General features: G+C 74.1%; 39 protein-coding genes and 1 riboswitch (1 of these 40 running past the window's edge). Of the genes, 14 read left to right on the forward strand and 25 right to left on the reverse strand.

The window, feature by feature from the left end:
- The 7 genes from sucD to AQJ30_RS29950 all read right to left on the reverse strand — a co-directional run.
- Window positions 1-268: the beginning of a succinate--CoA ligase subunit alpha gene (gene sucD, locus AQJ30_RS29920; protein ID WP_067240109.1), read on the reverse strand. 617 nt of this gene lie to the left of the window's left edge; only the first 268 of its 885 coding nucleotides appear in the window; it begins with the start codon at window positions 266-268; the stop codon falls past the left edge of the window.
- 26 nt (window positions 269-294) lie between these two features.
- On the reverse strand, window positions 295-1,473 hold the full coding sequence (gene sucC / locus AQJ30_RS29925; protein ID WP_067240111.1) for an ADP-forming succinate--CoA ligase subunit beta: 1,179 nt from the start codon (window positions 1,471-1,473) through the stop codon (window positions 295-297).
- A 506-nt stretch (window positions 1,474-1,979) separates the two neighbouring features.
- A complete protein-coding gene (locus AQJ30_RS29930) occupies window positions 1,980-2,300 on the reverse strand; it encodes a hypothetical protein (protein ID WP_067240112.1) in 321 nt (106 codons plus the stop codon).
- A gap of 108 nt (window positions 2,301-2,408) precedes the next feature.
- On the reverse strand, window positions 2,409-3,458 hold the full coding sequence (locus AQJ30_RS29935) for a hypothetical protein (RefSeq protein WP_107119731.1): 1,050 nt from the start codon (window positions 3,456-3,458) through the stop codon (window positions 2,409-2,411).
- Between the two features lie 228 nt (window positions 3,459-3,686).
- Entirely contained in the window at window positions 3,687-4,892 is a 1,206-nt protein-coding gene (locus tag AQJ30_RS29940; RefSeq protein WP_079084391.1) for a VWA domain-containing protein, read from the reverse strand.
- Window positions 4,889-7,336, reverse strand: coding sequence for a DUF5682 family protein (locus AQJ30_RS29945; RefSeq protein ID WP_067240114.1), 2,448 nt, complete (start codon window positions 7,334-7,336; stop codon window positions 4,889-4,891). The genes AQJ30_RS29940 and AQJ30_RS29945 overlap by 4 nt, the downstream gene beginning before the upstream one ends.
- Window positions 7,333-8,487 carry an ATP-binding protein gene (locus AQJ30_RS29950; protein ID WP_067240119.1) on the reverse strand — a complete coding sequence of 385 codons (1,155 nt, stop codon included), beginning with the start codon at window positions 8,485-8,487 and terminating at the stop codon, window positions 7,333-7,335. Before AQJ30_RS29950 ends, AQJ30_RS29945 begins: the two co-directional genes overlap by 4 nt.
- A 147-nt stretch (window positions 8,488-8,634) precedes the next feature.
- On the opposite strand from AQJ30_RS29950, the gene AQJ30_RS29955 reads away from it, so the two are divergent.
- Complete coding sequence (locus AQJ30_RS29955; RefSeq protein WP_067240123.1) at window positions 8,635-10,014, forward strand: SWIM zinc finger family protein; 1,380 nt, start codon at window positions 8,635-8,637, stop codon at window positions 10,012-10,014.
- Between the two features lie 124 nt (window positions 10,015-10,138).
- Window positions 10,139-11,764 carry a DUF5691 domain-containing protein gene (locus AQJ30_RS29960; protein WP_067240127.1) on the forward strand — a complete coding sequence of 542 codons (1,626 nt, stop codon included), beginning with the start codon at window positions 10,139-10,141 and terminating at the stop codon, window positions 11,762-11,764.
- Between the two features lie 116 nt (window positions 11,765-11,880).
- Here the strand turns inward: AQJ30_RS29960 and icmB are convergent, their stop codons facing one another.
- Entirely contained in the window at window positions 11,881-12,303 is a 423-nt protein-coding gene (gene icmB / locus AQJ30_RS29965; protein ID WP_067240128.1) for a coenzyme B12-dependent isobutyryl CoA mutase small subunit, read from the reverse strand.
- 512 nt (window positions 12,304-12,815) lie between these two features.
- On the opposite strand from icmB, the gene AQJ30_RS29970 reads away from it, so the two are divergent.
- Window positions 12,816-13,694, forward strand: a complete 879-nt coding sequence (locus AQJ30_RS29970) for an esterase/lipase family protein (RefSeq protein WP_067240131.1) — start codon at window positions 12,816-12,818, stop codon at window positions 13,692-13,694.
- Window positions 13,695-13,767: 73 nt separating this feature from the next.
- Window positions 13,768-15,429 carry a M23 family metallopeptidase gene (locus tag AQJ30_RS29975; RefSeq protein ID WP_079084392.1) on the forward strand — a complete coding sequence of 554 codons (1,662 nt, stop codon included), beginning with the start codon at window positions 13,768-13,770 and terminating at the stop codon, window positions 15,427-15,429.
- 110 nt (window positions 15,430-15,539) lie between these two features.
- Here the strand turns inward: AQJ30_RS29975 and pcrA are convergent, their stop codons facing one another.
- Complete coding sequence (gene pcrA, locus AQJ30_RS29980; RefSeq protein ID WP_067240133.1) at window positions 15,540-18,011, reverse strand: DNA helicase PcrA; 2,472 nt, start codon at window positions 18,009-18,011, stop codon at window positions 15,540-15,542.
- 230 nt (window positions 18,012-18,241) lie between these two features.
- Window positions 18,242-18,415: riboswitch (cyclic di-AMP (ydaO/yuaA leader) on the forward strand.
- A gap of 7 nt (window positions 18,416-18,422) precedes the next feature.
- On the opposite strand from pcrA, the gene AQJ30_RS29985 reads away from it, so the two are divergent.
- The gene (locus AQJ30_RS29985) at window positions 18,423-19,625 is read left to right on the forward strand and encodes a C40 family peptidase (protein ID WP_067240138.1); all 1,203 of its coding nucleotides are present in this window, start codon (window positions 18,423-18,425) and stop codon (window positions 19,623-19,625) included.
- 120 nt (window positions 19,626-19,745) lie between these two features.
- Window positions 19,746-20,744 carry a tellurite resistance/C4-dicarboxylate transporter family protein gene (locus tag AQJ30_RS29990; protein ID WP_067240140.1) on the forward strand — a complete coding sequence of 333 codons (999 nt, stop codon included), beginning with the start codon at window positions 19,746-19,748 and terminating at the stop codon, window positions 20,742-20,744.
- On the opposite strand, the gene AQJ30_RS29995 is transcribed toward AQJ30_RS29990, so the two are convergent.
- A complete protein-coding gene (locus AQJ30_RS29995; protein ID WP_067240142.1) occupies window positions 20,722-21,075 on the reverse strand; it encodes a hypothetical protein in 354 nt (117 codons plus the stop codon). The genes AQJ30_RS29990 and AQJ30_RS29995 overlap by 23 nt on opposite strands.
- 468 nt (window positions 21,076-21,543) lie before the next feature.
- On the opposite strand from AQJ30_RS29995, the gene AQJ30_RS30000 reads away from it, so the two are divergent.
- Window positions 21,544-22,623 carry a C40 family peptidase gene (locus AQJ30_RS30000; protein ID WP_067240143.1) on the forward strand — a complete coding sequence of 360 codons (1,080 nt, stop codon included), beginning with the start codon at window positions 21,544-21,546 and terminating at the stop codon, window positions 22,621-22,623.
- A gap of 28 nt (window positions 22,624-22,651) precedes the next feature.
- Here AQJ30_RS30000 and AQJ30_RS30005 read toward each other — a convergent pair whose 3' ends face one another.
- Window positions 22,652-23,377, reverse strand: a complete 726-nt coding sequence (locus AQJ30_RS30005; RefSeq protein WP_067240145.1) for a LuxR C-terminal-related transcriptional regulator — start codon at window positions 23,375-23,377, stop codon at window positions 22,652-22,654.
- Entirely contained in the window at window positions 23,374-24,666 is a 1,293-nt protein-coding gene (locus AQJ30_RS30010) for an ATP-binding protein (RefSeq protein WP_067240261.1), read from the reverse strand. The genes AQJ30_RS30005 and AQJ30_RS30010 overlap by 4 nt, the downstream gene beginning before the upstream one ends.
- A gap of 178 nt (window positions 24,667-24,844) precedes the next feature.
- Here AQJ30_RS30010 and AQJ30_RS30015 point away from each other — a divergent pair, with 178 nt between their 5' ends.
- Window positions 24,845-26,572 (forward strand): PspC domain-containing protein, encoded by a 1,728-nt coding sequence (locus AQJ30_RS30015; RefSeq protein WP_079084393.1) that lies wholly within the window; start codon window positions 24,845-24,847, stop codon window positions 26,570-26,572.
- Window positions 26,559-26,864, forward strand: coding sequence for a hypothetical protein (locus AQJ30_RS39620; RefSeq protein ID WP_067240149.1), 306 nt, complete (start codon window positions 26,559-26,561; stop codon window positions 26,862-26,864). Before AQJ30_RS30015 ends, AQJ30_RS39620 begins: the two co-directional genes overlap by 14 nt.
- Window positions 26,865-27,108: 244 nt before the next feature.
- On the opposite strand, the gene AQJ30_RS30025 is transcribed toward AQJ30_RS39620, so the two are convergent.
- The 3 genes from AQJ30_RS30025 to AQJ30_RS30035 all read right to left on the reverse strand — a co-directional run bounded on the left by AQJ30_RS30025 (window position 27,109) and on the right by AQJ30_RS30035 (window position 30,124).
- Window positions 27,109-27,639 carry a DoxX family protein gene (locus AQJ30_RS30025; RefSeq protein WP_079084394.1) on the reverse strand — a complete coding sequence of 177 codons (531 nt, stop codon included), beginning with the start codon at window positions 27,637-27,639 and terminating at the stop codon, window positions 27,109-27,111.
- 132 nt (window positions 27,640-27,771) lie between these two features.
- A complete protein-coding gene (locus tag AQJ30_RS30030; RefSeq protein WP_067240152.1) occupies window positions 27,772-29,049 on the reverse strand; it encodes a hypothetical protein in 1,278 nt (425 codons plus the stop codon).
- A 280-nt stretch (window positions 29,050-29,329) separates the two neighbouring features.
- The gene (locus AQJ30_RS30035; protein WP_067240153.1) at window positions 29,330-30,124 is read right to left on the reverse strand and encodes a class II aldolase/adducin family protein; all 795 of its coding nucleotides are present in this window, start codon (window positions 30,122-30,124) and stop codon (window positions 29,330-29,332) included.
- Between the two features lie 164 nt (window positions 30,125-30,288).
- On the opposite strand from AQJ30_RS30035, the gene AQJ30_RS30040 reads away from it, so the two are divergent.
- Entirely contained in the window at window positions 30,289-30,777 is a 489-nt protein-coding gene (locus tag AQJ30_RS30040) for a pyridoxamine 5'-phosphate oxidase family protein (protein ID WP_067240155.1), read from the forward strand.
- A gap of 39 nt (window positions 30,778-30,816) precedes the next feature.
- Here the strand turns inward: AQJ30_RS30040 and guaA are convergent, their stop codons facing one another.
- A complete protein-coding gene (guaA, locus tag AQJ30_RS30045) occupies window positions 30,817-32,397 on the reverse strand; it encodes a glutamine-hydrolyzing GMP synthase (RefSeq protein ID WP_067240156.1) in 1,581 nt (526 codons plus the stop codon).
- A gap of 218 nt (window positions 32,398-32,615) precedes the next feature.
- On the opposite strand from guaA, the gene AQJ30_RS30050 reads away from it, so the two are divergent.
- Together AQJ30_RS30050 and AQJ30_RS30055 are read left to right on the forward strand one after the other, a co-directional pair.
- Entirely contained in the window at window positions 32,616-32,939 is a 324-nt protein-coding gene (locus AQJ30_RS30050) for a chorismate mutase (RefSeq protein WP_079084395.1), read from the forward strand.
- Window positions 32,940-33,537: 598 nt separating this feature from the next.
- Window positions 33,538-34,659 carry an LAETG motif-containing sortase-dependent surface protein gene (locus AQJ30_RS30055; protein ID WP_067240160.1) on the forward strand — a complete coding sequence of 374 codons (1,122 nt, stop codon included), beginning with the start codon at window positions 33,538-33,540 and terminating at the stop codon, window positions 34,657-34,659.
- 187 nt (window positions 34,660-34,846) lie between these two features.
- On the opposite strand, the gene AQJ30_RS30060 is transcribed toward AQJ30_RS30055, so the two are convergent.
- The 8 genes from AQJ30_RS30060 to AQJ30_RS30095 all read right to left on the reverse strand — a co-directional run bounded on the left by AQJ30_RS30060 (window position 34,847) and on the right by AQJ30_RS30095 (window position 50,853).
- Window positions 34,847-36,610, reverse strand: a complete 1,764-nt coding sequence (locus AQJ30_RS30060) for a GMC family oxidoreductase (protein WP_067240263.1) — start codon at window positions 36,608-36,610, stop codon at window positions 34,847-34,849.
- A 164-nt stretch (window positions 36,611-36,774) separates the two neighbouring features.
- Complete coding sequence (locus AQJ30_RS30065) at window positions 36,775-38,394, reverse strand: succinic semialdehyde dehydrogenase (protein ID WP_067240168.1); 1,620 nt, start codon at window positions 38,392-38,394, stop codon at window positions 36,775-36,777.
- 117 nt (window positions 38,395-38,511) lie between these two features.
- On the reverse strand, window positions 38,512-40,428 hold the full coding sequence (locus tag AQJ30_RS30070; protein ID WP_067240170.1) for a serine/threonine-protein kinase: 1,917 nt from the start codon (window positions 40,426-40,428) through the stop codon (window positions 38,512-38,514).
- A gap of 56 nt (window positions 40,429-40,484) precedes the next feature.
- Window positions 40,485-42,191, reverse strand: coding sequence for a serine/threonine-protein kinase (locus AQJ30_RS30075; protein ID WP_067240172.1), 1,707 nt, complete (start codon window positions 42,189-42,191; stop codon window positions 40,485-40,487).
- 104 nt (window positions 42,192-42,295) lie between these two features.
- A complete protein-coding gene (locus AQJ30_RS30080; protein ID WP_067240173.1) occupies window positions 42,296-43,993 on the reverse strand; it encodes a serine/threonine-protein kinase in 1,698 nt (565 codons plus the stop codon).
- A gap of 95 nt (window positions 43,994-44,088) precedes the next feature.
- On the reverse strand, window positions 44,089-45,930 hold the full coding sequence (locus AQJ30_RS30085) for a serine/threonine-protein kinase (RefSeq protein ID WP_067240176.1): 1,842 nt from the start codon (window positions 45,928-45,930) through the stop codon (window positions 44,089-44,091).
- Window positions 45,931-46,099: 169 nt separating this feature from the next.
- Window positions 46,100-48,601: a protein kinase gene (locus AQJ30_RS30090; RefSeq protein ID WP_067240265.1), complete on the reverse strand. Its 2,502-nt coding sequence runs from the start codon at window positions 48,599-48,601 to the stop codon at window positions 46,100-46,102.
- 200 nt (window positions 48,602-48,801) lie between these two features.
- On the reverse strand, window positions 48,802-50,853 hold the full coding sequence (locus AQJ30_RS30095) for a serine/threonine-protein kinase (RefSeq protein ID WP_067240180.1): 2,052 nt from the start codon (window positions 50,851-50,853) through the stop codon (window positions 48,802-48,804).
- Window positions 50,854-51,098: 245 nt separating this feature from the next.
- Here AQJ30_RS30095 and AQJ30_RS30100 point away from each other — a divergent pair, with 245 nt between their 5' ends.
- Window positions 51,099-52,166, forward strand: coding sequence for a serine hydrolase domain-containing protein (locus AQJ30_RS30100; protein ID WP_067240184.1), 1,068 nt, complete (start codon window positions 51,099-51,101; stop codon window positions 52,164-52,166).
- Between the two features lie 101 nt (window positions 52,167-52,267).
- On the opposite strand, the gene AQJ30_RS30105 is transcribed toward AQJ30_RS30100, so the two are convergent.
- Window positions 52,268-53,974 (reverse strand): glycerol-3-phosphate dehydrogenase/oxidase, encoded by a 1,707-nt coding sequence (locus AQJ30_RS30105; protein WP_079084397.1) that lies wholly within the window; start codon window positions 53,972-53,974, stop codon window positions 52,268-52,270.
- A gap of 283 nt (window positions 53,975-54,257) precedes the next feature.
- On the opposite strand from AQJ30_RS30105, the gene AQJ30_RS30110 reads away from it, so the two are divergent.
- Window positions 54,258-55,466, forward strand: coding sequence for a nucleotide sugar dehydrogenase (locus tag AQJ30_RS30110; protein WP_067240187.1), 1,209 nt, complete (start codon window positions 54,258-54,260; stop codon window positions 55,464-55,466).
- The last annotated feature ends 552 nt before the right edge of the window (window positions 55,467-56,018 follow it).

Here is a 56,018-nt window from a genome sequence, read left to right on the forward strand (position 1 = left end):
TGGCCTCGACGACCGCGTCCTTGGTGAACTTCTCCGGCACGAAGATGACGGAGACGTCGGCGCCGGTCTTCTCGATGGCCTCCTTGACGGTCCCGAACACGGGTACCTCGGTGCCGTCGAAGTCCACGGTCTGACCCGCCTTGCGCGGGTTGACGCCGCCCACGACGTTCGTGCCGTCACCGAGCATGAGCTTGGTGTGCTTCATGCCGGTGGCGCCGGTCATGCCCTGGACGATGACCTTGCTGTCCTTGTTGAGCCAGATAGCCATGGTGGTGTGAGTCCTCGTCCTCGTGCTTACTTGGCGGCGGCCAGCTCGGCGGCCTTGTCGGCCGCGCCGTCCATGGTGTCGACGCGCTGCACCAGCGGGTGGTTCGCGTCCGTGAGGATCTTCCGGCCCAGCTCGGCGTTGTTGCCGTCGAGGCGGACGACGAGCGGCTTCTCGACCTTCTCGCCGCGGTCCTCCAGGAGCTTCAGGGCCTGCACGATGCCGTTGGCGACCTCGTCGCAGGCGGTGATGCCACCGAAGACGTTCACGAAGACGGACTTCACGTCCGGGTCGCCCAGGATGATCTCCAGGCCGTTCGCCATCACCTGGGCGGAGGCGCCGCCGCCGATGTCCAGGAAGTTGGCGGGCTTGACGCCGCCGTGCTTCTCACCGGCGTACGCGACGACGTCCAGGGTGCTCATCACGAGACCGGCGCCGTTGCCGATGATGCCGACCTCGCCCTCGAGCTTGACGTAGTTGAGGTTCTTCTCCTTGGCGGCGGCCTCGAGCGGGTTGGCCGCGGCCTTGTCGTGGAGCTCCTCGTACTCGGGGTGACGGAACTCGGCGTTGTCGTCGAGCGACACCTTGCCGTCCAGGGCGATGACGTCGCCGGAGGCGACCTTCGCCAGCGGGTTGACCTCGACGAGGAGGGCGTCCGACTTGATGAAGGTGTCCCACAGCTTGACGAGGACGTTCGCGACCTTGTCCGCGACCTCGGCCGGGAACTTGGCGGCCGCGACGATCTCGCGGGCCTTGGCCTCGTCCACACCGTCGATCGGGTCGATCGGCGTCTTGGCGACGGCGTCCGGACGGGTGGCCGCCACCTCCTCGATCTCCATGCCGCCCTCGACGGAGGCGATGGAGAGGAAGGTGCGGTTCGCACGGTCGAGGAGGAAGGAGACGTAGTACTCCTCGACGATCTCCGGAGCGGTCTCGGCGATCATCACCTTGTGGACCGTGTGGCCCTTGATGTCCATGCCGAGGATGTCCGTCGCGCGGGCGACGGCCTCGTCCGGGGAGGCGGCCAGCTTGACGCCACCGGCCTTGCCGCGACCACCGACCTTCACCTGCGCCTTGACGACGGACTTGCCGCCCAGACGCTCGGTGATCTCGCGCGCCGCCTCAGGCGTGTCGATGACTTCACCGGCCAGCACCGGTACATCGTGCTTGGCGAAGAGGTCCCTCGCCTGGTACTCGAACAGGTCCACGCGCTTCCGTCCCTATCAGTGATCTCGCGGTTCGTTGGATGCGTGGGCGTGCCGCGAAGGGCAACGTGACGACGTCCGCATGTGTCACAAGGGATGCGCACACGGTGTCCGAGCGCGCGGCATGTCCGTCTCGCAGGTTATCGCTGCTTCCGGGGGCCCCCTAAATCGCGAGTCACACCTGAGCGGTGATACCTGTCACATGATGCCGCCCTCTCTGGCACGGGGTGCCGGAGGTGAGGTGGCGAGGCAAGGTGGCGAGGCGTGGGGCGGGGGTCGGTGCACGGCGCGGAGTCGACTCGGGTCCCACCGGGCTGGGGGTCGGCCCGGTGGGACCCGGGGCAGCCCCGGAGGGCTGCGGTCGGCGGGTCGTCGTCCTCACCCCATGAGGGCGACCCGCCTCCTCCCCGGCCCACCGCCCGAACGGGTCCGACGGCTTTCGGCCGTCCGGGCGGCGGGTCCGGGGGAGCCGGGGGGTGTGGAGGGCTGTGACAGAGGGGTGGTGGGGGTCAGCCGTTGTACGGCGTGGTGGGCGCGGCGCCGGTGGCGTTCTCGCCGAAGAGGTGGGCGGGCTTCTCACCGAAGAGGTGGGCGGCCTCGCGCCAGCTCTGGGCCGGGGTCGTGTCGGCGAGCAGGGCGGCCGCCCGCTCCTGGAGGGCCACGGCGTGGGCCCGGGCCGTGGCGCGGGCCTTCTCCGTGGCCCGCGCGGCCCGCGCCGCACGGGCGCCCTGGATGGCCTCGGCGGCCCGCACCCTGGGGGCCCGCACGGCAGGGGTCGGGCCGGTGACCCCGGCGGTCGTCACGAGGGAACGGCGGGTGTTCGTGGTCATGCGCGCGTCGCATCCTTAGGGGGTTCCGAGACATCGGAAGGCTGGGGGACATTCCGGGCAGCGGCCCGTCCGGGCACCCGAGGGATGCGGACGGGCGGGAGGTCTTCCCTAAGCGGGGAAAACGGGAATGTCCCGGTACCGGTCCCGGGTCCCGGTCGCCTCCGCGCCCACGGCACCGCCGGCCACGAGCCGCGGCAACACGGGGTGGTGCGGGGTCACGGCGTGCGCGTCACCGTGCCGCGGCGCGCCGCTGTCCATCGCGGGCGCGTTGCCCAGTACGCCGTCGGAGGGGCCGCCGCCCGGGGCGTGCTGCGCGGGGGCCCGGGGGCTCGGCCGCACGCCGCCGTGGTGGGCGACACCGTGCGCCGACCTGTCGTCGGTGTTCTGACGCGGTGCGTCCCAGGGGCCGTAGGAGGTCCCCCGGGCAGGGCGAGGACCGACGGGCGTGGTCGCGGGTGCGGTCGCAGTGGCCCGCCCCTGTTCCGGCGCGTGCTCCTGCGGCGCCGACGTCACCGGGGTGACGCCCTGCTGCGGCAGCTCGTCGACCGGCGCGGGCAGGGTGGTCACCGGCGGCTCGGACCCCTCGGACCCGTCGGACCCGTCGGGCGGGCCGGGCACCTGGGGCAGCCCCGGCACGGTCGGCTCCGTCGGCAGGGACGGGAGCCAGGGGAGCGAGGGGAGCGAGGGGAGCGCGGGCAACGAGGGAAGCGAGGGCAGGGCCGGAAGCGAGGGCAACGACGACACCGGCGGCACCTGCGCCTGCACCTGCACCTGCACCTGCCCCAGCCCCTCGGTCACCGACTGCACCACGTGCCCGACGGGCCGTACGACGCCCTCCCCCACGATCCGCAGGACCTGCCCTGCGGGAGGGGTGGCCGCAGCGGCAGCCGGGTGCGTCGGCGCGGCGGTCGTCGCGGCAGCCGGGTGCGCGGACGAGGCGGTCTCCCCGGCGGGGTCAGCCCCGCTCGGGACGGGTCCGGCGACCGCCCGCGACCCGGTGTCCTGCGTGCCCTCCGCGGCCTGCGCCTGCCCGCCGAAGAGGAGGCCCAGCGTGAACAGTCCGCCCACCAGCAGCACCAGCCGGACCGCATGCCTCCCCACCGCCGTGCGCGCGACGCGCGGAGCGGCGGCTCGGGGCGGAGCCGTGGGCCGGAGCAAGACGGACGGGCCTCCGTTGCGGCGTACGGGTCGGTGTCCTGACGGTCGGGTTCACAGGGGACGGCCGGTGTCCTGAGAGGCGCGGGCCGGTGTCCTGAGGGGCGTCGAGAGGCACCGATCCTCGCACGCCCGTCCCACGCTCGCGCAAGCCCTCCGTTACCGATGGGTAGGCATGTCCCGTTTTGCTGGCGGAAACAGGTCGACAAGTCGTCAGCAGCCGGGCCCGTCTCAGGCCCCGTCGGGTATCGGCAGCGGCCGCTTCTCGATCGCCGCCGCCATCACCTCCGGGAACAGGTCGGGCGTACAGGCGAACGCCGGTGCCCCGAGCGCCGCCAGGGCCGCCGCGTGCTCCCGGTCGTAGGCCGGCGCGCCCTCGTCCGACAGCGCGAGCAGCGCCACGAACTGCACCCCCGACGCCTTCATCGCCGCCACCCGTTTCAGCATCTCCTGGCGTATGCCGCCCTCGTACAGGTCGCTGATCAGCACCACCACCGTGTCCGCGGGCCGGGTGATGCGGGCCTGGCAGTAGGCGAGCGCCCGGTTGATGTCCGTGCCGCCGCCGAGCTGGGTGCCGAACAGGACGTCCACGGGGTCGTCGAGCTGGTCCGTGAGGTCGACGACGGAGGTGTCGAACGCGACCAGCCGCGTGGTGAGCGACCGCATCGAGGCGAGCACCGCCCCGAACACCGACGCGTACACCACCGACGCCGCCATCGACCCCGACTGGTCGATGCACAGCACCACGTCCTTGCGCACCGACCGCGCCGCCCGCCCGTACCCGACGAGCCGCTCGGGCACCACCGTGCCGTGTTCGGGCAGGTAGTGCTTGAGGTTGGCGGCGATCGTACGGTTCCAGTCGATGTCGTGGTGGCGCGGTCTGCTGACGCGCGCACTGCGGTCGAGGGCGCCGGTGAGGGTGGCGCGCGTGCGGCTCGCGAGCCGCTTCTCCAGGTCGTCGACCACCTTGCGCACCACGGTCCGTGCCGTCTCCCTGGTGGTCTCCGGCATCGCCTTGTTGAGCGAGAGCAGCGTGCCGACGAGGTGCACGTCGGCCTCCACCGCCTCCAGCATCTCCGGCTCCAGCAGCAGCGTCGACAGCCCGAGCCGGTCGATGGCGTCGCGCTGCATGACCTGGACGACGGAGGCGGGGAAGTACGTCCGCACGTCACCCAGCCAGCGCGCCACCGACGGCGCGGACGCCCCGAGGCCCGCCGCGCGGTCCCGCCCCGCCGGCCCCTTGTCGTCCCTGCCGTACAGCGCGGAGAGCGTCTGGTCCATCGCCGCGTCCTGCCCGGACAGCCCGTACCCGGTGCCGTCGGCCGTGTCTCCCCCGAGCACCAGCCGCCACCGGCGCAGCCGCTCGGAGGCCTCGCCGTCCCTCACCTCGGTCACCTCGGCGCCGTAGTCGCTCCCGTCGCCCGCCTCACCCGTCATCTCCCCACCCCCGCCAGGCCGTCCCGCTGCCGCTCCGCTTCCTTCCCCTCCGGGTCCGTGCCGAGCAGCAGCCGCACCACGGGGAGCACGGCGGCCGCCCGCGCGGTGTCCGGCTCGGCCGCGAACCCGGCGATCCCCGCCCCGGTGCCGGTGACGCCCGCCCGCTCCCCCGGTCCGCGGCGCACCAGCTCACCCAGCGTCCGGCGCACGCCGGGCTCGTACGCGGAGAACGTCCGCCGCAGCAACGGCAGGACGTCCGTGAACGCCTCCACCGGCACTCCCGTCAGCCAGCCGTCGACCAGCGCCAGCAGCCGTTCGTCGTGGACCAGCAGCATCCCGCCCCCGGCGCCGCCCCCGACGAACCCCTCGATCCACGCGGCCGCGTCCGCCGGCGGTGTCCCCACCGACAGGGCGAGCCCCATGAGCCGGGCCGCCTCCCCGGCGTCCACGTCACCCCCGTCCAGCAGCAGGCGTACGGCCCGCCCGCGGATCCCCCCGGGCACGCTGTCCCGCCCGGACAGCACCCGCAGCACCCCCCGCCAACGGCCCCGCAGGTCCGTGGGGTGCGGCGCGGGGCTGTCGTCCAGCAGCCCCACCGCCCCGTGCACCGCGTCCACGTGCCGCCGCATCTCCTCGGCGGCGTCGGCGTCGAGCCCCGCGCACGCCGGGGGCAGTCCGACGAACACCCGCTCCGCCAGGCCCGCCGCGACCTCCGCCAGCGCCGCGGTGTCCGTGCCGCGCACGTCGCCGTAGCGCAGCGACCGGACGAGCGCCGGCAGGGCCTGGGCGAGGTGCCCGACGTCGGTGTCGAGGGCCGCCCGGTCGGCGAGGACCCGCATCACCGCCGGGAGCGCGTCCGACAGGCCGGCCAGGAGACAGCGCTCTGCGAGCCCGGTGACCTCCGCGAGGTCCGGCGCGGCGAGCGCGTCCGCCTCGGCCCTGGCGGTGGCCGCCGCGAGCACCGTCGTGCCCCACACGCCCGCCTCGGCGACCCGCACCGACAGCTCCGGCTCCCACCGCAGCCGCCAGGTCTCCCGGAACGTCCCCGTGCTCCCCCGCGACACGGTCCGCTCGCCCCACGCCACGCCGAGCAGCCCCAGCCGGTGCAGCAGCCTGCTGCGCTCGGCGTCGGTCTCCTTGCGCAGGTCCAGCTCCACCTCCCGCTCGCGTGCCTCCGGCTTGAACCGCAGCCGCCGCTGCTGGCGGTCGAGGTCCCGCTGCAACGGCACCGCGGGCGCGCTCGCCGGCACCTCCCCGAGCACGTCCCCGACGACCAGCCGGTCCCGCACCAGCGCCAGCGGCACGTCCGAGCCGTCGCACATCACCGCCCGCACCGCGTCGGTCGTCTCGCCCAGCCCGGGCAGCGGGCGGCCGCGCAGCACGGCGAGCGCCTCCGCCAGCCGGACCGCCTCGATGACGTGGGCCGAGGAGACGAGGCGGTCTTCCTCGCGCAGCAGTCCGGCCACCTTGGTCATCCACCGCTCGACGGGCCGGTCCGGCGCGCCGAACAGGTGCGCGTACCAGCCGGGCGAGTCGATCCCCGCCCCGTAGCCGCTCGCCCGGGCCAGCCGACGGTGCGTCCACGGCACCCAGGTCAGGTCCGCCTTGACCTTCGGCAGCCCCTTGAGCAGGGCCCGGTCGGCGGCGACGGACGCCCGCCGCCGCAGCGCCGGCACGTGCCACGCCCCGCACACCACGGCCACCCCGTCGTCCCCGACCTCCCGCCCCGCCGCCCGCACCTGGAGCCGCATGTACGCCTCGCGCACGGCGTCCCGCTCGTGGCCCCCGTCGCCGTAGGTCTCGCGGAGCGCCCCCATCGCCTCCTCCAGCGCGGCGAACGGCGCGAACGGGTCGCCGTCCCCCACCCCCCGGTGCTCGACGACGTCCTCCCACCACCGCTCGGGGTCGTCGTACCCGGCGGCCCCGGCCAGCGCCCGCAGCGGATCGATCCGCACGCCCGCGTGCGGCGCCCCGCCGTCCTGGTCCCCTTCGGCGTCCCCTTCGCCGGTGCCGTCGCTGCCGCCGGTGTCGTCGCTGTCGCCGGTGTCGTCGCTGTCGCCCGAGGTCTCCTCCTTCTCCTTCTCCCAGGCCAGCGTGTGGGCGGCGGGCAGGTCGATGAAGCGGGCCGGGACGCCGTGGTCCAGGGCCCAGTGGATCGCGGCCCACTCGGGGGAGAACTCGGCCAGCGGCCAGAACGCCGAGCGGCCGGGCTCGTCGACGGCATGGGCGAGCAGGGCGACCGGCGGGCGCATCCCCTCGTCGGCGGCGAGCGGGACCAACGCGTCGGCCTCGGGCGGCCCTTCGATCAGCACGACCCGCGGGCGTGCCGCCTCCAGTGCCGCCCGCATGGCCCTTGCCGACCCCGGCCCGTGGTGCCGTACGCCCAGCAGCAGGGGACCCTCGTCGGCCGCGCCGCCACCGCTCCGGGGCGGTCCCCCGCTCACCCGCTCACGTCCCGGCAGGCGCGGTAGAAGTCGGTCCAGCCCTCGCGCTCGCGGACCACCGCTTCCAGGTACTCCTGCCAGACGACGCGGTCGGCGGCCGGGTCGCGGACGACCGCGCCGAGGATGCCGGCCGCGACGTCGCCGGGCCGCAGCACGCCGTCGCCGAAGTGGGCCGCCAGGGCGAGCCCGCCCGTCACCACGGAGATCGCCTCGGCCGTGGAGAGCGTGCCGCTGGGCGACTTGACCTTGGTGCGCCCGTCGGCGGTGATGCCGTCGCGCAGCTCCCGGAAGACGGTCACCACCCGGCGGATCTCGTCGATCCCGTCGGGCGCGGCGGGCAGGTCCAGGGAGCGTCCGATCTGGTCGACGCGGCGGGCGACGATGTCGACCTCGGCCTCGACGCTCGCCGGGAGCGGCAGCACGACCGTGTTGAACCGGCGGCGCAGCGCGCTCGACAGCTCGTTGACGCCGCGGTCGCGGTCGTTGGCGGTGGCGATGAGGTTGAAGCCGCGGACCGCCTGCACCTCCTGGCCGAGCTCCGGTATCGGCAGCGTCTTCTCCGACAGGATGGTGATGAGCGTGTCCTGCACGTCGGCGGGGATGCGGGTCAGCTCCTCGACCCGGGCCGTCATCCCCTCCGCCATGGCCCGCATGACGGGGCTGGGCACCAGGGCGGTGCGGCTGGGCCCGTTGGCGAGCAGCTGGGCGTAGTTCCAGCCGTAGCGGATGGCCTCCTCCGGGGTGCCGGCGGTCCCCTGCACGAGGAGGGTGGAGTCGCCGCTGACCGCGGCGGCCAGGTGCTCGGACACCCAGGTCTTGGCCGTGCCGGGGACGCCGAGCAGCAGCAGGGCGCGGTCGGTGGCGAGCGTGGTGACGGCGACCTCGACGATGCGGCGGGGGCCCACGTACTTGGGTGTGATCACCGTGCCGTCCGGCAGGGTGCCGCCGAGGAGGTAGGTGGCGACCGCCCACGGGGACAACTTCCAGCGGGGCGGGCGCGGGCGGTCGTCGTGGGCCGCGAGCGCGGTGAGTTCGTCGGCGAAGGCGTCCTCGGCGTGCGGCCGCAGGGGCTCTCCCGTACCTGCCGCGTCGGCGGGCGCGGAGTGGGTCCCGCCCGGTGCGGCGGACGTGTTGTCGGCGGTGACGGACATGGCTGGGAGTCCCCCTCCAGCTCGGCCGGTTCGGATCTGGTGACCACCTTGCACCATCCCACTGACAGTCCGTCCCGACCTGCGGAAATGCCGTTCCGGGGACGATCGGGGCACCGATTGTCAGTGGGGGGATCTACCGTCGTCGGCATGACTCAGCAGGGGGTGCGCTGGACCGCGGACCAGGTGCTGGCACTGGCGGCTGACGACGCGTCACGCACAGCGGGGAGCAAACTCGGCTCGGCCGGTTCGTGGTCCGGGACGGGGAGTGCGCGGGAGGAGGCGGTATGGGGTCTGTGCAAGGGCAGCGGCGCGACGCCCTACCGGACGGTCGTCGACCTCGCGGACCCCTCCGGCCCGGCGTACCGGTGCAGTTGCCCCAGCCGCAAGTTCCCGTGCAAGCACGCCCTCGGGCTGCTGCTGCTCTGGTCGGGCGGGGAGCCGGTGCCGCGGGCCGAACCGCCGGAGTGGGCCGGGCAGTGGCTCACGGAGCGGCGCGCACGCCTGGGGAGGAATACGGAGAAGGGGGAGAAGGGGGAGAAGACGGAGGGATCGGCGGCCGACGCGGCGGGGGGCGCGGCGGATCCCGAGGCGGCGCGGCGTCGCGCGGAGCGCCGGGCCGAGCGGATCGGCGCCGGCGCGACCGAGCTGGAGCAGCGGCTGGCGGACCTGCTGCGGTCCGGCCTGGCCTCGGCCGAGCAGTCGGGGTACGGGCTGTGGGACGAGACGGCCGCCCGCATGGTCGACGCCCAGGCGCCTGGGCTGGCGGCGCGGGTCCGTGAGCTGGGCGCGATACCGGGGTCGGGACCCGGCTGGCCGGCGCGGCTGCTGGAGGAGTGCGCGCTGCTCCACCTGCTGGACCGCGGCTGGCTGCGCCGCGCCGAGCTGCCCGACGGCCTCGCGGCGACGGTGCGCAGCCGGGTCGGCCTGACGGGCACGGCGGGCGGTCCGCCGGTGCGCGACAACTGGCTGGTCCTCGCCCAGTACGACACGGCGGACGCGAAGCTGACCACCCGCCGCGTCTGGCTGTACGGCACGGGGTCCGGCCGCACGGCCCTGCTCCTGTCCTACGGGCCCGTGGGGCGCGCTCCGGAGCTGGCCCTGCCGGTCGGTCTCGCGCTGGACGCGGAGCTGTCCGCCTACCCGGACGCGGGCCGGCAGCGGGCCGCGCTGGTCGAGCGGCACGCCCCGCCGGAGCCGACCCCGGTGCGCCCACCCGGCGTGACGACCGTCGAGGCCGCCGCCCGCTACGGCGACGCCCTGCGCGACGACCCGTGGCTGGAGTCGGTCCCGGTGACCCTGGGCGACGTCGTACCGACGCCGGACGGCGACTCCTGGCAGCTCGCGGACGCCGACGGCGGCGCCGCCCTGCCGCTCACGTCCTCCGCAGCGTCCCGTCCGGGCCTGTGGCGCCTGGTCGCGCTGTCGGGCGGGGCTCCGGTGAAGGTGTTCGGCGAGTGCGGCCACCGCGGGTTCACGCCGCTGACCGCCTGGCCGACCGGCGCGGGAGAGGCGGTCCCGCTGTGCTGAGCCCGCACCGCCACCCGTCCTTCCCTACCGCCACCGCTGTATACAGGCATATCTCCGGCCACATCGGACACCCGGATCCGTGCGGCGGTTCTCCCGCCCGGGGACTGCGCCGGAAAGGAACGTCATGAACGGCACTGCGGCCGCGCTGCCGCCCAGCGGCGGCACGGACACCTGGGAGGAGCTGGTCACGGCCGCCCTCCTGGGCACCGACCGGCGCACACCGCCGGGCGTGGCGCCGGGGCCGTCGGCGCCCCTGGACCTGCTGGACAGGGCGGCCGCCGAGACCGTACGGCGCCGGGCCGGGCTGCGGCCGGGTCCGGCCGCCCCCCGCCCCGAGCCGGCGCCCGGGGACCCGCGTCCGCCGCTGCCCGCCGCCGCGGCCCGCCGGCTGGCGATGCTGCTCGCCGACCGGCCGGGTGCGGCGTCCGGCGGCCGCCGCGGCGCGGCCCCCGACCTGATGGAACTGCTGCCCCAGTGGCTCGCCACGGCCAACGCGCGCGGGTACGCCGCTCCCCCGCAGGTCCTGCCCGCGCTGCTCGACGCGGCCCGCGGGCGCACGGACCTGCGTCCGGCCGCGCTGGAGTTCGCCGGGCCGCGCGCCCTGTGGCTGGCCCGGCTCAACCCGGACTGGAGGTTCGCGCTGCGCGCGCTGCCCGGCGGCGGGGCTGTCCTGCCGCGTCCCGAGGAGACCGACCGGGTGCGGCGGCTGTGGGAGGAGGGGCTGTTCGCCGAGCGGGTCGCCCTGCTGGCGGCCGTGCGCTCCCGCGAGCCCGACACCGCGCGCGAGCTGCTGACGGCGACCTGGGCGACGGAGCGGGCCGAGGACCGCCTGATGTTCCTGGACTCCCTGCGCACGGGCCTCGGGCCGCGCGACGAGCCCTTCCTGGAGCAGGCCCTCGCCGACCGCTCCCGCAACGTCCGGGCGACCGCGGCCGAGCTCCTGTCGGCGCTCCCGGAGTCCGCCCTCGCCGCCCGAATGGCGGTACGGGCCGCCGCGTGTGTCGCCCTGGACCGCACCCGGTCCGTGCCGACGCTGGTCGTCGAGGCCCCGCACGAGTGCGACGCGGGCATGGAGCGGGACGGCGTGGTGCCCCGGCCGCCGACGGGGCGGGGCGAGCGGTCGTGGTGGTTCGGCCAGCTGGTGGAGGCCGCCCCGCTGGCCACCTGGCCCACGCGTCTGGGCGGCCGTACGCCGGAGCAGATCGTGGCGCTGCCGGTCACCGACGACTGGCGGGGCGAGCTGCACGCGGCCTGGTGCCGGGCCGCCGTGCGCCAGCGGGATCCGGCCTGGTCACGGGCGCTGCTGGGGTCTCCCTCGGCGCCCGAGGCGGGGGGTCCCGGGGCCGTCTCGCTCGCCGAGCGGGCCAAGCTGCTGGGCACCCTGCCGGCCGGGGAGCGGGCCGAGTGGGTGGCCGGGTTCATCGCCACGCACGGCCTGTCGGAGGCGTTCCAGCTGCTCGGCGTGTGCGCGGTGCCGTGGGCCGCGCCGCTGGGGCGGGCCGTGGTCGACGCGCTGAACATCGCCCGGGATGCGGGCAGCTACCCGTGGAGTTTCAGTGGCGTCATGGGTCTCGCCGAACGCTGTCTCGACCCGTCGGAGGCCGGTCGCCTCGACGCCCTCATGGCCGTCCCGGACGAGCCGGAGGACGCGTCGCCGGGTGCCGGGGGCTACTGGGCGGAGGCGTTCCAGAGGCTGGTGACCACGCTCAGGTTGCGAGGGGTGATGAGGGAGGAGCTGGAGGCGCCATGACGCTCGGTCCCGTTCACGACACGCCCGACCACAGCACGACGGGGCGCCCGGAGCCGCGGTGGCCGCGGCCCCTGGTGGGCGCCCGTCCCGGTCCGTCCACGCGGGGAGGCCGGGTGTCAGCTGCCGGAGCCCGCCGGCTGCCGGACGTTCGCCCGCACCCAGTCGACGATCGACTGCGTCGTGGCCCCGGGCGTGAAGATCTCGGCGACGCCCTTCTCCTTCAGCGGCGGGATGTCCGCCTCCGGGATGATCCCGCCCCCGAACACGAGGATGTCCGCCGCGTCCCGCTCCTCGAGGAGGGCGATCACGGCGGCGAAGAGCGTGTTGTGGGCGCCCGACAGGATGGACAGGCCGATCGCGTCGGCGTCCTCCTGGATCGCGGTGTCCACGATCTGCTCGGGGGTCTGGTGGAGCCCGGTGTAGATGACCTCCATACCGGCGTCGCGCAGCGCACGCGCGATGACCTTGGCCCCGCGATCGTGGCCGTCGAGCCCCGGCTTGGCCACCACCACGCGGATCGGACCGGCTGCCACACCCATCACTGCCTCCATGAAGCGACTCCGTCCATCCGTACCCACCCCGGTGCGACCCTGCACACCCGGCAGTACTCCGGACGCCCGCACCACAGCGTGCGGGGAAGTGAACGAACGTTATCGCCAGCATCCCGCAACCGGCCGTTTCGCGGTGGGGACCGAGGGGGAAATCACACGGTGGGACACATCCACCGCGCGTCGATCCCCCTTCCGGCGGGGGACCACGCGCACCGGGAGCCGCAACGGGGTCGCCGCACCGCACCGCCGCACGCCGTGCGGCGCGAGGACACGGCGCACCGACGCCGGCACGACGGACACGCAGGACAGGTACGGCACGACAGCGGGACGCCTCGTCGCCACACCGGCACGGGGCCCCGTCAGGTCACCGGCGCCCGCGCCGTTCGCCGCTCCCTCCCGCCGCGTCGCCGCCGTGCCCCGTCGCCTGCCCCGCCCACCGTCTCCCACGAGGGCACACGGGGGTCGCAGGTGGTCCCCGGCGTGCCGACAGGAGGTCGGCCATGAAGGTCACCGACGCGTTCGAGCCGTTCGTCCCGCTGTGCCAGCGGCTGCTGCCGTGCCGGCTGGCGGGACTCTCCGTGGCCCTCCTGAAGGCGACCGCGCTGGAGTTCGCGATCCTGGCCGGGCACCTGCTCCTCTATCCGTCCGGCCTGATGCAGGAGCGCCGCGAAGCGGCCGCACTGCAGTCCGCCGAGGACGCCGAGGACCCGGCGCGCCTGCCCACCCAGGGGCCGCCCCCGGTCGTCCTGCTGCACGGCTTCATCGACAACCGCTCCGTCTTCGTGCTGCTGCGCCGCAGCCTCGTCCAGCACGGCAGGCACCGGGTCGAGTCGCTCAACTACTCGCCGCTGACCTGCGACATCCGCACCGCCGCCGAGCTGCTGGGCCGCCACATCGAGGAGATCTGCGAGCGCACGGGCAGCCAGCAGGTCGACGTCGTCGGGCACAGCCTGGGCGGGCTCATCGCCCGCTACTACGTGCAGTGCCTCGGCGGTGACCTGCGCGTGCGGACCCTGGTCACGCTGGGCACCCCGCACTCGGGCACACGCGTGGCGCCGCTGGCCAACGCCCACCCGATCGTGCGCCAGATGCGCCCCGAGTCCCCGCTGATCCAGGAGCTGCAGGCGCCCGCGCCGGGCTGCCGTACCCGGTTCGTCAGCTTCTGGAGCGACCTCGACCACCTGATGGACCCGCTGGAGTCCGCCTGCGTCGACCACCCCGACCTGCACGCGGAGAACGTGCGGGTGACCGGCGTCGGCCACCTCGCCCTGCCCGTGCACCCGGCGGTCGCCACCGGGATCCGGCAGGCACTCGACGGGACCGGCACCCGGGACACGAACGGCACGAAGGCGCACCGGGGCGGTCTGACGGTCGCCTGACCCCCTCACAACTTCGAACAGAGGTCGAACATAGGGCCAAGGTCGTGCCCGCCGTCCCCCGAAACACGGCCGAATGCCCGTTTCCAGCGCGCGCGCAACCGGTCGAAGATTGTCGCGCCCGCATACCGCCGGGTACAGTCGCCGCACTGCTCTGCCGGCCCCTGTTGTCGAGGCGAAAGAGAAGTTGGTGAACGACCGTCACCCGTCGGGGACTCTGACCACCCCGACCACGGCCTCCGAGGCCGCCTCGGCGCCCTATGCGTCGTACGGCAGCCAGGAGGCCCAGTACGACGGTTACTCCACGTACGGCTCCGGCTTCGACGTCCAGGGTTCCCAGGGCGCCCACGGCACGGATGCCCACACCTCTGGTATCCACGCTCCCGGTGCTTACACCCAGGAGTTCGCCCCGTCCGGTGCTGACTACGGCTCCCCCGCCGACCACGGCACCGCCCACGCCTACGGAACGGGCACGTACGACACCACCCAGTGGGCGACCGGCACGCACCACACCCTGAACTACGACCCGTACGCGGCCCAGCACCACGCGGCGTACGACACGGGCGCGTACGACACCACCAACTGGTCCGCGGACTACGAGCAGTTGTCGGCCATTCCGCAGCAGACCGCGGCGCCCGACGTCAGCGGCCAGTGGGACGCGAGCGCCTGGCTCCAGCCCGACCGGGCCGGCGGTCCCGCCGACCGGACCCAGCAGTGGGACTGGAACGCGCAGGGCCTCGACCAGGCCTACGACACCGGCACGTTCGACACCGGGGCCTACGACGCCACCCAGTGGAACTCCGACGGGGACGCCGCGGCGCGGGACGCGCACGAACAGGGTGCCGAATCGTTCGACCAGCAGGAGACTTCCGGTTTCGAGGACGCCCGGGACGACGACGGGCTCACCGCCACCGGCGAGTTGCCCGCCGTGGAGACCGCCCCGCTCCTCGACGAGCAGGAGGAGACCGCGCCCGCCCCGCGCGCGGCCACCCGCAGCGCGAACCGCTCCCGGCGCAGACCGCCGCCGAAGCGCTCCGCGCTGCTGACCGTGGCGGTGCCCTCGGTCTGCGTGATGGGCGTCGCCGGGATCGCCGCCGCGTCCGTCGGCACGTTCACCGACGAGGGCAAGGAGACCAGCGCCTCCGCCGCGGAGACCAAGTCGGTCAAGCCGTCCGCCGCCAACAACACGCTGGACACGCAGCTCGAGACTCTGAGCGCCGAGGCCGACAACTTCGCCGACCGGGCCAGCCGCACCCAGGAGCGCATCGACCTCAAGGCGCAGCAGGAGACCGAGCGGAAGAAGGCGGCGGCGGAGGCGGCCCGCAAGGAGCGGCTGCGCCCCAAGTACGCCCTCCCGGTCGCCGCCCGCGGACTCAGCGCCTACTACGGCCAGTCCGGCGTCAACTGGATGTCCCTGCACACGGGCATCGACTTCCCCGTCTCCTACGGCACCACCGTGATGGCCGCGACCGACGGCACCGTGCGGACGCAGTGGAACAGCGCGTACGGCAACATGATGATCATCACGGCCAAGGACGGTACGGAGACCTGGTACTGCCACCTCTCCAGCTACCGCGTCGCCTCCGGGACGACGGTCAAGGCCGGCGAGCCCGTCGCGTACTCCGGGAACTCCGGCAACTCCACCGGCCCGCACCTGCACTTCGAGGTCCGGCCCGGCGGCGGCTCCGCGATCGACCCCCTGCCGTGGCTGCGCAGCCACGGCCTGGACCCGACCTGAGCCGGAAGCCACCGGAAGCCCGCAGAAGCCCCCGCCCGTCAGCGGGGGCTCCGCCGTGTCACGTCAGGTGAGCCGGCCCCGGAGCCCACTCGCCCCGGAGCCGGCTCACCTCAGAGCTTCTCCACGGGCGCGTACCGCAGCAGCAGCCGCTTCGGCTTGGTGTCGCCGAAGTCGATCGTCGCCTCCGCGTTCGCCCCGGTGCCCTTGACCCCGACGACCGTGCCGAGCCCGAACTGGTCGTGCGTGACCCGGTCGCCCACGGCCAGCGCGACCACCGGCTGCTCCGCCGTGCGCCGGGTGGCGAAGCCCGACGCGCCCGAGGCCGACGAACGGGACCGGGTCGACGACAGCGAGGCCGCCACGCCCGAGGTGGGGGACGCGGCCTGCGCACCCGTGCGCTTCCAGTCGACGTGGCTGCCCGGGATCTCCTCCAGGAACCGCGACGGCGGGTTGTACGACGGCTGTCCCCAGGCGCTGCGCATCGTCGAGCGGGTCAGGTAGAGCCGTTCCCGCGCGCGCGTGATGCCGACGTAGGCCAGGCGGCGCTCCTCCTCCAGCTCCTTCGTCTGGCCGAGGGCGCGCATGTGCGGGAACACGCCGTCCTCCATGCCGGTGAGGAACACCACCGGGAACTCCAGGCCCTTGGCGGTGTGCAGCGTCATCAGGGTGATGACGCCGGAGCCGTCCTGCTCCTCGTCGGGGATCTGGTCGGAGTCGGCGACCAGCGCGACCTGCTCGAGGAAGTCGGCCAGCGTACCCGTCTCCCCCTCGCCGCGCTCCTGCTCGAACTCCAGGGCGACGGCGGCGAGTTCCTGGAGGTTCTCGATGCGCGTCTCGTCCTGCGGGTCGGTGGAGGCCTGCAACTCGGCGAGGTACCCGGTGCGTTCGAGCACCGCCTCCAGCACCGTGGCGGGTCCGGCACCGGACTCGACGATCGTCCGCAGCTCCTCCATCAGCGTGTTGAACCGCTTGACGGCGTTGGTGGAGCGCGCGGCCATGCCGTACGCCTCGTCGACGCGGCGCAGCGCCTGCGGGAAGCTGATCTTCTCCCGCTGGGCCAGTGCGTCGATCATGGCCTCGGCGCGGTCGCCGATGCCGCGCTTGGGCACGTTGAGGATGCGGCGCAGCGGCACCGAGTCCTCGGGGTTGGCGAGGACGCGCAGGTAGGCCAGGACGTCCCGGACCTCCTTGCGCTCGTAGAAGCGGACACCGCCGACGACCTTGTAGGGCAGGCCGACGCGGATGAAGACCTCTTCGAAGACACGGGACTGCGCGTTGGTGCGGTAGAAGACGGCGACGTCGCCGGCCTTGGCGTCGCCCGCGTCGACCAGGCGGTCTATCTCGTCGGCGACGAACTGCGCCTCGTCGTGCTCGTTGTCCGCGACGTAGCCGGTGATGCGCGCGCCCGCGCCCGCGTTGGTCCACAAGTTCTTGGGGCGGCGGGACTCGTTGCGCTCGATGACCGCGTTGGCCGCGGACAGGATCGTCTGCGTGGAGCGGTAGTTCTGCTCCAGCAGGATCGTCGTCGCGTCCGGGTAGTCCTCCTCGAACTGGAGGATGTTGCGGATGGTCGCGCCGCGGAAGGCGTAGATCGACTGGTCGGCGTCGCCCACGACGCACAGCTCGGCGGGCGGGACCACGGCCTCGGGCGGCACGTCCACGGGGTGCTCGCTGCTGCCGACCAGCTCGCGCACCAGGGCGTACTGGGCGTGGTTGGTGTCCTGGTACTCGTCGACCAGGACGTGCCGGAAGCGGCGGCGGTAGTGCTCGGCGACGTCCGGGAAGGCGCGCAGCAGGTTGACCGTCGTCATGATCAGGTCGTCGAAGTCGAGGGCGTTCGCCTCGCGCAGCCGCGACTGGTACAGGGCGTAGGCCTGGGCGAGGGTCTTCTCGAAGCCGTCGGTGGCCTGGGCGGCGAAGTCCTCCTCGTCGATCAGCTCGTTCTTGAGGTTGCTGATCTTGGCGCTGAAGGACTTGGGCGGGAAGCGCTTGGGGTCGAGGTCCAGGTCACGGCAGACCAGGGCCATCAGGCGCTTGGAGTCGGCGGCGTCGTAGATCGAGAAGGACGAGGTGAAGCCGAGCTTCTTGCTCTCGCGGCGCAGGATGCGCACGCACGCGCTGTGGAAGGTCATGACCCACATCGCGTTCGCGCGCGGGCCGACCAGCTGCTCGACGCGCTCCTTCATCTCGCCCGCGGCCTTGTTGGTGAAGGTGATCGCGAGGATCTGGCCGGGGTGGACGTCGCGCTCGGCGAGCAGGTGGGCGATGCGGTGGGTGAGCACGCGGGTCTTGCCGGAGCCGGCGCCGGCGACGATGAGCAGGGGCGTGCCGGCGTGCACGACCGCGGCGCGCTGGTTGTCGTTCAGCCCGTCCAGGAGCGCCGCCGCGTCGAGCACCGGGCGCGGGGCGCCGTCGCGGTAGTGGGTCTCCCGGTCCGGGGGCACGTCGAACTTCCCGGCGAACAGATCGTCCGGAAGCGGCTCCGGGAGGTGATCGTCCTCGGGGGGCGGCGGAGGTTCCTCCTCGTGGCCCCGCGGGGCCTGGAGGTTCGCCAGGAAGCTGTCGTCAAAGAGGCTGCTCATCGCTCTACGAGTCTAGGGGGCCCCACTGACACCCCGGTCGCCCTCCCGGAAACTGGGCGTTCGTGACGCTCCGTGCCCCTCGCGACACACACTGCTCCGGTACGGATCCGGACACGCCCAGGTCACGAAAATGTATCGGGCATATCACCCGTCAACCTTCCCAGGCGCCCCACGCGTTGGCTACCGTTCCGGCAGGCCGTACGACCCCCACCGGCGAACCCCGCCGGGCCGCGCGGCCTCCGCCGAGTCCGGCCCGCCACGACGGCAGCCGGAGCCGGGGACCCACCGAGATCCTTGGGGTGAATCGGCCCGACCTCCCGCGGGGGACACGGCCGTAGGGCAACCCTTCCGACCGACCGCCCGAACCCGACAGCTAACCCGGTAGGCGGACCGTGGAAGGAGTCGCCTCCCTTGGCGTCGCAGCACCGCAAGCCCCGCTCCGCGGGACCGCGGGTGGCCGGAATACGCCCGCCCGTCCTCGCCACCGCCGCCCTCACCTCGGTGGCCCTGCTCTCCCAGACGGCGCACGCCGCGCCCGCCGACGACCGCCGGCCCAGTCTGGAAGAGGTCGAGAAGAAGGTCGACGACCTCTACCGCCAGGCGGAGTCGGCGACCGAGAAGTACAACGCCGCCAAGGAGCAGACCGCCACCCAGCGCCGGCGCGTCGACGGCCTCCTCGACGACGTCGCCCGGCGCACCCAGGAGCTCAACACCGCGCGCGAGGAGCTGGGCACCTTCGCCGCCGCCCAGTACCGCACCGGCGCCTCCGTCCCCGGCACGGCGACGTTCCTGCTCGCGGACACCCCGCAGGACTACTTCGACCAGTCCCAGCTCATGGGGCGGATGACCGAGCGGCAGAAGAGCGCGGTCGACGACTACGTGACCGAGCAGGCGGCCACGATGAAGAAGCGCGAGGAGGCCTCACGGAGCCTGCGGACGCTCACCGACACGCAGAGCGACCTCAGGACCGCCAAGGCCACCGTCCAGCAGAAGCTCACCGCCGCGCGGGAGCTGCTGGCGCAGCTGACGGCGCAGGAGAAGGCGCGGCTCGCCGCGATCGAGAAGCGCAAGCAGGAGGAGGCCGCGCGCCAGGCGGCCGCGCTGGCGAAGCAGCAGGCCGAGGCGCGGGCGGCCCAGCAGGAGAGCGCGTCCGGGTCCGGCTCCGGGGCGGTCGCGGGGTCGGGGTCGGTCTCGGGGGCGGGGTCGGGGACGTCCTCGTCGTCCACGGGCTCGGCCGCAACGGACCCCGCCTACGCCACCAGGGCCGACAAGGCGCTCGCCTTCGCCCGCGCGCAGATCGGCAAGCCGTACGTCTGGGGCGCCACCGGCCCCGGCTCCTTCGACTGCTCCGGCCTCACCCAGGCCGCCTGGAAGGCCGCCGGCGTCAGCCTCCCGCGCACCACCTACGACCAGGTCGACGCGGGCACCACGGTCCCGCTCTCCCAGGCCCGGCCCGGTGACCTGGTCTTCTTCTACGGCGACATCAGCCACGTCGGCCTCTACATCGGCAACGGCATGATGATCCACGCCCCGAAGCCCGGCGCGTACGTGCGCGAGGAGTCCGTCTACTACGACGGCGAGTCGGCCATCCACAGCGTGGTGCGGCCGGCGTAGCGGCGGCGTCTTCACGGGCGCACGCGCGCGTGGTGCGGCCGGCGGAGCGGCGGCGCCTTTACGGGCGCACGCGCGCGTGGCCCGCCCGCTCGGCGCCCGAAGCTTCCTAGCATCGGGCGCATGTCCGGGACCTCACCTCTGCGCGCCTGGTGGGCGCACCGTCCGCCCGCTGCCGGGGCCGCCGTGATGGCGACCGGCATCCTGTCGGTCGGGCTGCGCCTCACCGGCCACGACCTCCTGTCCCGCCTCGCCCTGCTGGTGACCGCCATCGCCTGGGTCGCGCTGGCGGCGGACTTCGTCGTACGGCTGGGGCGCGACCGTGCGCGGTGGCTGGCCGACGCGGGCACGCCGGGGGCGCTGGTGGCCGTGGCGGCCACGACGGTCCTCGGGACCAGGGTCTCGATGGCGGGCCGGCAGTCGCTCGCCGCGGCGCTGCTGGCGCTGTCGGCGCTGCTCTGGCCCGTGCTGCTGGTGAGCGTCGTACGTCACGTGCGGCCGCGGATGCCGGGAGCGGTGTTCCTGTGCTGCGTGGCCACCGAGGGGCTCGCCGTGCTCGGGGCGACGCTGGCACGGGCCGACGCGGTGGCGTGGCTCGCGCACACGGCGCTGGTGTTCTTCTGGCTGGGGCTGCTGCTCTACGTCTTCGCCCTCACCCGTTTCGACCCGCGGCAGATCGCCACGGGGGCCGGTGACCACTGGGTGGCCGGCGGGGCCCTCGCGATCTCGGCGCTGGCGGGCACCAAGCTGCTGGGCGCGGACGACGCCGGCCTGTACCTGTGGAACGGCGACGACACGCACGTCCTGCGCACCGTCACGGGGGCCCTGCTGGTGCTCGACCTGGCCTGGTACGTGGTCCTGCTGGTCGCGGAGCTGCTGTGGCGGCGCCCCGGCTACGACCTGCGCCGCTGGTCCACGGTGTTCCCCCTCGGCATGACGGCCACGGCCACCCTGTCGGTCGCCGCCGCCCTCGACCTGCCCTGGCTCGAAGGGCCGGGGCAGGTGCTGCTGTGGATCGCGGTCGCGGCCTGGCTGGCCGTGGCGGCGGGAGCGCTCACCACGGCCCGCGCGGCCCTCGCCTCCCACGGGTGGGGGCCGGCTAGGTCCACAGGACCGCGATGAAGATGTTCGCCACGGTCAGCAGGCCCACCAGGCCGAACAGGCCCTTGTCCACCTTCTCGTCGTCGCGCTTCACGTAGACGAGGCCGAGGATCACGATCAGCAGGGCCAGCTTCACGCCGATCTTGACGTTGTTGACGTGGTGGTCGTCCGCCTGGTTGAGGCCGACCAGGATCACGCCGGTGACCAGCATCGTCGCCGCGCCGTGCAGCATGGCGGGAACGAAGCGGGCGGTGCCCCGGCCCATCGCCTTCATCTGGGTCAGGAAGCCGCCGAGGAGCGCGGCGATGCCGATGATGTGCAGGCCGACGAAGAGATGGATGAGTACGTCCATGGGGCCGGACTCTAATCAGCCGTCCTGACGCCCCCCGACACCGGCCCCGTGACAAGCGCCCGCGGCACATCCACCCGCTCGCATATATGCGTCCATAGCAGCGCGCCCCTCCCTTGCGCCTCCCCTTCCCCACATCGGTCACCGCGCCCCGCGAAGTCGACGCCCCCGGACCTCCGACACGGTCACATGCGGTCCTCCATCGATCCGCTCGTGTCATTTCCGTACATCTCGTTACCGAGCCGACACGGACGGGCCTAGCGTCCTCCCCCAGGTGACCGGCTCTCCACCGCCGCCCGGGCCAGGGCGACGGTCGGGCACCACCGCCGAAAGGTCCGGCGGCGCCCCCGCTCCCCCGTGCGGGGCGTCGCCGGACCCGCCCGCCGTCCCCCCGCGGCCGGGCCCGCACCCCCGGCACCTCGCCCCTCACGAGGGCGGGGAACAGTCGTACGAAAGGACGTGCAGTCCCACGTGGCAGCGCACCGCAAGTCCCGACAGCGCTCGCTCAGCGGCCATACAGTCCGCACCGCGGCCACCCTCGCCCTCGCCGGCGCGGCCACCGCGACCGCCTTCGACGGCACCGGCCACGCCGAACCGGCACTGACCCCGGCGCAGGTCAAGGCCAAGGTGGACAAGCTCTACCAGGAGGCGGAGGTCGCCACCGAGAAGTACAACGGCGCCCAGGAGCGGGCACACCAGGCCGAACAGCGGCTGGAGTCGCTGCGGGACGAGGCCGCCCGCAAGGAACAGCGGCTCAACTCCGCCCGCGAGGCACTGGGTTACATGGCCGCCGCGCAGTACCGCAGCGCCGGGCTCGACCCGGCCGTGCAACTGGCCCTCTCCGACCACCCCGACCAGTACCTCGACGGCGTCGCCCTCGCCGAACGCGCCGGCCACCGCCAGTCGGCCGCCGTCGCCGGCGTCCGCAAGCAGCTGCGGGAGATCGAGCAGGTGCGCGGCGCCGCCCGCGTCGAACTGGCCGCCCTGAAGACCCGACGGGCCGAACTCCAGCAGCAGAAGAAGACGGTCACCGACAAACTGGACGCGGCCCGCCGGCTGCTGTCCCGGCTGACCGCGCGGGAACGCGCCCGCTTCGCGGCGGACACCACGGCCCCCGGCGCTTCCGGCCGCGCCTCACGCACCGTGCCCGGCGCGCGCACCGGCATCGCGGCACCCGGCTCCGCGACCGCCCAGGCGCCCACCTCCCGCGCCGCCGCGGCCGTCGCCTACGCCTACTCCAAGCTCGGCAGCCCCTACGTGTGGGGCGCGACCGGCCCCAACGCCTTCGACTGCTCGGGCCTCGTCCTGGCCGCCTACCGTTCGGCCGGCGTCTCCCTGCCCCGCACCACCTACGCCCAGATCGACGCCGGCCGCCGGGTCTCGCGCTCCGAGCTCCGCCCCGGCGACCTGGTGTTCTTCTACTCCGGCATCAGTCACGTCGGCCTGTACGTCGGCAACGGCCGGATGATCCACGCCCCGAACCCCTCGGCCCCGGTGCGCATCGCCCCCATCGACGAGATGCCGTTCGCGGGGGCGACCCGGGTGGCGTGAGCGGGCCGTGGTGGGCGGCTGCGGCAGCTCAGACCAGTCGCCGGGCCGTCGCCCACCGGGTGAGTTCGTGGCGGTTGGACAGCTGGAGCTTGCGCAGGACCGCCGAGACATGGGACTCGACCGTCTTCACCGAGATGAAGAGCTGCTTGGCGATCTCCTTGTAGGCGTAGCCCCGCGCGATGAGCCGCAGCACCTCGCGCTCGCGCTGGGTGAGGCGGTCGAGGTCCTCGTCGACCGGCGGGGCGTCCGTGGAGGCGAAGGCGTCCAGCACGAACCCGGCCAGCCGGGGGGAGAAGACCGCGTCGCCCTCCTGGACCCGGAAGACGGAGTCGATCAGGTCGGAGCCGGTGATCGTCTTGGTGACGTAGCCCCGCGCACCGCCACGGATCACGCCGATCACGTCCTCCGCCGCGTCGGAGACCGACAGGGCGAGGAAGCGGACGGGCCGCTCGGCGTCCGCCATCAGCGCGGCGCAGCGGCGCAGCACCTCGACCCCGCCGCCGCCCGGCAGGTGCACGTCGAGCAGGACGACCTCGGGCCGGGTCGCGGTGATCACCGTGACCGCCTGATCGACGTCCGCGGCCTCCCCCACGACCTCCACGCCGGTCTGCTCGGTTCGGCCGATCTCCGCCTGCACCCCCGTGCGGAACATCCGGTGGTCGTCGACGAGGACCACCCGCACATGGCGTCGGCCGGCGCCGTCGGCTGCCTGCTCCCCCGCCGCCGTCGCGTTCGTCTCGGTCGGATCGCTCATGACGTCTTCTCCGCCCTCTCCATCTCCAGCTCGACCTCCGTGCCGCCGTCGGGCACCGCCCGCAGCCGCGCCGTACCGCCGTTGCGCTCCATACGGCCGATGATCGATTCTCTGACACCCATGCGGTCGGCGGGTATGGAGTCGAGATCGAAGCCGGGACCCCGGTCGCGGACGGACACGAAGACCGTCCTCCCCTCGACTTCGGCGTAGACCTGTACGGCGCCGCCCTCGCCACCGTACTTGGCAGCGTTGACCATCGCTTCGCGCGCGGCCTGCATCTGTGCCGCGATCCCCTCGTCGAGCGGGCAGTCACCGACGACCACGACCTCGATGGGCACCCCGTGCTTGTCCTCGACCTCGGCGGCGTTGCGCCGGACCGCGTCGGCGAGGGTGGCCGGCTCGTCGGCCTCGTCCTTGCCGGTGCCCTCCGGCTTGTACAGCCAGGTGCGCAGGTCACGCTCCTGGGCCCGGGCGAGGCGGCGCACCTCCGCGGCGTTCTCCGCGTTGCGCTGGATCAGGGTCAGGGTGTGCAGCACCGAGTCGTGCACGTGGGCCGCCACCTCCGCCCGCTCCTGGGCGCGGATGCGCATCAGCCGCTCCTCGGACAGGTCCTGGGTCATCCGCACCAGGTACGGTCCGGCGAGCAGGGTGATGCCGACGAGGACCGCGAGCGCCGCCTGGAGGACCGAGCCGAGGTGGGCGACCGAGCCCTGGAGGACGAAGACCCCCGAGACACCGGCGGTGACCAGCAGGACGCCGCCGACCGTGCGTAGCAGGGTGAGCGTGCGTCTGCGGCGCCCGACCTCGGCCCAGCGGGCCCGGCGGGCGTTGTCCGCCTGCCGCCACACCAGCGCGACACCGGCGCCGACGAGGACGGCCGGCAGGAGGTAGGCCTTGGCACCGTTGCCCAGGTTGACGTTGCCGACGAAGACCACGGCGACGACGACCATGAGGAGCAGGGCGACAATCTGGCCCTTGTCCGGCTTGCGGGCCACGAGTCTGCGGCGGCCGTCGGGGGACGTCTCGGTGGTCACCAGGGACGGTGGCCGCTGCGCCTCCACCCCGCCGACGCCGAGCGGCACGAAGAACCAGAAGGCCGCGTACAGCAGCGCCCCGAGCCCGTCCGCCATGAACAGGCCGACGAACACCAGCCGCACCCAGATCACGGGCAGTCCGAGGTGCCCGGCGAGCCCCCGCGCCACACCACCCAGCCAGCGTCCGTCGCTGCTGCGGTAGAGCTTGCGCGGCGGCCGCGGTTCGACGAGTGGCGCAGTGGCGGCTTCCGGCATGCCAACGATGGTCACACGGCGGGCGGGCCGGGGCATCAGGGTTCTCCCCCGAGACGCCCCTGATCTGGAGCGCCGCCGCGCCTCGAACGCCTCCCGGCCCCGCCTCAGGGCCGATCTCAGGGTCCGACCAGGGTCGTTCCGACTGCCGCGACGGCGCCTCGCCCGCCACCATGGACTCATGACGGATCACCAGCACGCCGGGGACGCCGTGCCCGACGGGGGCGCCGCGTCCGACGCGGCCACCTCGTCCTCGCCGGCGACGCCCGGCGCCGCGGGTGAGGAACCGCGCGCGCACGAGCGGGCGGGCGGGCGCGCGGAAGAAGGGGTGTCCGCGGGGCCCGGAGCGGGTGGGTCCGGTGCCGGTGGAGAGAGGGGTGCGTCCGAGGGGGCGGGCCGGGGTGGGGAGGCGAGCGTGGGTGAGCAGAGGGTGAGGGACGGGGTGGCAGCGGACACCGGAGCGGGTTCCGCGGGTGCGGGTTCCGCAGGGACGGGTTCCGCCGGAGCGGGTTCCGCCGGGTCGGGTCCCAGAGGAGCAGGTTCCGTCGGGTCAGGTCCCGGGGCCCGGCACACGGACGGTGACGGCGGAGGGGCGACCGCGTCGAGCGGTGTCGCGGGGGGCGCACCGGGGGCACCGCACCACTTCCGGCGGGACCGGGAGCACAAGATGCTCGCCGGGGTCTGCGCGGGACTGGGACGGCAGTGCGACATGGACCCGGTGATCTTCCGGATCACCCTGGCCGTGCTGTCCGCGACCGGCGGCATAGGACTGATCTTCTACGGCTTCGCCTGGCTCTTCGTGCCCTTCGCGGACGACGACCAGAACGAGGTGCGCCGGCTGCTCACCGGCCGGGTGGACGGCCAGGCGCTGACCGCGGTGCTGTTCGCGCTGGTCGGCTGCGGGGTGTTCCTGACGATGCTGAGCAACGGCGGGGTGCTGACCTTCGCCGTGATCCTCTCCCTGCTCCTGGCCGGCGCCGGGTACTGGTCGCAGCGGCGCGGGGCGCCCGACCCCGACCCGCTGGCCGCGCAGGCCGTCGCCGACGCCCCGCCCGAGGCCCAGGCGCCGCCCGTGCCGGCCGCCTACCCGTCCTGGTGGCGCGAGCCGATAGTGAAGGACGGCACGCACGTCGGGGGCACCGGGTACCTGTGGGGCCCGCGGGACTCCCGCGACCACGACATCCTCGGGGCGGTCGACATCGGCCTCGACCCGTCGTACCCCCACCGCCGCGAGGCGGTGGGGGTACCTCACCAGCAGGCGGCGCGCAGAGCACGCGGCCCCCGCTGGATCGGTGGCTGGCTGTTCCTGCTGGCGCTGCTGGCGGGTGGCCTGACCAGCCGACTGGTCTGGGACGACCACCCACTCGGCACCAGCCTGCAGGCCGGCCTGTCGGTGGCGCTGATCGTGCTGGGCATGGGCATCGCGGTCAGCTCCTTCCTGGGGCGGACCGGCGCCGGGTCGGTGTTCCTGGCGATCGTCACGGCGGGCCTGCTGGCCGGTTCGACTGCACTGCCCCGGGACATCAGCACCCACTGGACGACCACCACGTGGCGGCCGGCCGCGGTGGCGGACCTGCGCCCGTCGTACGACCTCGGCACCGGCGACGCCACGCTGGACCTGTCCCGGCTGAGACCGGCCGCGGGACAGGCGCTGAGCACCCAGGCCGAGGTGGGACTGGGCCGGCTGCGGGTCGTCGTGCCGAAGGACGTGACGGTGAGACTGACGATCGACGTGGGCCTGGGCGACATCCAGCTGCCGGGGGACGACCAGAAGGACGTGGACGTGCAGCCCGACAAGCACAAGCAGGTGACGCTGACGCCCGTCACGCGCGGCGGGAACACCGGGACGCTCGACCTGGATCTCCAGGTCGGTGCGGGACAGGCGGAGGTGAGCCGTGCTGCGTCATGAGTTCCGGCCGGGCCGGCTGGTCGCGGGCACGTTCTTCGTCCTCGCGGGCGTCACGTTCGCGGGCGACGCGGGCGGCCTGTGGGACACACCGTGGTTCGCGATGATCCCGATCGTCGTGGTCGGCCTCGTCCTGGCCGCCGTGACGGCGCTGCTGGCCGGGGGCATACGCAGGCGCCGCCGGGGGACGGACGGCGGCGAGGGCGGTACCTCGGGCGGACGCGGTGCCTCCGCCGGGGCCGAGGGTCGTGGCGGGGCTACGGCGACTGGGGCGTGGAGGGGGCCGACGGGCTGAGGGGCGGGCTCGGCCGGCCCAGGCCCAGGGAGCGGGCGCACCCCGTCCAGGGGATCCGTCGAGGCTGCGACGGACGTCCGTGGGGGCGCGCGGGCGGTCGGCGCGGGCTGCGCATGGGCAGTCGACGCCAGGCTACGCACGGGCGGTCGACGCCAGGCTGCGCGTGGGCGACGCCGCCACCCAGCGAAACGGTCTGCGCCGGGCCTTGCCGGCCCGGCGCAGACGCTCAGCCGTCCGCCACGGCTCAGTACGTACCCGCTCGCCGTCGCCGTCGGGCTCGCAGGGCCGCGTCCAGGGAGAGGACCGGGGCCCCGGCGAGGACCAGCGGCAGCCAGGCCATCAGGTAGGCGAGGTCGTTGCCGTAGTAGTAGGGGTCGGAGGCCCAGCTGACGGTCAGCCACAGGCTGAGGGAGATGAGCGCTCCGCCGAGGGCGGCGAGGCGGGAGAAGAGGCCGAGGAGGGTGCCGATGCCGACGGCGAGTTCGCCGAAGGCCATGGCGTAGCCGAAGGCGGGTGGGTTCTTCAGGGCGAAGTCGACCAGGGCGGGGATGGCCGAGGAGTCGCGGACGGCGCGCATGGTCTCGCCGATGGAGCCGGCGCCGGAGTCCTTCATGAAGGAGCTGGAGGTGAGCTTGTCCAGGCCCGCGTAGATGAACGTGACGCCGAGGAAGACCCGGAGGGGGACGAGGGCGTAGCGGGTGGCGGTGTCGCGCCAGTCCCGGTGGCCGCTGTCGAGGTAGGGGGTGTGGGTGTCGGTCCGCATGCTGTGAGTCATCTCCCGTAGCCGCCTCTCGCCCGCTGGGATGAGCCCTCACCAGACACTACGCACGAAAGGGGCGGTGCGCTCAAGGGAACGGTGGACGGATCGGGTGGCTGCCGCCCTCGGGACGGTTGCCCTTCGCGGGTGTCAGTCGGTGACGTCGATCGTGTACCGGTTGGTCTCCACGCCGGCCGCGGTCACCACCTGGACCTCCAGCCGGCCGGGCTCCACGTCGGCCGGGACGGGGACGGTGAGGACGGCGTCCGTGGGGTTGCTGAAGCCGCCGGTGACGGGGACGAGGGGCACGTGGACGTGGACGGGGCCGATGCGGACGACCATGCGGGAGAGGCGGTCGGCGGTGTGGGCGCCCGGCGGGACGAATCCGGCGCCGCGGATCTCGATGTCGTCGCCGGTGCGGATCGGGCCGTCGAGGTCGCCGGCCTCGCGGGAGCGGACGACGGAGAGGATGACCGGGCGGCCGCCCTCGGCGTACTTGCCGGCGACGTACGTGGCGGCGGAGACCAGGACGGCGACGGCGAGCCCCCAGGGCAGGTCGGGCAGTTGGTCGGGGCGGCGGGCGAGGCGCACGGCGGCGAAGGCCAGGGCGACGCCGCTGAGGACGACGTACTGGATGTCGGCGAAGGTGCCGCGGCCCGAGTCGTCGGTGAGCAGGTCGGCGGCGCGGGGGCGGTCGGCGCGGACCTTCTGGAGGCGCTGGGTGAGGACGCGCAGGCCCACCACGCGGCGCACCAGCACGGCGATCCCGCACACCACGGCGAGGACGGTCACCACGCCGGCCCCGCGCGCCAGGTCGAGCCCGGCGATGAGGGCGTCGCGCTCGGCGGGGCCGGAGGCGGCGGCCAGCCGGGCGGCCAGGACGAGGACGGCGTACCCGACGAGCAGCACCCAGGCGGCGGCGACCGCGCGGGAGGTGGACAGGCGGTTGTCCTCGCCGATGACGGGGGCCAGTGCGCCGCCCCGGGCGCGGTGGAACCAGGAGGCCGCGGTGAGGGCGCCGGCGACGACGAGTGCGGCGAGCAGGCCGGCCGTGCGGGCGGTGGTCCAGCCCGCGCCGATCGCCGTGAGCGACTGGGCGAGCAGCAGGACGACGACGGCCACCCAGACCGTGCAGGTGGTGCGCAGCCAGAGGCGGGCCAGCCAGGCCTGGCCCTCGGCGCGGCGGCGGTCGGCGACGAGTTCGGCGGACTGCGTGAGTTCCTCGGAGACCCACTGGCGGGACGCCGAGGCGGAGTGGGCGACGGCCGCGGGCAGGCCCTGTCCGGCCGCGAACTCGTCCCGTTTCACCAGGAACGCGGCCACCGCACGCCGGTGGCCCTCGCGGGCGCCGTGCGGGCAGTCCCCGCAGGTGCAGCCGCCCGCGTGTGCGCCCGGCTCCGTGTTCTGTCTCGCCTCCTGCACCGCCACGTGTGACGCCCGCCTTCCCCGCGACCCCTCAGGACGGCGGGGTTCCGCGGACCGCGGGCACCGCCGTGCAACTCCCGTGCGACGAGAGCGAATTGTGCCCTACGCGACACGTGCTCCGCCCCCCAGGTCCGGTGGGCGGACGGGACCGGCCGGGCGCGGGTGGCATCTGCCCAGGACCGAGGGGTGGGCGGGGCCGGAAACGGCTCAGAAGCGGACTCTCCCGGGGCGGGTGAAGCTGGGGTCACCGTGTTGACCCGGCGGTCACCCCGCCGGGCCGGGCTCAGCTCAGCAGGTCGGGTTCGCTGCGGCTGATGTCCTGCCAGAGGGGCTGGTAGTTGATCCATGCGACCAGGTCGCCGCCGAGCTGTTCCCGGGTGGCGACGGCCTGCCGGTGGTCGATGAGCACCGGGCGGCCCGCCGCGCGGGCGGTCAGTTGCACCTGGCTGGACCGCTCCATCGACACGAACCACCAAGCGGCCGCGTCCACCGAGTCGCCGACGGTCAGCAGGCCGTGGTTGCGCAGCACCAGCGCCTTGTGGGTGCCGAGGGCGGTGGCGATGCGGCGGCCCTCCTCGGCGTCCACGGTGACGCCGGAGTAGGCGTCGTACAGGGAGTGGTCCTCGTAGAAGGCGCAGCTCTCCTGGGTGATCGGGTCGAGGAGGTCGCCCAGGGCGGCGAGGGCGCGGCCGTGCACGGAGTGGCAGTGGGCGACGGCGACCACATCGGGGCGGGCGGCGTGCACCTGGGCGTGGACGGTGAAGGCGGCCTGGTTGACGTGGTAGCGGCCCTCGACGACCTGGCCGTCGCCGTTGACCAGCACGAGATCGCTCACGGTGACGTGCTTGAAGGGCAGGCCGAAGGGGTTGACCCAGAAGCAGTCGCTGTATTCGGGGTCGCGGGCGGTGATGTGCCCGGAGACGCCGTCCTCGAAGCCGAGGCGGCCGAAGAGGCGCAGGGCGCCGGCCAGCCGTTCCTTGCGGTGCCGGCGTTCGTCCTCGACCGATTCGTGCCGGGGCGGCATGGCGAACTGCAGCCGGTCGGTGGGCAGCGGGGCGGGGGGTGTGGGCCCGTGCATCGGTCCTCCAGCACTGGGTTGCTTTACCGGGCGGAAGTTACCGTCGGTCAGCGCGGGAGAACAGTGGTGTTGATGAAGAGATGAGAGAGCCACGAGGGAGCGCTGAGGGAGCACCGCTCGAATACCGGACAAGAGGTGTCTGCTTTACGGGGGACGCTGGGTGCATGAGCACTGTGCAGACCCCTGTGACCTGGGCGGCCTTCGCCGCCGCGGAGCCCGATCTCGCCCGGACCGTCGAGGAGCGGTTCGGCGCCTTCACGCACCACGTCCTCGCCACGCTGCGCCGGGACGGGTCCCCGCGGACCAGCGGGCTGGAGGTGCGCTTCCTGCACGGGGAGCTGTGGCTCGGCATGATGCCGCGGTCCCTCAAGGCCCTCGACCTGCGCCGCGACCCGCGCTTCGCGCTCCAGGCCAACCCCGGGGAGGGGCAGTCGATGGGCGGGGGCGACGTGCGGATCGGCGGCCGAGCGGTCGAGGTGACGGACGCCGGGGCCAAGGCCGCGTACGCGCGAGAGGTGGAGCCGCCGGAGCCGTTCCACCTCTTCCGTGCCGAGCTCACCGAGGTCGTGCGGACCTACGTCGAGGACGACGCCTTCCTCGTCCTGCAGACCTGGAGGCCGGGCGAGCCCCTGCGCACCGTCAAGCGCATCTAGCCCGCCGGGCCCGTCACCCCCGTCGTCCCTACCGGGAGGTCACTCCCACTCGATCGTCCCCGGCGGCTTCGACGTGACGTCGAGGACGACGCGGTTGACGTCGCGGACCTCGTTCGTGATGCGGGTGGAGATCTTGGCGAGGACGTCGTACGGCAGGCGGGACCAGTCCGCGGTCATGGCGTCCTCGCTGGACACCGGGCGCAGCACGATCGGGTGGCCGTAGGTGCGGCCGTCGCCCTGGACGCCGACCGAGCGGACGTCCGCGAGCAGGACCACCGGGCACTGCCAGATGTCGCGGTCCAGGCCGGCCGCGGTCAGCTCCTCGCGGGCGATCGCGTCGGCCTCGCGGAGCAGGTCGAGCCGCTCCTTGGTGACCTCGCCGACGATCCGGATGCCCAGGCCGGGACCCGGGAACGGCTGGCGCTGGACGATCTCCTCCGGCAGGCCCAGCTCCTGGCCGACCATGCGGACCTCGTCCTTGAACAGCTTGCGCAGCGGCTCGATGAGCTGGAACTCGAGGTCCTCGGGGAGGCCGCCGACGTTGTGGTGGGACTTGATGTTGGCGGCGCCGGTGCCGCCGCCGGACTCGACGACGTCCGGGTAGAGCGTGCCCTGCACCAGGAACTCCACCGCCGGGCCCTCGTCCGCGATGATCTCGGCCTGGGCCTGCTCGAAGACCCGGATGAACTCCCGGCCGATGATCTTCCGCTTCTCCTCGGGGTCGGACACCCCGGCCAGCGCCTTGAGGAACCGCTCCTCGGCGTCGACGACCTTCAACTGGACGCCGGTCGCCGCGACGAAGTCCTTCTCGACCTGCTCGGTCTCGCCCTTGCGCATCAGGCCGTGGTCGACGTAGACGCAGGTCAGCTGGGAGCCGATGGCCTTCTGGACCAGCGCGGCGGCCACCGCGGAGTCGACACCGCCGGACAGGCCGCAGATCGCGCGCTTGTCGCCGACCAGCTCGCGGATCGCCGCGACCTGCTCCTCGATGACGTTGTCCGTGGTCCAGTTCGGCTGCAGGCCGGCGCCGCGGTACAGGAAGTGCTCCAGCACCTGCTGGCCGTGCGTGGAGTGCATGACCTCGGGGTGGTACTGGACGCCGTAGAGCTTCTTCTCGTCGTTCTCGAAGGCGGCGACCGGGACGACGTCCGTGGACGCGGTGACCGTGAAGCCGTCGGGAGCGGCGGAGCAGGCGTCGCCGTGCGACATCCACACGTGCTGCTCGGCCGGCGTGCCCTCGAAGAGGGTGGAGGAGGCCTTGGCGACGTGCAGGTCGGTCCGGCCGTACTCACGGGCGCCGGTGTTGTCGACGGTGCCGCCGAGGGACTGCGCCATCAGCTGGAAGCCGTAGCACATGCCGAAGACGGGGACGCCGGCCTCGAAGAGCGCGCGGTCGAGACGGGGGGCGCCCTCCTCGTACACGGACGAGGGGCCGCCGGAGAGGATGATCGCCGCCGGGTTCTTGGCGAGGATCTCCTCCACCGGCGTGGTGCTCGGGACGATCTCGCTGTAGACCCGGGCCTCGCGGACTCGGCGGGCGATGAGCTGGGCGTACTGCGCGCCGAAGTCGACGACCAGGACGGTGTCGGGGGCGGCGGCACTAGGAGTCGCTGATGACACGGGGGCCTTCCGGCGGTGGGCGGGGTCTTGGTGCTGTCCGATTCTACCGAGTGCGCGCCGTGGCATACTGTCCGCATGCTCACGCACCCGACCTTCGTCTTTACCTATGGCATCCGGCCCGCCGGCTGCCATGGTCGTGCTGCTTGAGCTGACCGCCAAGCGACTTCCCAGGCGCCCCGGGCCGACAAGGTCCGGGGCGTCTGGCGTTTTCCCGGGCCGTGCCGGTCCGGGGCTCCGCACCCGAGAACCCAGGAGCCCCCATGACCACCCTCGACGTGACCGGCGCCCGCACCTCCGAGGCCGCCGACGTGATCACCGGTGCCCGCGAGCGCATCGACGCGCTCGACGACCGGATCATCGGGCTGATCCAGGAACGGATGGCCGTCTCCGCGGTGATCCAGGAGGCCCGGATCACCTCCGGCGGCCGGCGCGTGAACCTCTCCCGCGAGATGGAGGTCCTCGGCCACTACCGGGACGCGCTGGGCAAGCCCGGCACCTCCCTCGCCCTGACGCTGCTCGAACTGTGCCGCGGTCGCATCTGAGTTCGGTCCCGCTCTCACCCGTACGGCGCGTGACCGGCCCGGACGGCCTTCGTTGGTCCCGGTGTCCGCGTCAGCCAGGGGCGGGCCCGGAAGAACCACGCGTGGCTCGCTGGAGCGATGAGGCGTGCGGAGTGCCGCAGGCCGTGGGACCTCGCTCCAGGGAAGTGACCGGACGGCAGGGGACAGCAGCCCGGTCATCAAGAGAACGGCCGGTCCCGGGGACGCCCGGGGCCGGCCGGCGGAACGACACCCCGCCCCCGGGCGGATCGAGACCAGCGGCGCAACCCCCCGGCGCCGCTCCCCAGGCACCGGCGCTGCCCTGACGCCGGTGCTGACGAGAGAAGGGCCCCGCGGCTCCGTCCCGCGGGGCCCTTCGTCGTGCCGTCACCCGGGCCCACCGAAGACGTGCCGTCACCCGGGCCCACCGAGGAATGGCGTGACACAGGCCACATAAGAATCTCGTCAGATCAGGCACAACCATTCGCAGGCCTCACCGATCAAACGTCCAGAACCACGGGCCATGTCCGCGCAGCGCGTGCGGAGGCCTCCCACCGTGCCGCGGTCCCCCCGGGGCACGACTGATCGTTTAGAGGTCTACATGAAGCTTCGCCGCGCCATGGTCACCGCGGCGGCGACGGCTGCCCTCGTGCCGCTCGCCCTGCTGTCCGCCCCCGCCGCGTTCGCGGACACGTCCCCGACGTCGGGCACCTCCACCTCCCAGGAGACGTCCTCGTCGCAGACCGGGGAGGCCCAGGCCTCGGAAGGCGACACCACGCCGGGCACCGGTACCGAGGCCGACTCCGGGTCGCAGGACCAGGACCCGCAGCAGTCCGAGGGCTCGAGGGGCGAGGACGCCGAGCAGGGCGCCGGGACGACGCCGGAGGACAAGGGCTCGCAGGAGGACACCGGCGGCCAGGACGACACGAAGCCCGGCGAGGACGACGCCAAGCCCGGCCAGCCGGAGGACGGCAAGCCGAGCCCGAGCAAGTCCACCCCCGAGGAGCCCTCCGAGGACCCGAGCGAGTGCCCGGTCGACGAGGACGGCGTGGACGTCGACTCGCAGCTCAGCCTGGACGTCACCGGCCTGCCCGGCAAGATCGTCGCGGGCAGCGGCTGGCACACGTTCAAGCTCAGGGCCGCGAACCACAGCGACAAGACGCTCGGCACCGTGCAGTGGCTCGCCGCGGTCGACAACGACTCGATGAGCGACGACGAGGACACCTGGCTGAGCGAGTTCGCGCAGCTGCAGTTCTTCAACCCGCAGACCAAGGCCTGGGAGTCCATCGCCGACCAGGTGGGCAACGGCTTCTACTTCGGCGAGACGACCCTCGGCGCCCGGCAGACCGTGGACATCAAGCTCCGCGTGAACATCGCCAGGAACGCGCCCGTCGGCGACGGCTACACCGTCGGCCTCGGCGGCTACGTGGACTCCGAGAAGAACTGCGTGCACAACGCGTTCGCGCTGTTCGAGTTCACGGTCCTCAAGCCCGGCAGCAGCAACGACGACCCGGGCACGGCCAAGCCGGGCAAGGGCGAGAAGCCGGCCGGCGGCAAGGCGCCGCAGGGCGGCGCCGAGGAGCTCCCGGCCACCGGCAGCCTCGCCGAGACCGGTTCGAGCTCCGCGCTGCCGGTGATCGGTGCCGTCGGCGGCATCGCCGTGGTCGCCGGCGCCGGCGTGGTCTTCGCGGTGCGCCGCCGCGGCTCCGGGGCGCACGCCTGACGCACCACCGGTGGCCGTGCGCGTCACGGGTGACGGTACGGCCCGCCACCGGTGCCGTGCCCGTCCCGCGGGACGCCAGTACGGCCCACCCCTGAACCACCCCGTGAACCACAGAGGGACCTGCGCTCGGAGGGGGGCGCAGGTCCCTCTGTCGTGCCGCGGGCGGCCCGGCGAGGGACCCGCCGGGTCACTGCTTGGGCGGCACCGCCGGCATCCCGAGGAACGGCAGCCGCAGCGCGCCGAAGGCGTCCGCCGGGACCACCGGGCTCTTCGGCTCGACCGGCTTCAGCCGCTCGTACGCCGCTCCCTGCGCCGGACGCGGGTCCGCCTCGCCCTTGTTGGGCCAGAACGACATCGCCCGCTCGGCCTGCGCGGTGATCGTCAGCGACGGGTTCACGCCCAGGTTCGCCGAGACCGCGGCGCCGTCGACGACCGAGATGCCGGGGTGGCCGTACAGCCGGTGGTACGGGTCGATGACGCCGGTCTCGGGCGAGTCGCCGATGGGGCAGCCGCCGAGGAAGTGGGCGGTGAGCGGGGTGCCCATCAGCTCGCCCACGTTCGAGCCGGCGAAGCCGTTGATGTCGGCGGCGAGCACGGAGGCGGCCTCCGACGCGGCCTTGATCTGCTTCGGGTTGGGGGCGCCGTGGCCCTGGCGGGCGGTGAGCAGGCCCTTGCCGACGCCGTCCGGCTTCAGGTACGTGGTCAGGGAGTTGTCCAGCGACTGCATCACCAGGCCGATGATCGTGCGCTCCGACCAGCGCCGGTTCGACAGCGACCGCAGGACCAGCAGGGGGTGCCGGGCCGCGTTGCGCAGCCAGGCCAGCGCCCGCGACGAGCCCTCCGCATACGGGACCTGGAGGATCGACAGGCTGCCCATCGAGTTGGAGCCCCGGCCGTAGCGGACCGGTTCGATGTGGGTGTTCTCGTCCGGGTGGATGGACGACGTGATCGCGACACCGCGGGTGAAGTCGGCCCGGGGCGCGCCCGTCACCTTGCGGTAGCGCCGGTTGTCGGTCTGCGCGCCGACCAGCGCCTCGGAGTTGGTCCGGGTCAGTTCGCCCAGCCGCTTGGAGATGTAGGGCAGTTGCCCGCCGGCCTTCATGCGGTGCAACAGGGTCTGGGTGCCGTAGGTGCCGGCGGCCACGACGACCCGGCGGGCCCTGAAGAGGCGGCCCTCGGCGCTGCGGTCGTCGGTCGGCAGGGTGGCGACCGCGTAGCCGCCCCGTGAGTCGTCGGTGACCGACACGACCGTGGTCATCGGGTGGACGACCGCGCCGGCCTTCTCGGCGAGGTGGAGGTAGTTCTCGTTGAGCGTGTTCTTGGCGCCGTGGCGGCAGCCCGTCATGCACTCGCCGCACTCGGCGCAGGCGGCGCGCTCCGGGCCCACACCGCCGAAGTACGGGTCGGGCACCCGCTCGCCCGGCCGGGCCCGCGTCCGGCCGTCGGCGTCCTCGCCGTCGCCGAAGAACACGCCGACCGGGGCCAGGTGGAAGGTGTCGCCGACGCCCATCCGCTCGGCCGCCGCCTTCAGGTGGACGTCGGAGGGCGTCATCGTCGGGTTGAGCCGGACGCCGAGCATCCGCCGCGCCTGGTCGTAGTACGGCTTCAGCTCCTCCTGCCAGTCGGTGATGTCACGCCACTGCGGGTCCTCGAAGAACGCGGTGGGCGGCACGTACAGGGTGTTGGCGTAGTTCAGCGACCCGCCGCCGACGCCCGCGCCCGCCAGCACCATGACGTTGCCGAGCAGGTGGATGCGCTGGATGCCGTACATGCCGAGCTTCGGCGCCCACAGGTAGTTCTTCAGGTCCCAGGAGTTCTTCGGCAGGGTCTCCCGGGTGAAGCGGCGGCCGGCCTCCAGCACCCCCACCCGGTAACCCTTCTCGGTGAGGCGCAGGGCGGTGACGCTGCCGCCGAAGCCGGAGCCGACGACGACGACGTCGTAGTCGTACACGCCGGCAGCGTCGTGGGCGTCGGCAGCGTCGTGGGCGTCGCCGGCGGCACGGACGACGCCGTGGTGGGAGCTGTCGGAGCTGTCCTGGGGCACGTGCTCTCCTCGTCGAGAACGGGTGGGGCCGGGAGGGACCGCGCCCGGCCCGGAAACCGGTGCGGGGGTCCCTACTTGAGGCGCAGGGCCTTCATCAGCCGCAGGCTGCGGCTCATGAACTGCGCGTACTTCTCGTCCGTCATGCCCAGCGCCGGTGCCATCGGCAGCAGCCGCTGCTGGGCCACCGTCTGGGCCTCCGTGTACTTGAGGATCCCCTCGGAGCCGTGGCGGCGGCCCAGGCCGGAGTCCTTCATGCCGCCCATCGGGGACTGGACGCTGCCGTACGCGGCGGCGTAGCCCTCGTTGACGTTGACCGTGCCGGAGCGCAGCCGGGCGGCGACCGCGCGGCCCCGGCGGCCGTCCTTGGTCCACACCGAGGAGTTCAGGCCGTACGGCGTGGAGTTGGCGAGGTCGACGGCCTCGTCCTCGGTGCGGAAGCGGTAGACGGAGACGACCGGGCCGAAGGTCTCCTCGGTGCACACCGCCATCGGCTCGGTGACGCCGTCGAGGACCGTCGGCTCGAAGAAGTACGGCCCGACGTCCGGCCGGGCGACACCGCCGGCGAGCACCCGCGCGCCCTTGGCCACGGCCTCCTCGACGTGCCGGGTGACGGTCTCCAGCTGCCGCTCCCCCACCAGCGAGCCCATGTCGGCGCCGTAGGCGAGGGCCGTGCCCAGGCGCATCGCCCGGGTGCGGGCGGCGAAGCGCTCCAGGAAGGCGTCCGCGATCGACTCGTGGACGTACAACCGTTCGATGGAGATGCACAGTTGGCCCGCGGAGGAGAAGCAGGCGCGCACCGCGCCCGCGGCCGCCCGGTCGAGGTCGGCGTCCTCCAGGACCAGCATGGCGTTCTTGCCGCCGAGTTCGAGGGAGACGCCGACCAGGCGGGCGGCGGCGCCCTGCGCGACCTCGCGGCCGGTGCGGGTGGAGCCGGTGAAGGAGACGTAGTCGGCGTGCCTGACCACCTCGGGACCGACGACCGGGCCCTCGCCGAGGACGACCTGGAAGACCTCGGCCGGCAGGCCCGCCTCGACCAGCAGGTCGCGCGCCCACAGCGCGGTCAGGCAGGTCTCCGTGTCCGGCTTCATCACCACCGCGTTGCCCGCCACGAACGCCGGCAGGGCGTCGCCCACGGACAGCTCCAGCGGGTAGTTCCAGGGGGCGATCTGGCCGACCACTCCGCGTGGGTGGCGCAGCTCGGTGACCTTCGTCAGGGTCGGCATCGCGCCGGTGTGCCGCTTGGGCCGCAGGTAGGCGGGGGCCTTGCGGCCGTAGTGGCGGGCGGCGACCGCGACGGCCTGGACCTCCTCGTGCGCGTGCAGCCGGGCCTTGCCGGTCTCCAGCTGGATCAGGTCCAGGACCTCCGCCTGGCGCTCCAGGACCAGGTCGTGGAAGCGCAGCAGCACGGCCGCGCGCTCCCGTACGGGCGTGCGCTCCCACACGGCCTGCGCGGCGCGGGCGCGGTCGAAGGCGGCGGCCACGTCCTCGGGCGTGGACTCCGGCAGGTCGGCGAGCTTCTCGCCGGTGAACGGCGTGTGGTTGGCGGTCCGGCCCGAGCCGGCCACCCCCTTGGTGAGCTGGGCCACCAGCTCCGGCGTGACCACGTCGGCCGCGGTGCGGGCGCCCGGCGGGACGGGGGCGACGGGGTTGGTGCCGGTAGCGGCCTTCTCAGGAGCCTGCGCGTCGGTCATGAGGCGCAGGGTATGCCGCCGGACGCCCTTTGTGTACCCGTCGGTAACAGGGATTCACGCAGCGCTCACACGCCGCCAGTGATCACTGGCACGAATGCCCTGATCAGGGGCCTTCCCTCAGCCCGGGAGGATGACGAGCCGGTCCCGGGCCGCCTTGAACAGCGCGGCCCCCTGCTTCTCCTCCGCCGACCCCTTGGGCATCTCGACCCGCAGCTCGTACTGGCGCCCGTCCTCGGTGCGGACGAAGAACTCCAGCACCCGGTGCCGGGCGTCCTGGTCGCCGTACACCGTGTCGGACTGCACGGCGTCCCGGCCGCGCAGCGAGGTGACCGTGTACTGCGTGGCGTGCTCGTCGAAGTACGTCCAGGTCCGCGCGTGCTGCTTGGCCTGGCCCATGAGGTCGCCGTCCGGCGAGGAGTCGTACTGCACGAGGCGGACCTGGACGGAGCCGGCCGCGTACTCGACCATGCGGGGCTGGTAGGTGTCGCTGCCCTGGCGGGCGTACTCCGTGTAGGCGGTGGGGAGGGAGAGCGTCGCGCGCATCGCCTGCTCGGGGTGCGCGGTCCAGCCCGCGGCGCTCGGGGCGGGGGCGGAAGCGGAGGCGGTGCCGGGGCCCGGCTTCCCGGACGAGGGGTTGTGCGCCGCCGTGTTCCTCGTGTCCGCGCCGTCGTCGGGGCCGAGGACGAAGGCGGACCCGAACCAGACGGTGCCGACCAGGACCCCGCCCAGGAGGGCGAGGGGGAGGGGGCGGCGGTGGAGGGAGCGGCGCGGGGACGACGCGGGGGCCTGCGGCCCGGTCGGCGGGGGCGGGGGCTCGTCCGTCGTGCCGGGTCGGGCGGGGGTGGCGTCGTCGGGGGGTGTGCGGTCGGCTTCCGGTGCGGCGTCGGCGTCGGCGTCGGCGTCGGTGTCGGCGTCGGCGTCGGCGTCGGTGTCGGCGTCGGCGTCGGCTGCATCCGCGGCTGCGGCGGGCGGTGACGCCAGTCGTCGCGTGCGTATGTCTTCGGCGAACTCCCGCAGCGCGCGGGCCTCCTGGGGTGCGAGGCCGTCTGCCGTCGGCGCCCCCGGTAGGGGCCACGCGTCGGCCGCGGGTACGTCGTCGGCGGCCTCCCGCACCGGTGGCGTACCGTCGGCGGTCTCCCGCACCGGTGGCGTACCGTCGGCCACCGCCCGCAGCACCGCCTCCGCCTCCTCGGCGTCCGGGCGCAGGGCGGGGTCCTTCACCAGCAGCCGGGTGAGCAACGGGCCGAGGTCGCCCGCCCGTTGCGGTTCCGGCACGTCGGCGGCCAGGATCGCGGCGAGCGTCGACTCCAGCGACGTACGGCGGAACGGGGACCAGCCCTCCACGGCGGCGTACAGCAGGACGCCCAGGGACCACAGGTCGGAGGGCGGGCCGGCGATGCGGCCGGACATGCGCTCGGGGGCGACGAACTCCAGCGAGCCGACGAACTCGCCGGTCGCGGTGAGGGAGTCCTCGCCCTGGACGTGGGCGATGCCGAAGTCGGTGAGGACGACCCGGCCGTGCGCGCCGAGCAGGACGTTGGCCGGTTTGACGTCCCGGTGGACGATGCCGACCGCGTGCGCGGCACGCAGCGCGCCGAGGACGGCGAGGCCGACGCGCGCGGCTTCCGGGGGCGCCAGCGGGCCGCGCCGCAGCAGCTCCTGGAGGGACTCGCCGCGGACCAACTCCATGACGATCCACGGAAGTACGTCGAGGCCAGCCGCCCCGACCACCGGGTCGGCGCCCTCGCCGTCCGCCTCCTCGGCGACCACGTCGTGGATGGAGACGGCCGAGGGGTGGTCGACGCGGGCGGCCGCGCGGGCCTCGCGGTAGAGGCGGTGGGCGGCCCGGCGGTGCGACTCGTCCCCGGGTTCGCCGGGCAACCGGGGCTCCTTGACAGCGACTTCGCGGTCGACGAGCTCGTCGTGCGCCCGCCAGACCGTGCCCATGCCGCCGGAGCCGATGCGCTCCAGCAGCCGGTACCGGCCGCCGACGGTCCGCCCCTCGCCGCCCGCGGCGTCCCGGTCGTTGCTCATGCCCCATGACTACCGTGCGCGGCCCCCGGTTGTCGACGCGCACCGGCGCCCGCCGGTCAGAGCCTGTCCACGTCCAGGTTGGCGATCGCGGTACGGGCCACCTCGCGGCCCCGGCCGGTGAAGTCGCCCTTGCCCGGATAGGACACGGTGAGCTTGTACATGTCCCCGGCGGAGGAACGGTAGTAGAAGATCTGCACCTCGCGCGGGAGGGGGTTGCGGCTGTCGTCGGTGTCGTAGCGGACCGTGTTCCGGGCCGCCTTGCGGCCGTGGAAGGTGACGTTGTCGTCGGTCGCGGTGCGCGGGTGCTCGGGCATGTCGAGGCGGTAGTCGCCGCTCGCCAGGAAGTCGCCGTTGTCGGCGTACATCTCGGCCGCCGCGGACTCCTTGATCCCGGTACCGCGGTCCTCGGCCTTGCGGGCGACGGACAGCGCGAGCGAGATCGCGCCGCTCGGGTCGGTGTAGGCGACCCGGTGCCCGTCGTCCGACGCCTTCTCCGGCACGCTCCGCACGTACGCGTCGGGGTGGGCGACCGTGGCCGTGAGGTCCTTCTCGTGGCCCTTGGACCAGTAGTCGGGCAGCGGCCCGGCGAACGGGTCGGCGAGCACCAGGTACGCCGCCACCGCCGCGGCCACCACGGCCGCCCCCAGCCCGGTCCACGCCGCACGCCCCGATGACCGCTTCGGGCGCGGGACGTGCACCTCGCGCACGAGCGGCGCCGGCGGCGGCACGGGCGGTTTCGCGGCGGCCTGGAGCAGTGCCCGCACCCGGGCGGCGTCCGGGCGCCGGGCGGGGTCCTTCTCCAGCAGCCCGTTGATGGCCTCGGCGAGCGGACCGGTCGCCGCGGCGGGCGGCGCCGGCACGGCGTGCAGCACCGACTGGAGGGTGGCGGGGGTGTTGCTGCGGCGGAACGGCGAGACGCCCTCGGTCGCCGCGTACAGCACGACGCCCAGCGACCACAGGTCGGACGCGGGTCCCGGCCGCCGGCCCAGCACCCGCTCCGGCGCTATGTACTCGGGGGAGCCGACGAAGCCGCCGGTGTCGGTGAGGTTGCTCTCGCCCTCGATGTGGGCGATGCCGAAGTCGGTGAGGACGACGCGGTCGTGCCGGCCCAGCAGCACGTTGTCCGGCTTCACGTCCCGGTGCAGGATGCGCGCCGCGTGCGCGGCCTCCAGCGCGCCGAGCACCTCCAGGCCGATCCGGGCCGCCTCGCGGGCGTCGAGCGTGCCCTCCTGGAGGACGTCGCCCAGAGAGCGCCCGTGGACCAGCTCCATCACGATCCACGGGCGGCCGTCGACGACGGCCACGTCGTGCACGTTCACGACGGCGGGGTGGTCGAGGCGGGCCGCCGCGCGCGCCTCGCGGCGCATCCGCTCGAAGGCGTTGGCCCGCTCCCGCTCGGGGAGGTGGTCCGGTACGCGCGGCTCCTTGACGGCGACCTCCCGGTCCACCGTCACGTCCTCGGCCCGCCACACCGTGCCCATGCCGCCGTGCCCGAGCCTGGCCAGCAGCCGGTAGCGCCCCGCGACGAGCCGGCCGGCTCCGGGGTCCTGGGAGACGGGCGGGGACGGTGCGGGGGCCGGGCCCGGTGCGGCGGCCTGCGCGGGAGACGCCGGGGCCGGCGGGGTGGGGCCCTGGACCGGCGGGGTGGGCCCGTGGACCGGCGGGACCGGACCCTGCGCCGGTACCGCCCCAGGCCGTGGCGGCTGGAGAACGAAACTCGTCGTGTCCTCGGCCCCGTGCGGAGCTCCCCCGTTGCTGCTCATGCGTCCATCCCTATCGCGCCGGGCGCCCGCCGCTCCACACCCGGGGCCCACCGGTCACAGAGCCGTGACGTACCGGGCACGTGCCCGCCGCCTCCCCCGTGGCCTCACGAGGCCGTGAACGTGTCGACGGCCACGTCGAAGTACTCCCGCGCCTCGCGCACCTTGCCGACCGGCGCCGACACCCACACGTCGTAGAGCCGGCCGCCGTCCTCCCAGCACAGGTCGTAGGTGTGCCGGGGGCCCTCCGCCGCGCTGAAGCCGTTCCAGGTGAACTCCCAGAGCGCGGCGGGCCGTCCGCCGTGCGTGGTGTCGGTGACCACGCCGTCGCGGTAGCCGGGGTTGGTGTCGGTGCCCTCGGCGGCGGCGCGTTCCATCACGGCGTGCGGGCCGCCCGGCCCGGGTGCGGTCACCTTGACGCCGAGGCGGAAGGCGCCGTCCGGGGAGAGGTAGAAGACCCGCTCCCCCTGCGGGCTGCGGGTGAAGCCGTCCGGCACGGCGAGCGCGAACCCGGCCGGGTCGTCGGCGATGCGGTACCCGGAGGGCGCCCCCGGCCGGGCGTGGGAGGCCGGGGACACGGGCGGGGCCGGCGCGGCGGTGCGCGTCACGGTCACGGTGGGGTGCGGCGTCGCAGACGTCGTGGGGGCGGGCGTCGGCCCGCGCGTGCCGCTGCCGGTCGCGCCGTGCGGCGCCGAACTGGCCGGGGTGCCGCCCCCGTCGCCCCCGCCGTGCACGAGCAGCGCCGCCGCCGACAGGCCGGCCCCGGCCAGCGCGGCCACCAGCAGCGCGGCGATCAGCGCGCCCCGCTTGGTGCGCGGCGGCCGGTCCCGGGGGACCGGACGGTCGGCGGGCCCGGACGGCTCCTGCGGGGCGGCGCCGGCCGTCTCCCCCGGCGGCCGGCGCCGCGGCGGACCGGCGTGCGGTACGTCCCGCTGGGTCGGCGTGCGGTCGGCGGGCGCCGCGGGCACGCGCCCGGTGTCCCGGTAGGCGCGCAGCATCCGCTCCGCCTCCTCCGCGCCCAGCCGCCGCTGCGGATCGCGCTCCAGCAGCCCCCGTACGACGGGCAGCAGCGGCCCCGCCTCGGCCGGCGTGCGGATCTCGTCGAAGACGACGGCGTGCAGGATGCCGCCCAGCGAGTCGCGCCGGAACGGCGAGCGGCCGCTCAGGGCCGTGCACAGCAGCGCGCCCAGCGACCACAGGTCGGACTCCGGGCCGGTGCGCTCGCCGGACATGCGCTCCGGGGCGGTGTACTCGGGCGAGCCCACGAACGAACCCGTCTCGGTGAGCGTGGTGGCGCCCGCGACCTGGGCGATGCCGAAGTCGGTCAGGACGACCCGGCCGGTGCCGGACTCGATGAGGACGTTGGCGGGCTTGATGTCGCGGTGCAGGACACCGGCCTCGTGCGCGGCGCGCAGGGCGCCCAGCAGGGCCAGGCCGATCCGCGCCGCCTCGGCCACGTCGACCGGGCCGTGCTCGGCGATCCGGTCGGCGAGCGAGCCGCCGTCGATCAACTCCATGACGATGTAGGGGCGTTCGTCCTCCACCACCACGTCGTGCACCACGATGATGTGCGGGTGGTGCAGCTGGGCCACCGCGCGGGCCTCGCGCAGGGTGCGGTCGCGGCGGTCGCGGGCGTCGGTGTCGTCGAGGGAGGCGTCCTGGGAGAGTTCCTTCACGGCGACGCTGCGGCCGAGCAGTTCGTCGGTCGCCCGCCACACCACGCCCATGCCGCCGCGCCCGAGCCGTGTCCGCAGCCGGTAACGGCCCGCGATCACACGGCGGTCCTCGTCCCCCTCGGTCCCCATGGGCCCCATCATGCCGCACCGGACGGTCCGCCTCCGGGGCGGTGACCGGCCAACTCCCGTGCCCTCCGGCGGCCGCGGGGCCACCGGGGTCCGGCTCAGGAGGTGCCGGCGGGCTCCCGCCAACTGCGCAGCACCGACTCGAACTGCTCGGCGGTGGTGTCCCAGTCGTCGGCCGGCGAGGAGATGTACAGGACGTACTCGGTACCGTCCCGCCCGAGGTACGTCTCCTCCTTCGCGCGCCGCGGCCCGGGGAAGTCGGTGTCCTTGGCGAGCGCGGTCCAGGTGTACTCCCACTCGGACCCGGGGCGGTCACGGTAGACGTTGCGCTCCAGCGTCACCCGCCGGTAGTCCACGAGCCGCCTCAACTGCGTGTCCAGGTCGGCCTGGTGCTCGTAGGCGTCGTCGTAGTCCGGGGAGGTGTCCACGGCGATGCGCACGAAGTGCTCGCCGCCGTCGGGCGTGTAGTCGACCTGCTTGAGGTCGCCGTCGTCCTGGTACACCACGCGCTTCCAGCCCGGGGGCAGGGACAGCCGGAAGCCCAGCGGGTCGGTCACCGGCTGCCAGGAGTCGGGCGAGGTGCCGTCGCTCGCCGACGGGCTGGGCTGCGAGGGGCTGGGCGCGGAGGGGCTCGGCGACAGGGTCGTACGGCCGCCGCCCTGGTCGTGCCGGCCGGAGTCCCACTGCTGGAGCACCACGGCCGTACCGCCGCCGATCAGCGCGGCCACGGCCACCACGAGGGCGAGCGTGCGCAACCGGCGCCGCCGGGACGGCTGTTGGGGACGCACGGCGGTCCCCGGCCCCGGCGGCGGCCCCATCGGGGTCGGCCCCACGGCGGTCGGACCGGTGACGGACGACTGCGGCACGGGCGTGTGCGCGAGGGACGCGTACGGCAGGGGCGTGTGGGAGGCGGGCGTGTGGGAGGCGGGCGTGTGGGAGGCGGGCGTGTGGGAGGGCGGCGTGTGCCCGCCCGGCGTCCCCGGGCCGTACGGCGCCCCGGTCGCGTCGTCGGCACCGCCGGGGTGGGTGCCGCTCGCGTAGGGCGTCCGCCCGCTGCCGCTGTCGTAGCCGGGCCGCAGGTCGGGGCCGTACTGCGTCGGCACATACGCCTGGGCCTCGTGCGGGCTGCGGCCCTCGGCGGCCTGGGCGAGCAGGTGCTCGGCCTCGGCGGTGCCGGGACGGGAGGCGGGGTCCTTGCGCAGCAGCGCGGTGATGACGGGCCCGAGCGGACCGGCGTACCGCGGCTCGGCGGCCTCCTCCTCCACCACGGCCTGCATGGTGGACAGCGGGGACGTGCGGCGGAACGGCGAACGGCCCTCGACGGCCGTGTACAGGGTGGCGCCGAGCGCCCACAGGTCGGAGGACGGGCCGGGGTCCTGGCCGCGGACCCGCTCGGGGGCCAGGTAGTCGACGGAGCCCACGACCTCCCCGGTGCGGGTGATGGTGGTGTCGCCGTCGATCTGGGCGATGCCGAAGTCGGTGAGCAGGACCCGGCCGTCGTGCGAGAGAAGGACGTTGCCGGGCTTGACGTCGCGGTGCAGGACACCGGCGGAGTGCGCGGCGCGCAGGGCGCGCAGCACCCACAGGCCGATCCGGGCGGCCTCGGCGGGTTCGAGGCGGCCCTCCTGCTTGACGGCGTCGGCGAGCGAGCGGCCCTCGACCAGCTCCATCACGATCCAGGGGCGGCCGTCGTGTTCGAGCACGTCGTGCACGGTGACCACGGCGGAGTGGTTGATCCGCGCGGCGGCGCGGGCCTCGGCCCGGGTGCGCGCGAGGAGGGCCGGCTGTTCGCTCTCGGAGACGTAGAGCGCGGCGGTCAGCTCCTTGATGGCGACGGCCCGGTGCAGCAGCTCGTCGTGGGCGCGCCACACCCGGCCCATGCCGCCGCTGCCGATGGAATCGGCGAGCCGGTAGCGGCCCGCGAGGAGCAGGCCCTGCATCTGATTCACGTTGCCCCGCAATGCTCTTGACAGGGTCAGCGTAAGGATTGCCCAGCGTCCACGGAACCAGCGGGGTGCCAAGGAGACCGCACTGTGACGGTTGTCGCTTCCGGCCCGCGGCGGGAACCGGACGCGTCACCGGCCCCCGTCACCGTCGGCCCCGTGCCGGTCAGCCCGTGTACTGGTAAGTAGCCTGCGCCTGCTCGTAGATGCGGGTCACCTCGTCGCGCTCGGCCTCCGGGCCGCGCACCTGGACGACGTGGTAGCGGCCGTGGAGCAGCAGCGCGAGGTTGCGCACGTAGAGCTCCCGTCCGCCGGACCCCGTCCAGGTGAACTGGCCCTCCGCCATGACACGTTCACCCACCTGGGTGGTGCGCAGCCCGGAGGCGGTGGCCCAGCTGGAGTCCCGGTACGGCTGGAGCTCGCTCTCCTTCTCCCGCTGGTAGACCATCGGGTCGCCGCCGTACCGGGCCGCGGAGTCCCGGCCGGGGACGACGATCAGCTCGAAGTCGCCGTGGGAGTACACGACCTGGGCGCGCCCGTTCTTCGGCGTGCGGTCCCAGCCGTCGGCCACGGCGACGCGGAAACCGGCCGTGTCGGTGCGCAGCGTGAAGCCGTCGGCGACGGCGGGGCCGGAGCCGGACGGGGTCCCGGCGGCCGAACTGCCGCTGCCGCGCGGCGCGGGCGAGGTCTGCTCGGGCCGGGGTTCGCTGCTGCTGCTCGCCGCGGGCGCGTCGCTGACGGTGCCCGAGCCGGTGTTCTGCGCGGTGCCGTCCCGCTCGTCCGCCTTGGGCATGAACAGCACCGCGTACGCGACCGCCGCCGCCAGTACCAGCAGGATCAGCACGAGCAGGGTGCGGCCCAGGCTGCGGGGCGATCCGCTCGCCTCCTGCCGTTTGTGCCGTCCGTGGTGCGCGGGCAGTCCGGCCCTGCGGCGGCGCACCAGTTCGCCCTTGCGCCGGATGATGGGCAGCCGGCGCGGATCGGCCGGCGGCGCGGCGATGACGTGGGCGCCCGCCTCGGGTTCGGGCGCCGAGCGCACCAGGGAGCGCAGCCAGCCGCTGAGGAGCTCCACGTCGGGGCGTTCGGTGGGGTCCTGGCGCAGCAGCGACTCCACGACCGGCCGCAGCGGCCCGCACTCCTCGGCGAACGCGGGCGGCTCCGCGCACACCATCTGCACCAGCTCGGCGGTCGAGTCCTCGGGATAGGGCGCGTGGCCCTGCACGGCGCGGAACAGCAGGGCGCCGAGCGCCCACAGGTCGGTGGCGGGTCCGATGGGCGCGGCGAGCTGCCAGTTCTCGTGCACCGGGCCGGCCTGTTCGGGCGCCCACCGCTCGGTGACCGGGCCGACCACGGCCATCCGGGCCTGCCGTGCCCGCTCGGCGGCGAGCGCGGTGGCGGGCCCGCGCGGGGCGGGCGTCCCGGCGGCGGGGTCGTCCCACCGGGCGGGCCGCGTCCCCGGCTGCTCGACGGCGCCGGGGCCCTCAGCGGGGGCGGGGAGCTGGCGGCCGCCGTCGTAGGGGGCCGGGGCGGGCAGGCCCGCCCCGGCCCCACGCGCCCCGTAGGGGTCGGCGATCTGCCCGGGCGGCTGACCGCCCGGCTGCGCGAGCCCGCTGCCGTACGGCGACATCGGCGCGCCCTCCCCCGGGCCGCCCTCGACCGGGGTGCGGGCGCCGGGGAGTGCCGGCCGTCGGCCCTGCTGGGCGTCCTGGGCCTCCTGGATCCGGGCCGCCGCCCGCGCGCCCGCCCGGTACGCGGCGATCGCGCCGGCCCGCGCGGCGCGGATGTCCTCAGTGCTGTCCAGCGCCCGGGGGGCGAGCGCGCCACGGGATCCGGGAACGGCCGGGGAGGTCCCCCCGGGGGGCACGGGCCTCGTCCCCGGAGCGACTCCGGGTGCGCTGCCCGGGGCGGGTGAGGGCGCGGGGAGCCGGCCCGCCGCCCGCGCCTCGATGGCGGCACGACGCGCGGCCTCGGGGTCGACCGCACCGCCGGGCCCACCGGCCGTGGAGCCACCGGGCCCACCGGCCGCGGGGCCACCGGGGCCTGGGCCCGGCCCGCCGTCGTCCTCGGTCGGCACGGGGTCGTACCCGCACAGCGCCTCCTCGGCCGCGCCGACCGCGAGCCCGGTCAGCATGATGCGGCCGTCGTCGCAGACCAGGACGGTGCGCGCGGTGATGTTCCGGTGCACCCAGCCGTGCGCGTGGAGCACCCGCAGCGCCATCAGCACGTCGGAGGCGACCTCCGCCGCCCGGTACGGCGTCAGCGTCCGCTCGGCGAGCAGCGCCGCGAGCGGCCGGGCGGCCACCAGCTCGCTGACGATCCACAGCGAGCCGCCGTCGGCGAACACGTCGAAGACCTGGTCGAGGCGGGGGTGGTCGGGGATGCGGGCCGCGGCCTGCGCGGCCTCCACGGCGCGCCGCACGACCGGGTCGGACGGCCTGCGCGTGCTGGTGCCGGGCATCCTGCGCTCACGGGCGGTGAATCCCGCGGGCAGTCCCTCCGCGTCGAGCACCTCGGCCTCGACGACCTCGGGCAACGGCACCTGACGGACCAGGACTTCCTGTCCGCTGTAGGTGTCGAAGGCCCGGCTCTCGGTGAGTTCGTACTCGTCGGCGGGCGGCAGCGGCAGGCGGTAGCGGTCGGCGAGCACCCGCCCCGCATAGTCGTCCACGTTGCCTCCCCCGGCCGCCCGGTCGGTCAAATCCGTTCGTGTCACGCACCGTTGTGGGCATCCGGCTGGATGCGTACGGTCCGCAAGCACTCACGATACGTGCCGGAGGCAACCCGCAAAGAGGGGATGCCAGATCTCGCCTCCCCGGCCGCTCCTTCCACGGCTTCCCGCCGTACCGCGCCCCGAACGCCGGCCGGCCGTCACTTCTTCGGCTGGAACGTCTCCGAGAGCGTCTTCCAGGTGGCCGCCCGCTCGGCGCTGTTCCAGTCGGCCGCCTTCGCCGTGTACATCAGCCCGTAGCCCTGGTGGTCGTTCACCACGAAACCCCGGTCGACCGTCCGGTACGCGGTGCCGCCGTCGACGTAGGTGAACTCCCAGTCGGCCGCGTTCCAGTCGCGGTAGTCCACCTTGGCTATCCGGATCCTCTGGTACTGCGAGCGCACCATGTAGCGCTCCTGGTTCGTCCAGTCGGCGACCGGGTCGTCCTTCGGCTCGGTCGTCCAGGCGATGAGCAGTTTCTGCCCGTTCGGCCCGGTGAACCGGTCACCGGCGGCGGCGGTCGTCTGGAACTTCCACCCCGGCGGCAGTCCGATGGAGTACCCCTGGCCGCCCTTGTGCGTGAACACGGCCGTGCCCTTCCCACCCGCCGACGCTCCCGCACCGGTGCTGCTGCTCGCCCCGGACCCGCTGCCCGGCGCGGCGGCGGAGGAGGTCCCGGTGGGAGCGGACTGCGAGGCCGACCCGTCGGTGCCGGTGCCGCCGCTCTTGTCCTCCTTGGTGCCGGGGCTGCGACCGGTCACCGAACTCGCCCCGGGGCCGCCCTTGGCGCCGTCGGAACCGTCGTCGTCCCCACCGCCGAGGGTGAGGGCCAGCACGGTGCCGAGCACCGCCAGCGCCGCCACCACGGCGATGATCACCAGCGTGCGCCGCGGCACCACGTCGGTGAGTGGCGCCCGGGGCACCGGCCTCGGCGGCAGATCGGCCGGCGGCGTCATCACGGGCCAGCCCGAACTGCGGCCCCCGCCCGAGCCGGTGGAGCCGGCGGAGCCGGTGGAGCCGGTGGAGCCGGTGGAGCCGGTGGAGCCTGCGTCGCCCGCACCGCCCGCCGTCCCGACGGACGCCGACCGCACGGAGGTCGTCGCGGCCGTGCCCGTGGACCGCGTCCCGCCGGAGCCGGCCGCGTCCGCCGTGTCGACCCCGCCCGCGGCCGTCCCGCTCGCGGACCCGTCACGCGTCCCGGCCGCCGCGGCCGCCGCCCCGCCCGCCGCAGCCTTGCGCACGGACCGCAGCGCCCCGCGCAGCTTCTCGCCCGAACTGCCCTTCTCCCGCGTCCCGTCCGCCTGCTTGGGCAGCGGCACGACCTTCGTCGCGTCCGCCGGCTCGGACTCCTTCGGGTCGCGCGCGAGGATGACCGCGTTGAGCATGGCGCGCGCCCCGGCGTCGTCCAGGCGCCGCTCCGGGTCCTTGGTCAGCAGCCCGTAGATGACGTCCCGCAGCGGACCCGCGTTCTTCGGCTCCTCCAGCTGCTCGGTCATCACCGCGGTGAGCGTCGCGATCGCCGAGCCCTTGTCGTACGGCGGGGTGCCCTCGACCGCCGCGTACAGCAGTCCTCCGAGCGACCACAGGTCGGCCGCCGGGCCGGGCTTGTGCCCGCGCGCCCGCTCGGGGGCGATGTAGGAGGGGGCGCCGACGAGCATGCCGGTGGAGGTGATGGACGGATCGCCCTCGACCTGCGCGATGCCGAAGTCGGTGAGCACGACGCGGTCGGTGCCGGACTCCAGCAGCACGTTGGACGGCTTCACGTCACGGTGCAGGATGCCCTCGCGGTGCGCCGACCGCAGGACGTCCAGGATCGCCAGGCCCACCCGGGCGGCCCGCTCGGGCTCCAGCACGCCGTCCTCGCGGATGACCTCGGCGAGCGACTTGCCCTCGACGAGTTCCATCACGATCCACGGCCGGTCGTCCTCGTCGACCACGTCGAAGACCGTCACCGCGCTGTTGTTGCGGATCCTGGCGATGGCCTTGGCCTCGCGCAGCGTCCGCGTGATCAGCCGGCGCTTCTCGTCGTCGTCGATGTTCGACGGGAACCGCAACTCCTTGACGGCGACCGTCCGTCCGAGCGTCTCGTCCTCGGCGCGCCACACCGTACCCATGCCGCCGCGGCCGAGTACGTCTCCCAGCCGGTACCGCCCGGCGAGGAGACGTGCGCTCTTGTCCTGACGGGATGCTCCCGCCCGCTCCGCCTCCGACATGCGTCCCCTCAAGCAACCCGCCCTGACAGAGCCTCCATTGTCCCTCACCCGACAAGTGCCCAACGCCCCGGGTGCCCCCGTCCGGACCTCTTGCACGGCACATTTCGGCCAATAGGTGCGTCACAGTTCGGCCGCGGACCGCGACACGCCGGGAACGGGACCTTCCACACCTCCCCCGCCACCCGCCGACGCGGTTCACAGGGAGCCCGTGCAGGATGGGGCGCCCGCCCACGAGAGGACCCGCGATGCCGAGCCGCCGCGCCAGCGCCGCTCCGCTGCTCCGAAGTCTGCGGGTCGTCCCCCTGGTCCTGGTGCTCCTGTGGCTCACTACGAGCGCCTCGCAGAGCGCGTCCCCGGCACCGGCGGACGCCCTGCTGCCGCTCCTGCTCACCCGGGGCGGGGTGCCCGCCGCCGCGCTGCTGGCCCGGGAGGAGAACGGCACCCGCTACGCCGAGGCGGGTCCGGGCATCGCACGCGACGACCGCTTCCGGGCCGGCAGCGTCACCAAGACGTTCGTGGCCACCGTGGTGCTCCAACTGGCCGCCGAGCACCGGCTGTCGCTGTCCGACCCGGTGGAGCGGCACCTGCCCGGCCTGGTGCGTGGGGCGGGCAACGACGGGCGCGCGCTGACCCTCCGTTCCCTGCTCACCCACACCAGCGGCCTGTACGACTACACCCGGGACACCAGCGGCACGGTGCCCGTCACCGCGCGGCAAGCCGTCCGTCTCGCCCTCACCCACCCTCCGGCCGACCGAGGCCGCTTCGCCTACTCCAACACCAACTACGTCCTGCTCGGCCTGGTCGTCGAACAGGTCACGGGCCGCTCCTACGCCGCCGAGGCCGAGCGGCGGCTGCTCATTCCGCTGGGTCTGACCGGCACCTCCTTCCCGGGGTCCCGCAGGACCCTTCCCCCGCCGCACGGCCGGGCCTTCGCCGCCGACGGCTCCGACGTCACCGAGCTCGACCCGCGGACGGCCGGGGCCGCGGGCTCGCTGGTGACCACGCTGGCCGACCTGGACCGCTTCTACGCGGCGCTGCTGGGCGGCCGGCTGCTGCCCCCGCGCTGGCTGCGCGAGATGCTCGACACCCGTGCCGCACACGGCCTGTACGGCATGGGCCTGTTCCCCAAACGGCTTCCGTGCGGCGTCACGGTGTGGGGGCACAACGGCCGTATAGCGGGCAGCTACGTGCGCAGCGCGGCCACCCCCGACGGCCGTCGTGTCCTGACCTTCCGGGTGAACACGACGGCGATCGCAGATCCCGACCTCGAACCGGCCCTGCTCGCCGCCGAGTTCTGCCCTCGCACCCCGTAGAACGAGCGAGCCCCGAACGGAGATCCCGGACCACTACACCCGTTCGAGTGAATCGGCCGGGTGCCGGCTGTCACCGCGGCGGGGAATGAGGGCTGAGCCCGTCACAACGGCACGATGTCCGGCGCCCCCAGCCGCGCCGCGTCCGCCGTCTGGTCGTCCGGCTGGAGCTGGGACTCGCGCTCGGCCTCGACCCGCTTCTCGTAGTGCTCGACCTCGCGCTCGATCTGGTCCTTGTCCCAGCCCAGCACCGGCGCCATCAGCTCCGCCGCCTCGCGGGCCGAGCGGGCCCCGCGGTCGAAGGTCTCGATGGAGATGCGGGTGCGCCGGGTCAGCACGTCGTCCAGGTGACGGGCGCCCTCGTGCGAGGCGGCGTAGACGATCTCGGCGCGCAGGTAGTCGTCGGCGAACTGGAGCGGCTCGCCCAGCGACGGGTCGGCCGCGACCAGGTCGAGGACCTCCTCGGCCAGGGACCCGAAACGGTTCAGCAGGTGCTCGACCCGCACCACGTGCAGTCCGGTGCGGGCGGATATCCGCGCCCGCGCGTTCCACAGCGCCCGGTACCCCTCCGCGCCGAGCAGCGGGACGTCCTCCGTGACGCAGTCGGCGACGCGCAGGTCGAGCCCGTGCACCGCCTCGTCGACGGCGTCCTTGGCCATGACCCGGTACGTCGTGTACTTGCCGCCCGCCACCACGACCAGGCCCGGCACCGGGTGGGCCACGGTGTGCTCGCGCGACAGCTTGCTGGTGGCGTCCGACTCGCCGGCCAGCAGCGGCCGCAGCCCCGCGTACACCCCTTCGACGTCGTCCCTGGTCAGCGGCACGGCCAGCACGGAGTTGACGTGCTCCAGGAGGTAGTCGATGTCGGCGCTGGAGGCGGCCGGGTGGGCCTTGTCGAGGTCCCAGTCGGTGTCGGTGGTGCCGATGATCCAGTGCCGGCCCCAGGGGATGACGAACAGCACCGACTTCTCGGTGCGCAGGATCAGCCCGCTGGTGGAGTTGATGCGGTCCTTCGGCACCACGAGGTGGATGCCCTTGGACGCCCGGACGTGGAACTGCCCGCGGGAGCCGACCATCGCCTGGGTGTCGTCGGTCCACACGCCCGTGGCGTTGACGACCTGCTTGGCGCGGACCTCGTACTCGCCGCCGGCCTCGACGTCCTGGACCCGGGCGCCGACGACCCGCTCGCCCTCGCGCAGGAAGCCCGTGACGCGCGCGCGGTTGGCGACCTTCGCGCCGTAGGCCGCCGCCGTGCGGACCAGGGCGGCGACGAAGCGGGCGTCGTCCATCTGGGCGTCGTAGTACTGCAGCGCGCCGACCAGGGCGTCCTTCTTCAGGGCGGGGGCGACGCGCAGGGCGTGGCGGCGGGACAGGTGGCGGTGGGTGGGCAGACCCCGGCCGTGCCCGCGGGCCATGGACATCGCGTCGTAGAGGGCGACGCCCGACCCGGCGTACAGCCGCTCCCAGCCCTTGTGCTGGAGCGGGTAGAGGAACGGCACCGGCTTGACCAGGTGCGGCGCGATGCGCTCCAGCAGCAGGCCGCGCTCCTTCAGCGCCTCCCTCACGAGGGCGAAGTCGAGCATCTCCAGGTAGCGCAGGCCGCCGTGGATGAGCTTGCTGGACCGGCTGGAGGTGCCCGAGGCCCAGTCGCGGGCCTCCACCAGTCCCGTGGACAGGCCGCGGGTGACCGCGTCGAGGGCCGTGCCCGCGCCGACCACCCCGCCCCCCACGACCAGCACGTCCAGTTCGCGCTCCGCCATGGCCGCCAGTGACTCGGCCCGCTGCGCCGGCCCCAGTGTCGCTGTCCTCACCGCTGCCTCCCGCTCGTCCGTCGCGTCGGCCGCACCGTCAGGGCGAGGCCCGGTCTTCCTTCCCCATGCCCAAATTCTGACCGGGATGCCCGACATCAGCCACCACTCGCCCCCAGCCTGTGGACAACTGCCACGGAAGCGGAACGGACCGGCGGGAAAACACAGCCGATCAATCCCACATAACGGTCATATTTACTCCTAGTCTGACATTGCGCTCGCTCGTCCTGTCCACAGGGCTTGCGTGCCTGCCCCGCTTCGGTTACTGGGAAGGACGGCCCACGCCATGCCCGCAGATCTCGCCGTCATCGGACTCGGCCCGCTCGGCCTGCCCCTCGCCCAGGCGGCGGTCGCGGCGGGCATCCCCACGCTCGGCTACGCCACCGGGCCCGAGGCCGGCTCCGTCAGCCCCGCCGAACTGCGCCGGATGCTCTCGGGGGGCTTCCGGCGCACCGCCAACGCGGCCGAGCTGGGGAGGGTGCGCACGGCCGTCATCTGCGCGCCCACCCCGCGCGACGCGGACGGCGGGCTCGACCTCAGCCTCGTGGCTCAGGCCGCGCGCACCCTGGCGGGGCACCTGCGCCCGCACACCACGGTCATCCTGGAGTCGCCGGTGCCGCCGGGGACCACCGAGGACTTCCTGCGGCCGCTGCTGGAGGAGACCTCGGGGCTGCGCGCCGGGCGCGACTTCCAGCTTGCGTACTCGCCCTGCCGCGTCGACCCCGGCAACCGGGTCTTCACGCCCGGCAACACGCCCAAGGTGATCGGCGGCCTCACGCCCGCGTGCACGGAGTCCGCCGCCGCGTTCTACGGCCGGCTGACCGAGAAGGTGGTACGCGCGCGTGGGCTGCGCGAGGCGGAGACCGTGCAGCTGCTGGAGACCAACTTCCGGCACGTGAACATCGCGCTGGTCAACGAGATGGCCGTGCTGTGCCACGAGTTGGGCGTCGACCTGTGGGACGTCATCCGCTGCGCGGAGACCAAGCCGTTCGGCTTCCAGTCCTTCCGCCCGGGGCCCGGGGTCGGCGGGCACGCGGTGCCGCTCGACCGCGCCGGGCAGGCCGGTGGCCCGCTGCGCATGGTGGAGCTGGCCCAGCAGGTCAACAGCCGCATGCCGCGCTACGTCGTCCAGCGCGCGGCCGCGCTGCTCAACGAGCACGGCAAGTCCGCCCGGGGCGCGCGCGTGCTGCTCCTCGGCGTCACCTACAAGCCCGACCTCGCCGACCAACAGGGCACGCCCGCGCGGGAGATCGCGATCCGGCTGATGGAACTCGGCGCGTCCGTCAGCTACCACGACCCGCACGTTCCGTCCTGGAGCGTCCTGGACCGCCCGGTCCCCCGCGCGGACTCCCTCTACGAGGCCGCCGCCGACGCCGACCTCACGATCCTCGTCCAACAGCACCGCACGTACGACCTCCAGGGCCTGTCGGTGAAGGCCCAACTCCTCCTGGACACCCGCGGCGCGACCCCGACGGGGGCGGCGCACCGGTTGTGAGGGGGGCGCGAGGTGGTGCACGGTCCGGGGACTGCTGGCACAGGGGTGGGGGCGCCGGTAATCTGGCAACAGGTGGAGCCCACCGCAGCGGGTACTGCGGCAGGCTCCTGATGGTTGACGGGTGTCCGTCCCTAGCTCTTATAGGGACGGCCGCTCACCATCCGAAAAGTCGCAAGACCCACCTCCTCCGGAACTTCACCAGCCGAAGCCGGATCCCGTCCCAGCGAGTGGGCTTGCGATGGCGTCCCATGGGCGCCCCCTTCCACGACACCGCCCAGTAGCCCGGGTGGGCGGTCCGTTCGGAACGCGGGCCGGGCCCCGCGGGCGCGGGTCCGGAACCGTTCCTTGGAAGGGGGCGACCCAGAGAGCTCGGGTCGCCGATCACGGACATTACCGCCCTCCATACGCCCGTTCGGCCCCCATTCGCCCCGAACGCAACCGCGCGCCCCCCTTCGCGCCGTGCGCCGTCCGACCCGCCGCGGCGCGCACGCAAAAGGGCCGGTCCCCCCTCACGGGAGTGACCGGCCCTAGCGTCTGCCCGGAGGGGCTAGG

Origin of the sequence: Streptomyces longwoodensis (assembly GCF_001514125.1) — a bacterium.
GTDB lineage: Bacteria > Actinomycetota > Actinomycetes > Streptomycetales > Streptomycetaceae > Streptomyces > Streptomyces longwoodensis.

Coding starts and splice junctions, on each gene's coding strand:
- AQJ30_RS29940 (WP_079084391.1), bottom strand. CDS start 4,892: ATGACGGGTGAGGCGGGCGACGGGAGCGACTACGGCGCCGAGGTGACC.
- icmB (WP_067240128.1), bottom strand. CDS start 12,303: ATGGGTGTGGCAGCCGGTCCGATCCGCGTGGTGGTGGCCAAGCCGGGG.
- pcrA (WP_067240133.1), bottom strand. CDS start 18,011: ATGAGCAGCCTCTTTGACGACAGCTTCCTGGCGAACCTCCAGGCCCCG.
- AQJ30_RS30015 (WP_079084393.1), top strand. CDS start 24,845: ATGACGGATCACCAGCACGCCGGGGACGCCGTGCCCGACGGGGGCGCC.
- AQJ30_RS29990 (WP_067240140.1), top strand. CDS start 19,746: ATGTCCGGGACCTCACCTCTGCGCGCCTGGTGGGCGCACCGTCCGCCC.
- AQJ30_RS29960 (WP_067240127.1), top strand. CDS start 10,139: ATGAACGGCACTGCGGCCGCGCTGCCGCCCAGCGGCGGCACGGACACC.
- AQJ30_RS30110 (WP_067240187.1), top strand. CDS start 54,258: ATGCCCGCAGATCTCGCCGTCATCGGACTCGGCCCGCTCGGCCTGCCC.
- AQJ30_RS30055 (WP_067240160.1), top strand. CDS start 33,538: ATGAAGCTTCGCCGCGCCATGGTCACCGCGGCGGCGACGGCTGCCCTC.
- AQJ30_RS30010 (WP_067240261.1), bottom strand. CDS start 24,666: ATGCCGGAAGCCGCCACTGCGCCACTCGTCGAACCGCGGCCGCCGCGC.
- AQJ30_RS30080 (WP_067240173.1), bottom strand. CDS start 43,993: ATGGGGACCGAGGGGGACGAGGACCGCCGTGTGATCGCGGGCCGTTAC.
- AQJ30_RS30075 (WP_067240172.1), bottom strand. CDS start 42,191: ATGAGCAGCAACGGGGGAGCTCCGCACGGGGCCGAGGACACGACGAGT.
- AQJ30_RS30085 (WP_067240176.1), bottom strand. CDS start 45,930: ATGCAGGGCCTGCTCCTCGCGGGCCGCTACCGGCTCGCCGATTCCATC.
- AQJ30_RS30070 (WP_067240170.1), bottom strand. CDS start 40,428: ATGAGCAACGACCGGGACGCCGCGGGCGGCGAGGGGCGGACCGTCGGC.
- AQJ30_RS29975 (WP_079084392.1), top strand. CDS start 13,768: ATGCCCGTTTCCAGCGCGCGCGCAACCGGTCGAAGATTGTCGCGCCCG.
- AQJ30_RS30005 (WP_067240145.1), bottom strand. CDS start 23,377: ATGAGCGATCCGACCGAGACGAACGCGACGGCGGCGGGGGAGCAGGCA.
- AQJ30_RS30100 (WP_067240184.1), top strand. CDS start 51,099: ATGCCGAGCCGCCGCGCCAGCGCCGCTCCGCTGCTCCGAAGTCTGCGG.
- AQJ30_RS30025 (WP_079084394.1), bottom strand. CDS start 27,639: ATGACTCACAGCATGCGGACCGACACCCACACCCCCTACCTCGACAGC.
- AQJ30_RS29930 (WP_067240112.1), bottom strand. CDS start 2,300: ATGACCACGAACACCCGCCGTTCCCTCGTGACGACCGCCGGGGTCACC.
- AQJ30_RS30035 (WP_067240153.1), bottom strand. CDS start 30,124: ATGCACGGGCCCACACCCCCCGCCCCGCTGCCCACCGACCGGCTGCAG.
- AQJ30_RS29955 (WP_067240123.1), top strand. CDS start 8,635: ATGACTCAGCAGGGGGTGCGCTGGACCGCGGACCAGGTGCTGGCACTG.
- AQJ30_RS30095 (WP_067240180.1), bottom strand. CDS start 50,853: ATGTCGGAGGCGGAGCGGGCGGGAGCATCCCGTCAGGACAAGAGCGCA.
- AQJ30_RS30065 (WP_067240168.1), bottom strand. CDS start 38,394: ATGACCGACGCGCAGGCTCCTGAGAAGGCCGCTACCGGCACCAACCCC.
- AQJ30_RS29950 (WP_067240119.1), bottom strand. CDS start 8,487: ATGTCCGTCACCGCCGACAACACGTCCGCCGCACCGGGCGGGACCCAC.
- AQJ30_RS30040 (WP_067240155.1), top strand. CDS start 30,289: ATGAGCACTGTGCAGACCCCTGTGACCTGGGCGGCCTTCGCCGCCGCG.
- AQJ30_RS29995 (WP_067240142.1), bottom strand. CDS start 21,075: ATGGACGTACTCATCCATCTCTTCGTCGGCCTGCACATCATCGGCATC.
- AQJ30_RS29970 (WP_067240131.1), top strand. CDS start 12,816: ATGAAGGTCACCGACGCGTTCGAGCCGTTCGTCCCGCTGTGCCAGCGG.